Below are 49,863 nucleotides of genomic sequence, written 5' to 3' on the forward strand. Positions count from 1 at the left end.
GAGCCATACGATGGTGGCCTATGGAGCCAAATGATTCATTAGAAACTTGTATTCAATATGCAAAATTTGTTGCGTCCTGTAAAGAGAAAGTGGTTGTGTTGCCCTAAATTACAACAATGCTGAATAGAATATTGGCCAACAATTATTTTCCAATGCCTTTGTCGAAGTCTCTTGGAATTATTTCCATGGAGCTTCGACAAAGGTTTTTTTTTTACAGCAGAACTGCAAAATATTAACTTAAAACAAAAAAAGGACCCAAAAGTTATAAATAACTTTTGAGTCCTCTAAATATACCTTGACCTTAAGCTTACAAAATGCCTTGGTCTCCTTGAACTCCCTGAGGTCCTTGATCGCCTTGGACGCCTTGAACTCCTTGAGGACCTTGGTCGCCTTGGACGCCTTGAACCCCTTGAGGGCCTTGGTCGCCTTGAGGGCCTTGAGCACCTAGAGGACCTTGGTCGCCTTGGGCTCCTTGAATTCCCTGAGGGCCTTGGTCGCCTTGGACGCCTTGAACTCCTTGAGGACCTTGGTCGCCTTGGACGCCTTGAACTCCTTGAGGACCTTGGTCGCCTTGGACGCCTTGAACTCCTTGAGGTCCTTGGTCGCCTTGGACGCCTTGAACCCCTTGAGGGCCTTGGTCGCCTTGAGGGCCTTGAGCACCTAGAGGACCTTGGTCGCCTTGAGGGCCTTGAGCACCTAGAGGACCTTGGTCGCCTTGGACGCCTTGAACTCCTTGAGGGCCTTGAGCACCTAGAGGGCCTTCAGCACCTTGTGGACCTAGAGGGCCTTGAGCACCTAGAGGGCCTTGAACACCTTGTGGACCTAGAGGGCCTTGAGCACCTTGGACGCCCTGAACACCCTGAGGTCCTTGGTCGCCTTGAGCTCCCTGAACACCCTGAGGGCCTTGGTCGCCTTGGACGCCTTGAACTCCCTGAGGTCCTTGGTCACCTTGGGCTCCTTGAACACCCTGTGGTCCTTGGTCGCCTTGGGCTCCCTGAACTCCTTGAGGGCCTTGGTCGCCTTGGGCTCCTTGAACGCCTTGAGGGCCTTGATCGCCTTGGGCTCCCTGAACGCCTTGAGGTCCTTGGTCGCCTTGGACACCTTGAACGCCTTGAGGGCCTTGGTCACCTTGGGCTCCTTGAACGCCTTGAGGGCCTTGGTCACCTTGGGCTCCCTGAACACCCTGAGGTCCTTGGTCGCCTTGGGCTCCCTGAACACCCTGTGGTCCTTGGTCGCCTTGGGCTCCCTGAACTCCTTGAGGGCCTTGGTCGCCTTGGTCGCCTTGAACTCCCTGAGGGCCTTGGTCGCCTTGAACGCCTTGAGGGCCTTGATCGCCTTGGGCTCCCTGAACTCCTTGAGGTCCTTGGTCGCCTTGAACGCCTTGAGCTCCCTGAGGGCCTTGGTCGCCTTGGACGCCTTGAACTCCTTGAGGGCCTTGGTCGCCTTGGACGCCTTGAACACCCTGAGGGCCTTGGTCACCTTGAACGCCTTGAACTCCCTGAGGTCCTTGGTCGCCTTGGACGCCCTGAACTCCCTGAGGTCCTTGGTCGCCTTGGGCTCCTTGAACGCCTTGAGGTCCTTGGTCGCCTTGGACGCCTTGAACTCCCTGAGGTCCTTGATCGCCTTGGACACCTTGAACGCCTTGAGGGCCTTGGTCGCCTTGGACGCCTTGAACTCCCTGAGGTCCTTGGTCGCCTTGGACGCCTTGAACTCCCTGAGGTCCTTGGTCGCCTTGAACGCCTTGAGGGCCTTGATCGCCTTGGGCTCCCTGAACTCCTTGAGGTCCTTGGTCGCCTTGAACGCCTTGAGCTCCCTGAGGGCCTTGGTCACCTTGAACGCCTTGAGGTCCTTGGTCGCCTTGGTCGCCTTGAACGCCTTGAGGTCCTTGGTCGCCTTGAACGCCTTGAGCTCCCTGAGGGCCTTGGTCACCTTGAACGCCTTGAGGTCCTTGGTCGCCTTGAACGCCTTGAGGTCCTTGATCGCCTTGGGCTCCCTGAGGTCCTTGGTCGCCTTGGGCTCCTTGAACACCCTGAGGTCCTTGGTCGCCTTGAGCTCCTTGAGCTCCTTGGTCACCTTGAACGCCCTGAGGTCCTTGGTCACCTTGGGCTCCTTGAACGCCTTGAGGTCCTTGGTCGCCTTGGGCTCCTTGAGGTCCTTGGTCGCCTTGGGCTCCTTGAACACCCTGAGGTCCTTGGTCGCCTTGGGCTCCTTGAACTCCCTGAGGTCCTTGATCGCCTTGGGCTCCTTGAACTCCCTGAGGTCCTTGGTCGCCTTGAGCTCCTTGAGGTCCTTGGTCGCCTTGGACGCCTTGAACTCCCTGAGGTCCTTGGTCACCTTGGGCTCCTTGAACTCCCTGAGGTCCTTGGTCACCTTGGGCTCCTTGAACGCCTTGAGGTCCTTGATCGCCTTGGGCTCCCTGAGGTCCTTGGTCGCCTTGAGCTCCTTGAGGTCCTTGGTCGCCTTGAGCTCCTTGAGGTCCTTGGTCGCCTTGGACGCCTTGAACTCCCTGAGGTCCTTGGTCACCTTGGGCTCCTTGAACTCCCTGAGGTCCTTGGTCACCTTGGGCTCCTTGAACTCCCTGAGGTCCTTGGTCGCCTTGGACGCCTTGAGGTCCTTGGTCGCCTTGGGCTCCTTGAACTCCTTGAGGTCCTTGATCGCCTTGGACTCCCTGAGGTCCTTGGTCGCCTTGAACGCCTTGAACACCTTGAGGTCCTTGAGCACCCTGAGGCCCTTGAACACCCTGAGGTCCTTGGTCACCTTGAACGCCTTGAACACCCTGAGGTCCTTGGTCACCTTGGGCTCCTTGAACGCCTTGAGGTCCTTGATCGCCTTGGACGCCTTGAGGTCCTTGGTCGCCTTGGACACCTTGGGCTCCCTGAACACCCTGAGGTCCTTGGTCGCCTTGGACGCCTTGAGGTCCTTGGTCGCCTTGGGCTCCTTGAACTCCCTGAGGTCCTTGGTCGCCTTGGACGCCTTGAGGTCCTTGGTCGCCTTGGGCTCCTTGAACTCCTTGAGGTCCTTGATCGCCTTGGACTCCCTGAGGTCCTTGGTCGCCTTGAACGCCTTGAACACCTTGAGGTCCTTGAGCACCCTGAGGCCCTTGAACACCTTGAGGTCCTTGGACACCTTGGACGCCTTGAACACCTTGAGGTCCTTGAGCACCCTGAGGCCCTTGAACACCTTGAGGTCCTTGGACACCTTGAGGTCCTTGGACGCCTTGATCGGTTCCTAAAAGTTCATCAGATACTAACCGATGCGCAGGTACTAATTGCCCCAATGCATCTTTACCCCAAACAGAAATTTGAGTTTCATCCTCTGCTGGCCCGCTTGTGGTAAACACGAATTCAAATGCGTCGAAACCTGCAAAGAAATTCCTAGTTAAAACCACATTGGGCCCCACTGCCACTAGTTGTTGTACATATAATGTTCTGCTACCGTTTAAAATAAAACCCTCAATTAAAACAGTAGAAGAATTTACAGAATCACGGTTATCTATTTTTACAGTGACCAGTTGGGTGGGTCTGACTCCTAGAACAGGATCGTTTGCAATGGGTCCAGTTGATAATACTGCCATTTAGGTACTCCCTCCTCTCTAGTAAAAAGCAAATTTTTTTTTGTGAACAACGATCTTTCTCAAGACCCTGTTCCCTCTATTTTATGTCTCAACCATTTGCTGCGATTGTGGTTCTATCTCTATACATATGTTGAGTTTTAAGACCCTAGTTGCTCATCCGCAACAATACGCTGAACATCAATGATTGTACCGCTCGCGTTTTTTCCCCAAACTGAAATATCAGTACTTTCTTCTGCTAAACCGCTTGTGGTAAAAACGAATTCATATGCGTCGAAGTTCGCTAGATAATTTCTCGTAACAACTGCATTGGGGGCTAAAGCTATTTGTTCTAGTACATACAATGTTCGTAAACCATTTAAAATGTAGCCCTGAATTAAAATAGTTGAAGAATTGACCAAATCACGGTTAATTATTTTAACGGTAACCTGCTGAATAGGCCTGATCCCACTAACAGGACTATTCTCAATAGGTCCAGTTGATAATACAGCCATTAAGTTCATCTCTCCTTTTCTATTTATTAACTACAAATCCATATTATATAAAAATACTATATATATTGAACTAAAAAATATATTTAGACCTTTATCTACTATATTTTTTAAAGTTCAATCTATATAGAACAGAATAGGGATTAATGTAGCTCCATGTATCATATTAATAACTTGTTACATATGATTGTTTGTTTACCTATTAAAATTAAAATAGATATTTACTTATTCAAGCCGTTTTTAATTCTGGGTACATTAAAAGGCAGTGACCGAGCATTAAGCAAGCTGATTCACCAATTTCTTTTCCAACCATAAAAAAGGATAAAGGCACCCTGAGAAAAAAGTGCCTTTATCCTTGTAGATCAATTTCAAATAAACTATACTCTCTTGCAAGCACGTTTACACAGAAACAGCGAAGGTTATAATAGTTACTTACAAATGTCACTTGCGACAACAGCTCATGCTACAACACTCTTACAGATCTATTTTTTAAATCCTTAAATTGTTCCATTTTTTGATTTTCATCCCACAAATAGTGAAATCCCCATCGATTAGTGGTATCCCCTTCCCGTAGCCCTTGTTTCAAGGCTGAGAAACGTGAATTCAGATAGTCAAATCCCAAGTATTTATAATGTAACAATAGCACTTCATTATTAGATGGTTTTATTACATTCCCAGCAGGTTCAGCAGTATGCCTACCAGGGCTAAAATTTATTTCTTGAATCGCACTTGGATTAAATATTTGAGGCTTATCGTACGTTTGACTTCTTACACCATTCCTTACCGTTTCATATAATGGTTGCTGGCTATTAGGAAAAAAATCAGAAACCATTTCATAACCATTAGGGACAATCAATGTTATCCCTTTCGAAGTACATTCCTGCAAATATGTTCTAAGGTTAGGGTGATAAAAATGTTCATCTACGTCACAGATAATAATCCAGTCTGCCTTATTCCTGCTTTCTTTCCAACATTGGTTGAATAGATCTTGTGCTGATCTCACGACCGAATTACCTTCGATCTCAAATCTATTCATATTTACTTTGGGATGTGCCTTTAACATGGATATAGAATTATCAGTCGAGTCATTATCGAAAATGTAATATTGGTCGGCTATATTATCATAGTGCTTAAAAAAAAACGGGAGCATCTTTTCTTCGTTCCAGCATAATGCGTATACATGTATGATCACGTATTCTTCCCCTCTCAAACTCATATCTTATGGATCAACTTGCTTGATAATATATGCAATTTATATTTGTGGGGTTCAAATCGTGGATGATGAGCTTTACTGCTTAGCAAAAGCCAACCCGGACCCCAAATTGGCTTTTAATAGGTATCCTAAGTTCATAGTTGGTCAAAGTGGATACCTCTTCAAAGGTACGGTAGACTTGTTCTTGATGCTAGTGCTATTGTTATATTATTCCAATCATATGAGGTGAGATGCACTATGTTCGAAAAAGATACGCATGAAATTCTGGCTTATTATGATGGCGGTGCAGAAATAGGCAGATTAGAGCGAGGCATCGGAAAAATAGAGCTGGAAAGATCAAAAGAAATCATTTCCCGTTATCTCAGCAAGTCCACTCATGTTATTTATGATATCGGCGGCGGTATAGGGGTCTACTCTTCGTGGCTGGCAGAACTGGGATATGAAGTTCATCTATTTGATCTTTCTTCGCAAGCCATTGAATTTGCTCGTCAGCAGCAACTGAATAAACCCATTATCAGCAAGCTGGAAACCGCAGATGCCAGAAATATTGATCGTAAAGATGAAAGCGCGGACATCGTGCTATTGATGGGACCTTTATATCATTTAACAGAACAGAAGGAACGAGTAAAAGCCCTGCAAGAAGCAGCGCGTGTCTTAAAAAAGGGGGGAACGCTGATTACTTCGGCTATTTCCAGGTTTGGCTCGTTACTGTGGGGGCTATCGGTGTACGGCGAGTGCAATACCATTTTAGAGGAAGATGCATTCATGGATATGGTCAGACAGGAGTTAACAGATGGTCAGCATGTACGACCGGCGGCTTATCCCTCTTTTATCACACGCTCCTACTTTCATACACCGGATGCCTTGCGTGCAGACTGGCAGGCGGCTGGATTGCAGGAGCCTCGTGTTTTGGGTGTGGAAGGCCCCGTCTGGATTGCACCCGGATTTGAAGAAAAATGGGCGATTCCCTCCCATCGCAGACGTTTGCTGGATATAGCACAGCAGGTTGAAGAGCAGGAATCCGTGATCGGTAGAGCCCGCATATGCTTGCCGTAGGTACCAAGTCTTAAAGCTCATCAACTATAGGTTGATGGATTGTTGTACAACATAACAGTTGTCACGTTGCTTCTCAACCAAAAAGACGAGCCACATAGGCTCGCCTCTACATCATTCCAGATTACTGCTCCAAACTTTCCAATACGGTTTTAATTTCGCTGTTCAAACTAAGTGCATTATAAATCGCAGTCAAGGCTTCAGCACGTGACGCATGATACTTAGGTCCAAACTGACTCGTACTTATACCCGAAAGCACACCAGCTTGTGCTAATTGTTTAATCGTATCAGCCGCAAAAGAAGTGGACAGGTCGGTGAAGCTTTTTTCATTCGAGGTGTCCTTTTTCAATCGGTCTAAATCCAAGATCCGCGCCAAAATGGCAGCCATTTCTTGACGAACGATCGTTTGGTCTGGTCTAAATGTACCGTCCTCATAACCATTTAATACTCCTGCTGTGGTCAGTTTTGTTATGGCATCCTGCGCCCAGTGATCCCCAATATCGTTCAAAACCACAGGCTGGTTTCCACCACTAATATCGAAGATTCTAGAGATGATAGTAGAAAACTCTGCACGGGTAATTTCACCATCAGGTCTGAAACTGCCATCCTTATATCCATTTACGATACCCAGCTTTGAAAACATGTCGATCGTCTTTTCTGCCCAATGTCCTTGTAGGTCTGACGGTTTAACATTAGTAGAAGAATTTAAAGCAGATTCTGCTTTAGATTTTATATTCTGCAGTACTTTGTTGTCTGCAACCACTACGTTACTGTTGAATATGTCTTGCACAGGAACAGTTGGTTCAGTCACCAGTTCTTCAGGTACAGCTACTGGTTCTTTAGATACAGTTACCGATGAAGATGATACAGCTGATGTTGCCGTATTGCTGCTGGAATCATCGCTAGAATGGTCACTGTTTCGATGGCCAGACCCGCTACCGCTGGAACTACTGGAATCACTGCCAGCATTATTGGGTGCGGGAGCAGTAACAGCTGTTACGGTAATTGGAACATTAAAGCTATATCCGCTGTATGTGGCGGAAATTACCGTGTTCCCTTCTGAAAGTGCTCTAATCTCTCCCTGATTAACCGTAGCGACATTCGTATTGCTGGAAGTCCAAGTTGCTTTTTCACTGACATCAATCTCTGACGAATCTGATTTTACAACGTTTGCTATAACCCGTTCTGTATCCCCTACTAGCATTTTTCTATTTTTGATAGAAGCACGCAATTCTGTGTAATTGTCATCTGTTTGTACCGGATCTGGCGTTGGTACTGGATCTGGCGTTGGCACTGGATCTGGTGTTGGCACCGGGTCTGGCGTTGGCACCGGATCTGGTGTTGGCACCGGGTCTGGCGTTGGTGTTGGATCTGGCGTTGGTACTGAGTTGATAGAGAATGAAGCGGTAGCTGTCGAGTTCTTCACATCTAATGCTCCGTTGGTTGTGCCGTTATCAATCACAGTATAATCAAAACTTGCCGGGCCCTGGTAGTCTAAATTCGGAGTGAATAACACAACCGATCCGTCTAGAACTACCGTCCCACCTTGCGTATTTTCTACCGATGCGATGCTAAGATGTTGTAAGCTCTCATTCACAGGGCCTGCCGTGTCGTTCGCTAAGAGTTCATCAACAGCGATAGATTGTGCTCCTGCATTTGCCGATAACGATGGCAGTGTATCATTCACAGCTATCGGACTGTTGTTTACCTCACTTACAGTGATTCTGGCTTGGTTCGGCTCGCTGACCCCTGTTCCAGCCATATCTAGCGATGATTGTACGTCGAAGCTGAAATGATCACCTGATGGAGAGTTAGCATAAAGATTTGGCATAAATTTAAGCCCTGCTTCGCCATCCGCTACAGAAATGAATTGACCATCTCGGATTTCCATTACCCCATCGTTTTTATAGAGGGTTCCACCAATAATGTTTGAGATTCTAAAGTACGACACGTCAGTTCCATCCACTTGATTACGAGTAAGGATCAGTCCGTCAAAGCTTTGCTTGTCTTCCTCTGTCAAAGCATCTGTCACATTAGGGACATCAGCGACAGAATTGACCCCAAAGAAGGCTTGCTTGACCACCGACTGCGGGACTGAGACGCCGTCCGATGTTCCATCATCGGTGACGGTAAAAGAGAAGCTAGCGGTTCCATTGAAATCCGGCTGAGGTGTAAAAATCACATTGGTTCCATCCAAACGTACAGCCCCTCCTGCAATGCTGCTGACTGAGGATATCGTTAGATGTTGACCATTCTCATTCGGACCAGCAGACGCATGCGCAAGCAGTTCTGCAAAAGGGATGGTCCGCTCTCCTGAGTCTTCTGAAATGGAGGATAGCGTTTGGTCTTGAGCTGTCGGAGCATCGTTTACTTCCGTAACATGGACAACAGCCCTAGTAGCATCGCTTAGTCCATCCCCCGTTGCACTCTGAGCCGCCTTTACATCGAAAGAGAAGGTGTCTCCCGCTGCATTGTTGGCGTTTGCCATAGGCACAAACCTCACGCCATCGCTGGCTTCTGCTGCCGTGATAAAAGTTCCATCAGGAGTCTCCGTTACCCCATCACTATGATACAGCTTGCCCCCGATAATGTTCGTAACTTGATAATGTGTCACTACCGTTGAATCTTGCGGGTTTGGTGTAATGGTTATATTGGATGTCGGGATATCTTCCTCAGTAGTTACAGCAGCTACCTCAGGCATTTTGGATACAGCGGGCAGGGCTGCTGTTTCCAATATCAACTGGGGAATATCTACGCCGTTGTCATCGGCTGAATATGTAATTTCCGAATAGTCTCCAGGGTTCCCTTCTTCATTGGCAAGCAATGCAAAGGAGACAATATCATCCGTCTGTTGTTGTACAAAATGGGTAACATCAAAATCAACCCAGCCTACTTGAAGGTCTGAGCCTGTTTTCGTATTCAAAGGCTGATCCGTCGGGTTCAGTGGAAAAGCTTCGTTGCTCCAAACATCGGCAGTCGATCCATACACGGTCAAAAAAGGATTCAAGTTATAGCTATAGCCGATGGAAGAGATATGAATTCGCAAGGTTGCCTTCGTTACAACCTTGTCTGTCAGCTCAGGCATGTTAAACTGAATCGCTGATCGGTAATATCCTAACACTGTGTCCGAAGACCTGCCAACATAGTTTTCTGGAGCATCCATCCAAGTGTCAGACTTGCTCCATGTTCCGTCTTGGATTAATTTGGGTTGTGCGGTTGGTGCCGCACCAGCATCTGCCACCGAGATGGCCGATGAGAAGATTAGTGATACTGCTGTCAATGCATATGTGAATCGTTTAGTAGACTTGCAAAAATGCATACCTTTCCTCCTATTGAAATAAATCTATGATTGCTTCTTGGATTATACAATGTCGTCACTGAACAAATTCTGAACAATTTGCCCGCTGTTTGCTTCCTTATAAATAAAATTATGATATATGGCTGATGGATATTGATCCAAACCTTTTGAATTGCCTATACAATTCGGTCAAGTGTACATTCGGTGATGAACATACCTCTCCCATACAGTTGAATGGCTTCCATGGATAGGCTATTGTAAGGATAGGATACTTTTCCCAGATAAAAGAACTTACAGGAGGTCGTTTTTCTTGATGATCCTTGAACTGGTGGCCTTTATTTCTACTGCTGTCTTGTCTACGTTTTTTTCCTTTCGATACCGCTTGTGGAGACGACTATAGTGAGAAGTGAACAAGAGATGCTGCATACCATTCTCCAATTTGCTCAAGAGGACGAACGGGTACGTGCCGTGATTATGAATGGTTCACGCGCCAATCCACATGCTCCACGAGATATTTTTCAGGATTATGACATCGTCTTTCTCGTATCTTCCATGGACAGCTTTATTCAGGAACGTGGCTGGATTCACCACTTTGGAGAATTGATCATTATGCAGACGCCCGATGAACATGCGGAGCCTACTGTGACGTCCCGTGATCACTTTGCTTTTCTTATGTTATTTACGGATGGCAATCGCATAGATCTTACCCTCTGCCCTGTGGCTAACATCGCCAATTGGCCCCGAGACAGCTTAAGTGTACTGCTCCTGGATAAAGACGGACTGGTGAAGCCTTTTCCACCGCCAAATCTTCAAGATTATAAGACAGTCCCTCCAACCGCCCAAACCTATGCAGATTCCTGCAATGAGTTCTGGTGGGTCAGTACTTATGTGGCTAAAGGACTATGGCGGCATGAGCTTCCCTATGCCAAATTCATGTTAGATCGACCTGTAAGAGATGCACTTCACTTGATGTTGGAATGGCATATGGGTATACAATCCGACTTCACGGCAGATCCAGGGAAGCAGGGAAAATACTTGGAGAAGCACCTTGAGCCTGATCATTGGACGGCCTACATCCAAACGTTTGCGGATGCAGACTATGAACATATGTGGCAGTCTCTTTTTATCATGGGTAATTTATTCAGAGAAGTTGCCCAGAAAGTGGCGAACCATTATGGTTATAAATACCCGATTCAGGACGATCAACGTGTTACTAACTATCTCTATCACATAAAAGCTCTCCCTACAGATGCAACGGACATCTATTAATGAAAAAAACCAGTCGGGCACTTGAGATGTGCTAGGCTGGTTTTTTTATACTCTAACGTTGTTTGCCCAAAATACCGTTTTGGATGGGCTGTCCCCTAATATTAGTTTTCGGTCAGAACCCGGTCGCCTCTGCTGGCAGGCTGAGAGATAACTAAAAATTCAACATCCTCATTCGTTTCATTAAACATTTGATGAGGCACCATAGGAGGAACCTCACACCCTTCCTGAGATCCTAATTGGACTCGTTCACCATCCACTTCAAGTACCGCTGCACCTGATAAAATAAAGAAAAATTGGCGCGCATGATGATGATAATGTCTGACTTCATGTGTATTTCCCGGCATGCGCTCATGAATAATGCTCAAATCATCATTTTTCACCAAGCGCCAACCATCACATTGATCTCCCCATATATAATGTTCAGCACTATGTTTACTTATTTTCAAAATGAACTCCCCCTTTGCAGTTACATTTTTATTGTAAATCTAGAACCACAAAGCAACAATCTTAATTATAAAAAATGACAGAATCAATGTAAAAAAGTCCCGTGGCCAGATCATTTTAGATATCAGCCTCGATAATTTCCTCCAACTTAATCCAGCTAAAATCCTCTTCCCCGCGAGATAGCTTCACTTCTCGCCGACTTGTGTTAATCACTGTCACCAGTCCGCACAATTCCTCATCATCAAACGGATTGAACACTCTTAGCGTAATTGGCTTCCGTTCGTTATAGGATACGATAATGGCCTGTTCAATCTGCTGTATTTCCTGATCGTCCAGTGTTGGCTTGCCGCGTCTTCCCTGCTCCTTCATCAGTCTTAAATATGCCTCCCGATGCTCAGGCAAAATCATACGCGAACTTTCCCATATGCCGTTTCCTTCAAGCTTTTTTCCCATCGTAAGCCCCTCCTATGCTGTTCTGGTTACCGGATGCCATGCCAATACATGATCTAATCGAAAAACACGTGGCTGACCAGTTTGCAAACAGGTGGCCCGGATCAAGCCATTCTGCACACGATGCACCTCTATCTGCCGATGAGACAGTTTGCCCTTTCGGTCCATATACACGATTTCCACGATCTGTCCCACATATTTCTCCAGCATCATCCTTCACTCCTCATCAGAACGTTTGTTTGTATTATATGCGAACATGCGTTTGATTATCAATGTAAAAAAAATCCCCTGAGGGAGTGGCCTCTCTCAAGGGATTTAAAACTCATAGGTGGACAGCTTAATATCCTCTTTACTCAAATCTTTCAGCGGATACACAGGGCCATTCCAATAAGTCAGAATATCATGCGGCTCATTAATACCATGTTCTTTTAAAGTGTGAGATAATTCGAGTAATACATGTGGAAGTTGATAAGAGCTTGTTAAAAATTGATATTCTTCTGGACTTTCGCAGTCTTCTGCTCGATAAAACACAAAGTAACCCTCGGTATAATCCCCAATGAGTACAATATAACGAGCAAGAAACATAATTTCACCATTGGCAAACGGAATGGAAAATGTCGAAGCGGAGATCAAATCTGTCTCTAATGCCTCAATACGAACGGTGAGTTCATTGTTTAGAGCATCCATTTTTTTTCTTTGTTCACTGATGAGGTGTTCATAATTTACAGGAACAAGCCCCCCACTCTTGATCGTAGCGATCAGTTCATCTATAAATACTTTTTGAGACAATACTCGATTGCTCATCCTATTCATCTCCATATTCGTGAAAAAATAAGTATGGAACTCCCGCTCAACATGTTCAATATTATGTATTAAAAGCTTGATTCATTAATTATCCAGCATTTTTGTGACTGCATTCACGACCCTTTCCATCTCAAATGGCTTAACAATAAAATCTTTTGCTCCTGCCTTAAATGCTTGTATAATGGCTTCCTGCTGACCCAAAGCAGAACACATTAAGATGTTGGCTTTAGGATCAAGCTCTACAATCTTTTTAACAGCCTCAAGCCCATCCATTTTAGGCATATTAATATCCATCGTAATTAAATCGGGTCGAAAATGTGCATATTTCAAAACCGCATCATACCCATTTTCCGCTTCTGCAATAACAGAGTGACCTAAATCCAACAGAATATCCTTAAGCACAGAACGCATAAATAAAGAATCATCCACTATTATAACTGTTGCCAAGTTAACCTCTCCAATCCGTTGTCTTATGAAATGCACGCCCAAACTTCAATATCGGTGAAAAAACTAGTTATATTAATAGAAAGAATCTGTAAAAAGAAAAACGCTACCATTGAATTATAAAAGGAATTTGAAACTAGCTACTACAGCATTAATTTCAATAAAAACGTTTCGCAATGACGTAAATCATCTCTATAGTATGAAGATTACAAAGTACTAGTATCTTTTAAACCCTTAGCCCTATATAAGCCGGGTTGAAAAGCTGCGGGCTATCCTACAGCTTCTCAGCGTATAAGCTCGTAATTTTCTTGCACATCATTGAAAAGGACTGTACTTCATCTGCTGTTAATGCTTCTTCAATTAAATTCATGATTTCATTCCCGAAATCGTCAACACGGCTAAGAAACGCTTTTCCCTCACTGGTAAGTACAATGTTATAAGAGCGGCGGTCATTGGTTTGCCTTTCCTGATTTATATACTTTTTCTCCAGTAGGCGTTTTGTCAATTTAGAGATCCCCGACTGTGTAATACCTTTCATTTCAGCAAGTTCCTTTGTGGTTTTTGGACCTTGCTTATTCAAAGTATCCAGTATATAGTATTGTGCCGTTGATACACCTTCTACGCTGAACCGGTTAGAGTATGCTAAAATCATACATTGAAAAGGGACATAACGATCTTCTAAATCTTTTGTTGGCATTGCTTTTCCTCCTATGTGCGCCCGATATATTCCTTCAGGTAACTTCCTGTAAGTGAATGTCTGCATTTAACTAAATCTTCTGGTAAGCCTGTAAATATGATTTCACCACCATTTTGCCCGGCAAAAGGACCTAAGTCGATAATCCAATCAGCCTGACAAATAATGTCTAAATTATGTTCGATTACAATAAGGGTTGAATTTTGTTCCACTAGGCGATTCATTACACCAATTAACTGTTTTATATCCGCCATATGCAGGCCAGTTGAAGGTTCGTCCAGAACATAAATTTGCCCGTCATTTTCAAGCTCAGAAGCAAGCTTTATCCTCTGTAATTCCCCGCCTGATAAAGTGTTTAGTGGTTGTCCCAAAGGAATATAAGTGATTCCAACATCTGAAAGCATGTTTAATACCCTGCTAATTTCTTTTTCCTGAAAAAATTCCAAAGCTTCTGCTACGGTCATTTTAAGAACTTCACTAATATTTTTGCCTCTTAGCTTGTATTGGAGCACTTCATCGGTAAAACGATCCCCTTGGCATTCCTCGCACACGGTAACAATTGTATCCATAAAAGCTAAGTCTGTGTATGTAACACCCAAGCCTTTACAAACAGGACAAGCCCCTTGGGAATTGAAGCTGAACAGGGAGGCACTAACACCGTTCTTTTTTGCAAATAACTTTCTGATCCTATCAAAGATCCCCATAAAGGTGGCTATATTTGAACGCTTTGATGCTTGTATCCCTTTTTGATCAATGAATACAGTTTTAGGATAAAATTGAGGTAATACTTGATTGATAAGCGTACTTTTTCCTGAACCAGCGACACCAGTTACAACTGTCATTACTCCTTTGGGTATTTGAACCGAAATATTTTTCAGATTATGTAACGTTGCATTTTCGATGGAAAGCCAGCCTTTTGGGGTGCGTGTATTGAGTTTATACTCAGGCTGGTGTGATAAATATTTTCCAGTCAGTGTACCCGATTCCTTTAATCCCTGTAAATCTCCCTGATATACAATTTCACCGCCATAAATTCCTGCACTCGGTCCCATGTCGATTATATGATCTGCAATCTTTATCAGATCGGGGTCATGTTCCACAATAAGCACGGTGTTGCCTTTGTCTCGCAAAAGTTTCATGAGGTCATTTATTTTGCTTATGTCATGGGGATGTAGACCTATGCTTGGTTCGTCGAAAATATAAGTAAGGTCAGTCAGGCTACTTCCCAGTTGACAGACCATTTTAATTCTTTGCGACTCCCCACCTGAAAGAGTAGATGTTTCTCTATTTAGACTTAAATAGCCTAATCCAATCGATACCATCTGCTGCAGCCGATTGGCTAACTCAGAAACGATTGTGACGGACACCGGAGTATGAATGGTCTCAATAAACTCTAAAAGTTCACTCACCTGCATTTCAGCACATTCAGCGATATTTTTCCCATTCACTTTACAAGACAGGACCTTGTCACTCAGGCGTGTCCCGTTGCAGTGTGAACAAGTCTGTTTGGTAACAAAACGCTCAATTTGTTTACTATATCTTGTCTTTTCTCCTTCTTCTTTTTTTAGAAAACTCCGCTCAATGCGCGGAATCAGCCCCTCATACAACGAGGTTTTATGCCATTCAGGTGAGGGATTTTTCACTTTTATACCATCAGCGTAGAGAAGCATTTCCAACTCAGCTTCGGAATAATCCTTAATTTTTTTGTCATTATCAAAAAAACCTGAATGAATATAGCGTGTTAATCGCCAACCCCCAGGTTCAAAGGTGGGAAAACAGACTGCGCCCTCGTTTAAGGATTTGTTTTTATCTAACAGTCGTTCGATATCAATTGTTTCAACCTTTCCCAAACCTTGACATTGGCTGCACATACCCGCCAGATTATTGAATGAGAACACATCAGAGTACCCCACAAACGGAGTTCCGATTCGTGAAAATAACAGTCGTAATAGAGAATAAATATCTGTAACGGTCCCTACTGTTGACCTTGCGTTACCACCCAACCGTTTTTGATTGATAATAAAAGCGACTGATAAATTTTCAATGGTATCCACATCTGGTTTTCCATAATGCGGCATACGGTGACGAATAAAACTTGTATAGGTTTCATTTAATTGCCGTTGTGATTCTGCCGCTATTGTATCGAATACCAAAGATGATTTCCCTGAGCCAGATACACCCGTAAAAACCGTAATTTCTTTTTTGGAGATCACCACATCTATATTTTTTAGATTTCGTTCCCTCGCTCCTAATACCCGTATACAATTGTCACTCATTTCATTTACCTTCTTTGTAATATAGTTGATTAGGGTTAATAGTTGATATGCTCAACTATATTTTATCATTATTTTTATGAATGGCAATGTTGAACTTAGTCAGTAGACACGAGAATCACCAGTAACTAAAGTGCCGATAGTCATAAAAAAAGACGCTGCTATTTATGCAGACGTCTTTTTCGAACTATTTATTTAAAGTTTACTTATTCATTCAGAGCTTTTTTCAAAGCCTCCAGGTTGTTTTTCATTACACCCAGGTAATCTAGATTCTTCTGCTTGTCTTCATCTGTCAACCCTTCAAGCGGATTCAGCACATCCGTTTTCGAACCAATTTCCGTAGCTACGGTCTCGGCAACCTTCGGATCAACCAATGTTTCAAAGAAAATTGTCTTTACATTATTTTCTTTAGCAAACTTGATAATACCTGCCAATTTGTCCGGTGTAGGCTCTTGCTCTGGAGATAAACCAGCAATGGGTACTTGGGTCAGACCATATTGCTTCGCCAAATAGCTAAAAGCAGCATGCTGCGTAATAAAGTCTTTACGTTTTACATCTTTCAGACCCGTTTTGAACTCGTTATCCAGTTCTTTCAGCTTAGCGATATAAGCATCAGCGTTTTTCTCATAGTCTGCTTTGTTTGCAGGATCGGCTTTTACAAGCCCTGCTTCTATAGCTTCTACTTCTTTTTGAGCTAAGACCGGATCAAGCCATACATGAGGGTCCAGCACATGATCGTGATCATGGCCTTCCTCTGCGTGTGCTTCTTCTCCTTCTTCCTCTTCAGCAGATCCTTCCATCAAGTTCAACCCTTTGCTTGCTTCCACTACTACACGCTTATCATTCGATGCGCTGCTCAAAGCCTGTTCTGCCCAACCTTCGACGATCCCGTTATAAACAAATACATCAGCATCCTTAACCTGTGCCATATCCTTGGCGCTTGGCTCCCAGTCATGCGGCTCAGCACCGGCAGGAATCAACGCAGTTACGTTAGCATGATCTCCGGCAACTTGCTTGGTAAATTCATACATTGGGTAAAAAGTGGTGACCACATTCAGTTTTTTACCACTGTCCGCTGTTTGTGCCGTATTAGGTTCGGTTTGGGATGCATTCGTGGCTGCATTATCAGATTTAGCTCCGCAACCGGCCAAAATAAGTGCTAGCCCCGTGGACAATACAAATGATTTTTTGAACCATGTATTCATATTCATAACTCCTTATGTTTTAGTTTTTTATAAGCTCACTGACCTGCCGTATTCTTACGTCGGGAAGCCTGTTGCTTGCCAAGCTTACGGACCAGCTTTTGAATACTAGCTCCTACGATCAGGAATAATAATAGCACCATAGCAATCGTCCCCCCTGGGGGCGTACTTAGTTCATACGATGCGGTTAAACCCATAAATACACCGATCAATGCGGTGACCATAGATATCCAGATGGCTGCCGCGAAGCTCGGTGCAATTCGAATCGCCAGTGCAGCAGGTAGCACGATTAGTGAGGAGACAAGCAGCACACCGACAATCGGCATTGCAGCGGCTACAATCATTCCTGTTAAAATACTAAACGCAAATGAGATGGCCTTGACAGGAAGACCATTGGTCTTCGCTGTTTCTTCATCAAAGGTAATCTGATACAAAGGACGCCGGAATACGAAAAAGAAAATACCTCCGATCACAGCCACTACGATCATCAACATCAGCTCTGTCTGATTGACCGCTACCACCGAACCAAACAAATAAGCGGAGAACCCTTTGTTGATGCTCTGATTCAGATTCATTAAAATAACAGCCGTCGAGAGGCCTCCTACCATAATAATAGCCACAGAAATCTCACTATATGTTTTGTAAGACCTGCGAACGTATTCAACGATAATCGCGCCGATCACGGCAACAATAAATCCGGTTATCGTCGGGTTAATGCCTAAATAGGCACCCGCTGCCACTCCTGCCAGCGATACATGCGATAGCATGTCCGCCATGAGAGCCTGACGCCGCAGCATCAGGTATACTCCAAGCACCGAGGCCAGCAGTGCAATTACCCCACCGGCACAAAATGCCCGCTGCATGAAGTCGTAGTGCAGCATTTCCATCCGCCATCTTCCTTCCTTTCAAGCTCAATAATACGATCCAGATAATGTTGCACTTCCGATAGTCCATGGGTTACCATGACCACGGTTCTTCCATATTCCTTAACCTGCTGATTCATCAGATCGTAGAAATGATGACGGCTTTCCTGATCCATTCCGGTCGTGGGCTCATCCAAAATGAGCAAATCCGATTCCTGAGCGAGCGCTCTTGCCACACAAATACGCTGCTTCTGTCCACCGGACAATTCGCCGATTTTACGGTGACGCAAATCCCACATGCCTACCTGACGAAGCGCCTGCTCCGTCAGATCATGATCCTCAGACCGCATACGGCGCAGCCAAGAGCCATGAGTATATCTTCCTGAACGGACAAATTCCAAAATCGTACTTGGAAATCCGCCATTGAAGGCAGCAATTTGTTGGGATACAAATCCGACGACGAGCTTTTTGCCTTCACCTGTACGGTTGGACATAAACACTTTGCCCTTCCAAGGCTGAAGTAAACCGAGCAGCAACTTGAGCATCGTCGATTTGGAAGCACCATTCGGTCCAGTGATAGCCACAAATTCTCCGGAAAAAATTTCAACATTGGCATCCACCAAGTTAGGAACATCCCCGTAGCCAAATGTGACCTGTTCCAATGAGGCCAATAACATGACGCAAATCTCCTTTTCCTTTAAAAAGCCTGGAGCCATCTGAGCGATCATCATTTGCGCAGATTCTCCAGGTCGTTTATGATCATTAAACCATCTACCGTAATTATTACGATTTGGTAATAAAAAAATAAGCGTTTGATAAACGTAACCTTTACGCATTAGCAAGTTTAACAGTTTAGGCAAGGTTCGTCAATGTTTTGGCAACTCTTTTGTTTGTTTACTTCATTTTGTCCGGGTATAAGCCTGCAGCCAAGGTTTTCAGTGCAATTGGTGCACGCACGCCTTCAGCCGCCGCGGACAATGGCAGCACTATAAACCGTTTGTTTTTGATCGCTTCCACACCAGCCAGCGCAGGTTTGCTCAGGAGCAGCTTCTCTTTATCCGCCAGTGAAGTATCTCCATAGTCGAGGATGATATTTATGTCACAAGATGTTTGTCTTTAACAGCAGAGAAGACAAGCCCTTTACGGCTGCCAATGATTATCTGACGTCTTTGATTAAAAGTGTGACGGCAAAAAATATTTTTGATGATATCTACAAAAGTTTTACCAAGGTAAACTAGGACGTTGTCAGCCGTCAACTCTAAGCGCAAGGTTCCTAAAGTATCCACGGCGGCATGAATTTTAGTGGTCAGTCCCCCTCGGGATCTTCTTATAGCCTGAAAAAACTGCCCCCTTTTACCCCGGCTCCATGCTGATGGGCACGAACAATGGTCGCATCTATCATTACTCTCTCAAAGTCGGATTCAATCAAAACATGTTCCAAAACCATCTCCCAGATGCCGGCAATTTGTCAGCGGCAAAACCGGTGTACACCAAGGACCAAGAGGGATAATAGTCTGGTATATCTCCCAAGGTGCCCCGTACGGGCGTCCCATGCGTCGCGTTGAGGATCACCCGATTGTCTATTCCTGGTCGACATCCTTGTTTTTGATTCAGGTGACACTATGTCTTTGACGATTATAAATACGCGCAATGGTATGAATAATCGTTGCTACTGTTGTAGGCAACATTGTGTACGGCTGTAAAGCTACTATAAGGACATGTGTATCAGTGGAGTTTATAAAAGCTTGCGACATAGCCCATGGATCTAAAGTAGTGTGGTGAAAATATACTAAAGAACCTTTAAAACCAATTTCATCTAACATTTTAATAAAATTTAGATTGGCGGTTATCTGAGACTTATCTTTTTCCGTGAAATGTGGAAACTGTCAATAACAATTTATACTCATTGCCATTTCAGCCCTCCAAAACTTCTGTAAGGATACTAAGGTTGTTTATGGTGTAGTTTGGTTTTACAAAAAGATTTATTGAATTTTTTCTGTTCAACCATATACATTTTAAACCAGCCTTGTGAGAACCCATTACATCACTTCTTAAGGAATCTCCTATATATACTACTTCTTCAGGACGCAAATTGAATTCTTTTAACGCCTTTTTAAATAATTCCGGTCTTGGTTTGTAGGAACGAGCATCTTCACTACTCAATACTCCTGAAACATGAATATCATGGAATTTGATAGCTTCATTTATATTATCATTATCAATATTTGAAACTATGTAAACTGGTAGTTTACAATCCCTAAAAAAACTTTTCGAATCAAGAAAGATTCGAGGTTTAGAAAGATAATTATACTGTCGCTGGATTAAATCATTTGTAAGACAAGAAGATTTATACAATTGAATAGTATTGTTTAATGAAATATAGCTTAATTCTCTCTGCTTTCTAAAATACTTTCCATAATGTTTATCAGTTAAATTATAGAATTGCTCACACCATTCTTTTCTAACTTCAACAGAAGATACCTGTATTTCTGAGGCGTTTTGGATCTCATTACAAATATCATTTACTATTTGATCATCATCTTCAACTAGAGTACCGTAAAAATCAATGAGTAAAGAGCTTATTTTCATGTTATCACCTTATCTAGATTCATCATAAACTCTCCTAAAGCCACTGCTTGTTCATATTCTTCATTTATTAATTCGAGTCTATATTGGTCAGTTATTAAGTATCTCCATATTACATATTTCTTTTTCATATCTAACTTTCTTTTCAAATTATCAAATAAGAAAACTTTTTCTATTTTAAAGTCGGCAAGCTTGTCAGAAATATCTAAAAGGATAACATAGGGGTCAATTTCCTGCTCTAGATTTAATAAATTGATTTGAAGAATGCCCTTGTTCAATATATTCATAATTTTTTGGTATCTACATTCTTGATCAGGATATTCTTCAATACACATCACAAGTATATAATTGGTAAACAATGTATCTTTTTGTGTAGTGTTAGACTCCCAATCAATAACCTCATTAAAATAGTTGAGAAAATTATACTTATTCAAAAAATAACTCTTTTCAAAACGTTGTCCCATTAATAAATCGTCCTTCAAATATAGCAATTCATCATCACGATATTCATTTAACAAATTGGCTGGTATTGGATCATAACACTCTTGAATCTTTACTATATTGGCTATTCTTGAAGTAATTACGCTAGCAACTTTCCCTGCATCATGACAAAGGCATAAATCTACCAATAAATCATCTTTCAAATGATATTTGAGATTCTTTTTTCTTAGAAAGAAAGCTTTTTCCAATACATCATATAAATGAGTATGGAAGTTTATATCCTTAAATTCAGTATATCTACCAATATCGTGTAGAATATATTTTAAACTAGGATCTTTTTCATACAAAGAAATTACAAATTGTTCTTTTAAAAAACTAATTAGTTGAGTTATTCCATATTCTAAGAATGATCTTTTCACTCCAATTGTTATTCTAATCCAACAGCTTTGATTTACTCCTGAACATATGCCCGGGAAAACTGCAACCTTTTTGTTTTTAAGTAATTCTAGAAAGAAATCATAGCTGCTTAGTCTACTATTTATTTTCACAAAAATATTTATTCCAGTATCAGGTACAATGACTTCTGAGATTAGGGTTGGTGTGTATTTCATCAATTTATTTACTACATAATTTCTATGAAGTTGTATTTTATTATCAAAATAATCTACGTTAACATTATAATCGTCGTACAAAGTTTGTAACCATTCAATAGACAATTCATAATTTTCATCGAAATCTTTTAACTGTGATTGAGTAATCCTTTGGATACCTTTCAACCGGTATAGATTAAACCTAGCTTCACATTCTTGTAGGAGATAAAAAAATGATGCAGGTCCTCCATAGCAGGTAGACGCTTTTTCATAATATTCTTCAATCAGGTTTTCTTCTGCTACTATATATCCTAACTTCATACCTGGAACGGATATTTTTTTTGACATACTTTCCATTCGAATAAGCTTTTTGTGATTTTCAAGGCCAGCTATATTTAATTCGGGATACTTAGCGCCGGCTTGATCAAAAATTAAGTAAATGTTCTTCTCATCACAGTAAGAAGATAACTTGTTTAACTCTGCGATATTCATTCCCTTTCCTAACGGATTCATATCAGCTAGTATAAGAATCACACGTGTTTTTTCAGTGATAGCTTCTATAATCTTATTTGAATTGAAGTATTTATCATCAAGCATATCTACAAATTTAGTATTTGCCACTTTTTCACATGCTGTAGCAAATGGAATATACGTTGGTAAATGTGTTAATACTTCAATTTCACCATGTTTTTCTTTAAGAAAAGAAAGCAAATGATATAAGCCAGCTGTTACTCCAGTTATTAAAGCAATATTTTTATAATTAAATGCATTCATTTTTAATTTTTCATTTTCTAAATCTGATATCGCAATTCTTGCAGACTCTCGTCCTAAACTATGTGAATAACCATACCAATTTTTTGCTAAAGGAAACTCAACGAAATACTTCATAGAAGGAGGTAACTGAAATTCATCTTGATCTAATGCCCCGGTGCTAAGGATAACGTTATCTTCCGCATCATACTTCCCATATAAATCATTATGAAAAAAATAATTGAAATATGCTTTATAATATGAAGAAGTTTTAATAGGAGTTGAAAAATCATAACTAGGAAACGCATTTAATACTTCCTTTTCGACTTTAGGAATATTAACTATGTTAGCTGGTTTAATAAATTTTTCTGGGATATGAGAGGCTAAATTAGTAGTATCATCTGAAAGGACATGAATAGTTTGCTCCAACTCTTCTTCTATTTCGATGATTCTATTTTCTATTAATGACCCATACATTTTTTTGATATTATTCATGTGATTTTCATCTAGTTTCATTGGGTAATTTAAATTCATATTTTACACCTCTTCGCCTAATTTAATGGTTATTGGAACATACATTTCATCTTGCTCAAATGCACCATGTTCAAATAAATAGCTATACCCTGTTGATGGGAAAGAAGCATTTCTTGCGATAGCTATGATATCTCCCATTCTTTCTATACAATTCGCATTCTCATCTAATAAATTTAATTCTACTAGATCTTTTTTGCTTATAACGTAGCCATTGTCTTTCATAAGTTTTTCAAGCCATAGCTTAACTTGTTCTTCCTTCCCTACTTTGGGATAAGCATAGATAACTCTACCTGCCCCGGCAGTATCATATGCTAAATCTTCATTTTCATTTGAAACATCAAATATATTTATTTTAATATTTTTTTGTTGAATTTGACCATGGTCAGAAATAAATAGAAAAGCCCTATTCTTTTTGCTATGTTTCTCCCAAAAATCGAATACTCTTTTCCAATTAATTGAATTTGTCAAAACATCATAACCGTTAACATGAATAAAGTAATCTGTATCTATATAATTCCAAATTAGCAATTTTTCACATTCATTAATTTTTAATAGTTCCTCATTTTGGCAAAAAAAGTAATCTAACATTTCATTCGGTTTTTCAGTAAAGCTTAAATAATCGTTTTTTATTCGAATTCTTATTGATCCTTTGTACAAATCATTTAGTAATGGTTTAAATTCTCCTTGAAAGTTAGTTCCCAAACTATAACTGACTACTCCTTTATCACTCAGCAACTCAAAGAGAGTTGGTCTATCAGTGGCAACCAGTTTGAACTTGTCTTTACTACCTAATATCTTTCTCTCACCTTTATGACTTAGAACATTTCTATGCCATATGTAATTTTTATTATAATTTTCTAAAAGAAATGAGGTGCCATATATACCATGCTCAGAGGGTTTAGTGCCTGTTAATATAGACCCCCAGGAAGTTGATGAGGTTGAAGGAAAAACTGAAGATAACATGCTAACTTTGTAACCCGAAAAATCTAATGAATAATGATTAACTTCTTGCATATAGTATTGATAAGAAATAGCGTCAAAAGCAAAGACAATGACTTCATCATAATGATTGTATAATTCTGAAATAATATTATAAATTTTACGAATAGATATATCCCAGTCAGGTAGATATCCATTAAATTTTTCATTATAGTTTTTTTTCTTAAGTTTATTAAAGTATCTATTAAGTAACTTATTATCATTCGGGGAAAAAAATTTAGCGTCTGCGGATAAAATTGAAGATATATTGTTCATTTCTAACTCCTCCTACATATAATTATTTAAATTTATAACGTACACACTTTTCTCTCAACCACATACTCAAAGAGAGAGTTAACATCTATAAAATTATCAAACAATAAATCTTCATCATCAAATTCAATATCAAATTTCAGTTCAATACTCACAATTATCTCTATAAATAGTATGGAAGTAATTCCAAGGTCGATTAAATTTGTAGAAGGCGAAATATCCGCCACCTCAAAAATGATATTTTTTATAATTTTTTGTATACCATTAAATACTTCATTTGAATTCAAAGTAATTCCCCCTAATTTCAATTTTTTTGTATTATTCTGCTTGCTCTAGATAAAATTTTGTTTTTCAAATGTGCATTTTGTTTTTCACTTTCCATATAACTCGATAACTGCTTAATTGTAGGATATTGAAATAAATCTGCAATAGAAATTTCACAATTAAACTGTGAGTGAAGATGACTATGTAGGTCCATTAGAAGCAATGAATTTCCACCAACCTCAAAAAAATTGCTATCGATAGAAACATTTTCAATTTTTAATAGTTCACACCAAATTTTCTTGATTTTAGAACAAACTAAGTTTGTAATATTATCAAACTCAATAGTTTCTTTAAACTTTTGAATTTGATATTCTTTTAGTAATTTTTTTTCATCGATTTTTGCATTGTCTGTAAGAGGTATTGATTCAATTTGAATAAATGCACTCGGTATAATTTGGTAAGGTAATCTTTCTTGCAAATAATTCCTTATTAAATTTGGATCGATCACTTTAGTGGCTGTGAAAAAAACAATTAATCCTTTATCGTCATTTTTTTCTTTATAAGCTATCACGGTAGTTTCTTTTACACCCTCAAACTTCATTAATATATGCTCAATTTCACCCGGTTCTATTCTAAAACCTCTTATTTTAATTTGTTTATCAATTCTTCCATAAAACTCTATATTGCCATCCAATAACCATCTCCCCAAATCTCCCGTTTTATAAACACTAGCTTCAACCCTATAGTCCAAGGCAATCTTTCTAAAAACTTCATCAGTTTTTTCTTGTTGGTTTAAATATCCTTTTGCAAGTCCTTGACCCCCAACATAAATTTCTCCTATCACTCCTGGAGGAACAATTTTTCCATTTTTTAATATATATACATTAGATCCATTAATAGGTTTTCCGATAGGAATTGTTTTAGCATCTGATGATAAGTGTTGAATATGATAATAAGTTGAGAAAGTTGTGTTTTCTGTTGGTCCATAAGCATGAATAAAATTAGTATTTTTATATTTTTCAATTACTCTTTTAAAATGTTTTACGCTTACAATATCTCCACCTACAATAACATTTTTAAGACTTGAAAATATTACGGGATTATTATCTACTAATTTATTAAAAAAAGCTGTTGTAAAAAAAACATTGTTAATTTTATATTTAGTAATTTGCTGTTCTATTAGTTTAGAAGAAAGTAATGTGTTTTTATCTACGATTGCTATTGCAGATCCATTTAATAATGCTCCCCAAATTTCAAAAGTTGCAGCATCAAAAGAAAGAGGAGAAGCATGTAAGAAACAATCTTCTTTATTAATATCGATATAGTTAGGATCTATAACTAATCGAATTACCCCTTTGTGTGGTATCATAACTCCCTTGGGATTTCCTGTAGATCCTGAAGTATAATTTATATAAGCAATATCATTATGCGCAATTTTTAACGATAAATTACTATTATCTTCTATAGTTATTTCTTCCCAAAAACTATCAATACATATTATATTTTTTTCCAAACCCTTCTCATATAATTTTTTTTTGTATTTAGAGCTCGTGATAATAACTTCTGGTTTTATATCATCTAGCATGTATTCTAATCTGGAATTAGAATATTCTGGTTCCAAAGGTATATATGAACCTCCTGATTTTATAATTGCTAGAATTGATAGGATACAATTTATGGATCTTTCCATATAAACTGCAATAAACTTATTATTAAGACTTAATCTTACAATATATCGTGCCAATTTATTTGATTGATTATTCAAGTCAATGTAAGATATGCTTTTCTCTCCATCATAAATACACATTCTATTCCCATTTTTTTTTACTTGCTTTTCAAAAAGATTTGCTATATTTGTATTAATATCTCTATTAGTGTAAGAGTAATTATAATCGAATAAAACTTTATTTTTTTGTCGCTTGGAGCAAAAATCAAGGTCTTTTAATTTTGTGCTCAATAAATCGGTGAAACTAAGAGTGCAAATATTTTCAAATAAAGTGGTGAAGCTCTCAATGAAGTTATTTATGAGTCCTAAATCATAAACATTTGAATTAAAAATTAATCTAGTAGGTTCATTTTTAGATTTATTATCAATAATAAAGTTGAATTTATTAGTTAATTGATCAATTTCTTCTAAAGTAAAATTTGCTTCATTTATTAAAAGAAGACTATTATCAGTAACTTGAATTGCTTCACACAGATTAGATATACTTATAGCAGATGTATGATTATCAATTATACTTTTTCCTATCACATCTAGGTATTTATTTAAATTAACATCAAAATTGATGTTTTTACTTATCTTAATCGGAAAAAAAACTTTTTGATTACTCATATTACTTAAAAACCAGATATTATCATTCTCCGAAAAATAACTAAATGCTAAACCAAATATACTTAATAATAATGTTTCACTGAATAATTGATTGGGTTCTAACAAATTTATAGTCTGAATATTTCTTGTTCGAAAGTTATTATCGAAATTAGCTGGTAGAAACGATTTCATTTGATGGTTTTTATCCATGAATTTGATCCACAGACTGCTGTTTTTCATATTATCTATCAAAAATTTCATCTCCTTTACATTATGCTATATTCAGCTCGCACACATCTAAATAAAGGCGATCCAACTTCACTTACTAAGTGTTCCTTATCAAATATAAAATCAATATTCTTCTTAATCAGATATTTATCAACTTCATTAATCAGAATTTCTATGTGGTCAAATGTTAATTTTTCCATCACCAATAATACTGCTATTTTAATGGTAGGAGGCAAATCTGTTAATATTCTAAAATTTTGTGATAACCAATGCACAGCAGGTGGCCAATGATAGTTAATTAAAAAAAGAATTTTTATTAGGCTTAAGATCATTTGAGATATGGAAACATGAGCATTTAATAAATTACAACGTTGAATTGCTTTCTTGGCCTTATTTGCAGAAAAAATAAACTCAAAATAGTGCAGTTTTAATCTCTCATCTCTTTTCAAAATATCCATAGTTGTAATTTGAACTATTTTATTTTTCAAGTAATCAAATGGATCATATAATATTTTACATGTTTCATAAGGCCAATGATCTATATCTAAAGGGGAATATACTTTTTTGTCAAAATCACTTTCTGGAATCATTAATAATTCTACTTCTATTGAATCATTTTCAATTTTTTTCCGAAGTAATCTTTGATTACTTGGTAAGTCAATATAAAACTCATTTTTTACTACTACCTCTAAATCATAATCTGACAGTATGTCTTTATAAAACCTAGATGAAGAGCCAACATTAACGATTCCTAAAGTGTTATAATTGTCTCGAATTTCTTTTGTTAAATTTTTTAATATTTCAAGCATTTTTCCACTCCAATTCTTGAATTTGTATTAGTTCAGCATAATTCTTATTTTGCTCAAGCATGTTAATAACTAAATCTATAGAAGAACAATTACAAATATTTTGTAAAACAAAAATGAATACTTGAGATATTAATTCTAATGTTGACTTTGTATATCGATTTTTGCTACATTCTATATTTATTAAACAGTCAGAATTCACATTTTTAATAGTAACTGAAAAATCGTTCTCTTTTTCTAGCTCAGATTCAATAGGAGAACTAACAAATTTCACATGAGTTGATATATCTTCTAAATCTTTTAAATTTACATAAGAAAAAACAATTGAGCATATTTTCCCTACGGGATAATTATCATATTGCTTTAATTCTATAGACTTATTCTTAACCATTAATATAGCATCAAAAAAATCGGTAGCTTTAGAAAAATCTATAGACAAAGGTACTATATTAATAAAACAACCAATTACTTTTTCTGCATCAATTATTGCGGGTCTGCAATTAGTCAATAATCCTATTGTAACTTTATTTCTATGGAAGAAATTATGAAGTACAAACATAAATCCAGTTAAAAATATATCTTTCATACTAACCTTAATCAACTTAGATATTTTTTCCATGCGACTTATTAAAGATAAATCAATCCATTCAGAGTAGTTATCGCAGTAATCATCCCCATCTAAACTTACAAGTATAGGAGAACTTACTTTTTTAATCTTATTTGCCCAAAAAAGAGATGCATTTCGGTCTTTCAAAGTTTTTTGTTGTCTTTTTATAAAGTCCTTATATGAACATTCAAGCTTTTTTAAAGATGTATTGCAATCTTTATGAAGTAATGAATAAGTTGAGAACAGTTCATCTCTGAAAAGAGACATACTCCAACCGTCCATAATACTCATATGATTAAAGATAAGTAGCTGATAAAGATTATTTTCCAGTTTAAATAAACTAATGTTAAACAATTTTATTTTTTTTTTGTTAAGTCCTTCTTCTTGCAATATATGCTTATTTATTATTTTTTTTTGTTCAGCTTTACTAAATGAAGCAATATTTTTGTAATAAATATTAAGATAAGCATTTCTTAATATTGCCTGACAAATGTAACGCTTAATATATGTTACTCTTAACATTTCATGTTTTTGTTGCATTAATAATAAGGCTCTCTTAAAAAGATTAAGATCAAATTGATTATCAATGAAAGCGTAAGGAGTAACTCTTCTAAAATTGTTTTTTTGTTTACTGGATAATGTGCTTGCGATCATTCCTAACTGCATTGAGCTCAAAGGGTAAGCATCCTCTATTTCAAAAGGTAAGTTGGATATGATAGGCTCAGGTACTTGTTTTAACATTGGAAAATCTTCTTTTTTCCAAATGGGATACTTACTTTCATATAAATTGAAAAAGTCTTTAGTAAATTGTTGTCGATCTATCGTAGTTGAAATCAAGGAATGAATAAATAGAGTGACTATTGTTACATTTTCCTTGAATTCAATAGCGATTTTAAATAAAGGAGGTTTAGTTATTAATATTTCCTTGTATAAATCATCATTACTAAGTTGATTATTACTATATAAGATACTAATTTCTGCAGCATCTATTTTTCTAGCAACGAATTGCTTCCATTTACTTTCTTTTTTTTTGAAATAATATCGTAAAGAAGGATAACGTATTGATAAGGCGAGAAATGTATAAATTAAATGTTTATCGCTGTATTCTTCGTGAATTATAAAGTTCCATTTATTCAGCATAGTACCCCCATAGTTAATCAGTCATGTATTTGAGTAATTCTTCTTGCGCAGAAGTCATTGAAACTTCATCTCTGAAAGGAGATACGGATTTTTTTATACATTTAGAAAGTGACTGTACTGTCTGATTTTTAAATAAGTCCTTAACCTCAACTTCATAACCATCTTCAATTAGTTTTGCAATTAATTGTATAGCTTTCATTGAATCTCCCCCTAAAGAAAAAAAGTTATCATAAACCCCGATCATTTTTATAGCTAGTATCTCTTCAAATGCAGAAGCAACAGATTGTTCATCGAGATTTCTAGGTGGAACATATTGAAGTTGTTGATCAGTTTCTATTTCATTGATTCTTGGAAATTTATTAACGTCTATCTTTCCATTGGGTGTTTCAGGAAAATATTCCAAAACTATGAATTTATAAGGAATCATATAGTAAGGCAAAAAATCATTAAGGTAATTAGATAATTCTGAAACAGCAAAATTATCTAACATTACAGTTCTGATATATGATAGATTCACAATAATAAATGCTATAAGTATATCTTCTCCGTCTTCATTCTTTTCAACAATAACTTTACATTGTTTTACCGCGTTGTGTTGGGATAACACATTTTCAATTTCGCCTAGTTCTATCCTATAACTACGTATTTTAACTTGGTTATCTAGTCGATTTATATATTGGATATTTCCATTCCATAGATAACGCCCCACATCACCCGTTCGATATATTCTTTCAGTGGTAATTGCATTATTTAGGATGAATTTCTCTTCTGTTAATTTAGGATCATTATAATAGCCTCGAGCAGTTCCTTTACCGCTTATACAAATCTCTCCTGGTATACCAATAGGCTGAATAATCCCATCATTATTTGTAATAATTATTTGAGTATTAGCGATCGGCCTCCCAATCGTTACTTCATTTGTATGAGTTAAGTCTGCGACACATGACCAAACTGTTGTTTCTGTGGGACCATACATATTAAATATCATTCCATTAAACGAACTTTTTATTAAGCTCAATAGATCAGATGATAAAACTTCGCCTCCAACTAACATAATTTTTAATTTTTCTAAATACGCTGTAATATTTTCAACTGATAATAGGTGGCGCATTCTTGACGGTGTTAACTGTATAACTTCTATTGAATTGTCGAGAATTAATTTTGCTAGTAAGTTCATATCGAATTGTTCAGTTTCATTAGCTACTACAATTGACATTCCATTTACCAAAGGAAATAAAATCTCCAATACATGAATATCAAATGAGATCGTTGTTACTGATAAAGTTTTTTTGCAATCTTTAAAATCAATAGCATCATATATTCCACAAAAAAAGTTTAGAATTGAACTGTGTTCTACCATTACTCCTTTCGGATTCCCTGTAGAGCCAGATGTGTAAATAAGGTAGGCTAAATCCTTTGGCTCGTTGATTCTTCTAATATTAGAATTATCTTCTTTTTGTAAGTTTTGCTTCTCAATTACTAAAATCTCTTTATAAGCTTTCAAATCATTTTCCATATTACCTTCTGTAAGTATTAATTTCGTATTACTATTGTTAAGAATATACTCAATTCTCTTTTTTGGATATTGAGGATCAATAGGGAGATAGGCACCTCCAGATTTAAGAATTGCGAGTATTGACACTATCATATCAATTGATCTACTCACCATTATTCCAACAACATCGTTTGGTTGTATGCCTTTATTTCTGATAATCCTAGCAAGCTGGTTAGATTTTTGATTAAGTTCTTTATAGGTAAGACTTGATCCGCATTGCTCAATAGCAATCAAATCCGGGTTTTTTTCTACTGATTTTTCAAACAGTTCTATAATTGTTAGAGCCTGTGGAGCTTCGACAGTATTGTTGAAAAGTGTCAGAATTTTTTTTTCTTCTTCGCTGGACAATAAGTTAATGTCACTGATACTCTGAGTGGTATCTTCTAACAAAGCTTGTAAGATGAGACGATAGTGGCTTATCATATTTTTTATGCTGTCTTCGTTGTATAATTCATTTCTATATTGAAAACGAATATCAATGGTATCTGAATTATCCACTACCTCCAACAGTAAATCGTATGGAGAAGCTTGATCTGAAAAATTAAAAGATTCTAATGACAACTCTGGAATATCCAATTTGGAAAACGGATTCTTTTGGTAACTTAATACAACTTGAAATATTGGATGATGGTTTGTTCTTTGTGGTTTTAAGAGCTCTACTAACCTAGAGAAAGGATAATTACTTCTCTGGAAGGTGGAGGAAACAAAATGTTTTACTCTCAAAAGCAATTCTTTTATACTTGGATCTCCCCATAAACTTGGCTTAAGCGCTAACATATTTATAAAGCAACCAATTACATCTTTGAATTCTTTACTTCTTGTAGATATCGGAGTACCGACTATAATTTCTTCTTGACTAGTATACCGATATAGTAAAATATTTAGAGCAGTCAATAATGTGATAAATGGAGAGACACCTAATTGGGTACTCATCTGCCGTAATAATTTTGTGAATTCATTATCTAAGTGCAAAATTTCTGAACTACAATCAAATCCTATATCTTTATTTTTTTTCACGTTATGTAAATCAAGGGATAGAGAGACACCTGCATAATTTTCCAACCAAAAATTATCCAATTCGTCAAGATCATTATTTTTAAATTCATTACGTTCCTTCTTTACATAGTCTGCATATCCCGCAGTAGATATTGGAATAATCTTATTGTTTAAACAAAGATCCATATAATATTGAGAAAATTGTTTCACAAAAATCCCTACAGATGCACCATCAAATATAATATGATGAGCTGTAAAAAGACCTAAATAATATGAATCACTAAATTTTAATAAGCTAACTCTAAGTAATAAGTCTGTGCGAAGGTTAAATGGTTTATCACATTGTTGTCTTAAGTAGTTATTTATTGAATTATCATAGTTATTTGATAATTGTTTTGAAAGATCAATTTCTTTTATGTGAATCTCTAATTTGGAATTTAATAGCTGCTTAACATAACCATCTTCATCTAAGTAAAATGAACTCTTAAGAGTTGGTTGCCCTTCTATTACTTTCTGAATAGCTTCTTTAAAATATTCAACTATTAGATTCCCTTTAAAATGGATACCAAAAGAAATTAGGTTTACATTAGGTTGATTGCCGATCTGTGAAGCTAACCATAGAGATTTTTGTGATTCAGAAATCTCAGAAAAATTATCTTTAGCTGCATTCATATCATAATCGTTCATGTTATTTAATATAGTATAGCGTTCAATAATTTCTTCACTAGATGGTGGACTATCAAATTCCATTACTATGCCCTTATATGATACTTTGATATTCATTCTATTTTGCTCCTTTCGCCAAGCGGATATTGAGAGCTCCATTTGGTAATCCAGATTTAATATATTCTTTCGTTTGAATAGTGATTGTAGCTAGCTCTTCACTTATTTCAATATCGTATTCAATTGTTTCAAATTGCTCTATTTTGTCAAGATATAATTTATAGCACATTTTAGCGAAAAGCTTTGCTGATTGTGCATTGAAAGCCTGATCTACAGTAATATCAATTCCTAATGCAGTTTCACAACTAAAAATGACATCAATGAAGCTTAACGAATCTATACCAAGACTATAAAAATCTAAATTTTCATTAAAGTCTTCTATAGTAGAGAACTTTTTAAATTCAGACTCCACTATACTCTCTATTTCTTTATAACTGATTATTTTAGTATTATCTTTGTTTAGTAACTCGCTTTCGGAAGAAGTACTAACGAGTTTTTCATTCAATGATTCTGAAAAATGTTCATTGTCATTCAAACAATAATATTTTCTATTAAAAGGATATGTTGGTAATGATGCTCTATAGATTTTATTCCCCTTATCTATAGGTCCCCATTTTACGTATCCACTTTGAACCCATAAATCAGACATTGCTTTCAATTTATCGATACTTGAGGAGTATGTAGTAAGGTCAAACGTCTCATTATCAAAATAAGGTTGGTAGGTGTCATTTTCATTTCCTAATATACCAATCAATTGTTCAATAGAATTCACCACAATGGCCCATCTATTACTAAAAACTCTGCGTCCTATACTTAAAGTATACGCAATTTGATCTAATCGAAGATTAGGGTTTTCCTTAATAAATTCCCTTAAGTTTTGTTTTAAAACTTGTAAATCATACTTACTTCTGGCTGAAAGAATAATTAATTGTTGAGTAACCGGATACTCAGTACTTTTAAGCACTGGTGGTTCTTCAACTATAACACTTACATTTGTTCCTCCAAATCCGAAAGAACTAACGATTGCTCTTCTGATTGAATAAATTTCAGGCCATTTTTTTTGCGTATCAGGAATATAAAAAGGAGTATTATTTAAATTGATATCTTGATTTAAATTTTCAAAATGAGCAATAGGTGGAATAACCCCCTCTTTAACTACAAACATTGTCTTAATTAGTCCAATGATTCCAGAAGCTCTAATTGTATGCCCAATATTTCCTTTTACTGCTCCAAGTGCACAGAATTCTTTTCTATCCGTGAACATTTTAAATGATTTCTTTAAAGCGTCAATTTCTACTGCATCACCTAATTTTGTCCCTGTACCATGTGTCTCAATATAGCCAATTGATTCAGCAGGTATTTGTGAAACTGCAAGAGCTGTTGAGATTACCTCTACTTGTCCTTCTATACTAGGAGCAGTGAAACCAAGCTTCGTGTTTCCATCATTATTTATAGCTGTACTTTTAATTACGCAATAAATATGATCTCCATCATTAATTGCATCTTCTAATCTTTTTAAAAGCACTACACCTAATGCATTACTTTCAACAGTACCATTCGACGTTTGATCAAAAGGTCTGCAGTAACCATCCGAGGAATATATCATTCCTTCTTGATAAACATAAGGGCTATCTTGTGGAAGTAAAAGGTTTACTCCCCCCGCCAGAGCCATATCAGAGTACCCATTCTCTAAGCTTTTGCAGGCAAGGTGTACAGCAGTCAAAGATGAAGAGCAGGCTGTTTGAACAACCATGCTTTCTCCTCTTAAATTAAGAAGATAGGATACTCGAGTTGATAAAAAATCTGGTGCATTAGATAGCATTATTTTCATTTTTTCAACTTCAGACATATTCTTTCCTTCAACTTGATAAGTGCTTGGTGCACAAGAAGCAAATAATGAAATTACACCTTGATAAGTATCCAAATTGTATCCAGCATCCTCTATTGCTTCCCATACACATTCAAGGAATAAACGGTGTTGGGGGTCTAATATTTTTGTTTCGGAATCAGATAGACCAAAAAAATTTGCATCAAAGTGATAGGCATCTTTTATTATTCCACGTGCATAAATTGTTTCATTATTATTGCCATTTCTACTAATAGTATCTTTTCCCGCCTTGATATTAGACCAAAATTCCTGTACATTATCTGCACCAGGGAATCTACCAGAAACTCCTACAACTGCAACATCTGTACTCATAGCTTCGCCTCCTATTTTATCAACCTTTAATGCTTATCATGTTGGATGAAGAGTATCTTTTTAAGCCTAAGTAAAATGAAATTAGTGCTATACTAGTTATGAATACTGTATAGCCTAAAAGAATTAGCAAAGCTTTTATATTTCCATCGGCTATAATTTGTACAGGCACCACTCCTATGAAAGTTGAAGGTATAATAGTTACCGTTAATATTTTTACAAATCCTTTAAAAATATTGTTCGGATATAATGAGAATGTTACTAAAATCTCATTAATTATGCTTGAGAACCCATTAGAATTGCCTAGCCAAAAAGACAAGGTCCCCAAAAATACATTGAACATAATAAAAATGATTGCTACCAACAAAGAGCAACATATCCACAATAATATGCTAGAGAAATTGCCATTCCCAACAGCAAAAAATACGATACTACCACATAGTAAATCTCCTAGCGCAACAATTGAAAAATTGGCTGCAATAATGTGTAAAAGTGCATTTTTAGGTAAAGTTAAGTAATGATCAAGAGAACCTTGATTAATTACTTGTGAAAGTGAGAATGTATTTCCAAATAGCGAGAATGCTATTCCAAAAGCTGAAGTTACTACAGAAAATTGGATTAACATGTCACTAAAATCATAGTCGCTAATTGAATGAAATTTATTAAAGAAAATGAACCAATATACTAAGTAAATGAAGTCATTTAGAAGCATTCCAACAATTTGTGCTATAAAACTTGATTTATACTGAAGAGCAGATGCCAGACTATACTTCCACATTTGTATAAGAAACTTGGTTTCAAGAAATAAAGTCTTCAATTATTATCATCCTCCATTTACTACAGTCTTCTTTAAAACACTTTTCTCTAAACAATACAAAATAATTACAAAGACTACTAGCCATCCTAGTTGTTGAGTTATATAAGAAAAAAATATATCAAAGCTATAATTAACAAATAAATTTGCCGGCATATACAAAATAGCTCTAAAAGGCAACATATCAGCAATATTTTTTAACCAATCTGGAAAAAACTCTAATGGTATAAGTAAACCACCAAAAACTAGTAATAATTTTTGATAAACCAATACATAACCAGAAACGTCTTCCGTATAAAATGAAAGCATACCTAATATACACCCAATGGCGAAATCTATGAGAAATGCTAGTAAAGTGGATAAAGCCACAGGTATAAGTACGTATAGACCCTTAGGCGGAGTCCCAACTAATAAGTAAACGATTACAAACCCAACAAAAAAATTTATTATTACTAATAGAATATTATTTCCCAAACCATTAAATAAATGATATAACAAGTAATTATATGGTTTTGTGAGTGAGTAAGCCCATGTGCCCTCTTTTACCTCTAGAGAAAGAGTTTTAGCAATAGAAATTTTGCTTAGCATAATTGTTTCTGAAATAAGAAGATACCAAATCACCTGTTTTAATGTCATTCCGTTTATAGAGTTACTGTCCCCATAAACTGTTCCCCATAACTCGATAAATATGTATAACATTACAACAATGAATAAGCTTCTTATTAAAACTTCCTTAGCATATACAAGATTACTTTGTAGACTAGTAGACAATATTGAAAAATATTTTTTTGTTCTCATTGGCTCACCAATTTCCTTTGATGATTCATTTGTTTAAAAATGGTTCTAATCAATTCATCCATAGGCAATTCATTTATCACTATATCAACGACATTATTTTGTTCTAAAAATTTCTGGATTACATCGGCTACTACAACTTTATTGGTATCAATACTTATTTCAACACTAAAAGGATCAAGTACCTTATAATGAATTCCGTTAGGAATAAAGCAGTTTGTGATTTCTTCTTGGAACTGTATCTTAAGTACTCTTTCAGACATGTATTTATTTTTTAACACATTAAGCTTATCATCAAAAATAATTTTTCCATGGTCTAACACAATCACTCTTTCACATAAAGATTCAATATCACCCGAATCATGAGAAGTTATAAAAATAGTTGTTTTTGATTCAATATTCACTTTTTTTAGAGCATTACGGATTTGTTGTTTAGAGACAACATCAAGTCCAATAGTAGGCTCATCAAGAAAAATTAATTTTGGATTATGTATTAACGCAGCTGCAATTTCACACTTCATTCTTTGTCCTAAACTTAACTTTCTAACCGGAGTTTTTAAAAAATGCTGTAATTCAAAAAGTTCAATTACCATATCTCTTTGAAGTGTAAATGTATTTTTATCCATGTCATAAATTGTAGCTAGCAATTCAAAAGTGTCATTTGGTGGAAGATGGAACCACAGTTGTGATTTTTGTCCAAATACTGTACCAATATCGTAGCTTAACTTTCGTCTTTCTTTCCATGGCTGACGGTCTAAGATTCTAATATCACCGTCAGTTGGATATAAGATTCCAGTCATCATTTTTATCACAGTAGATTTGCCTGCACCATTAGGACCTATAAATCCCACCATTTCTCCTTTATCCACAGAAAAGGAAACATCTGTAACAGCCTTAAGAGTTTTCGTGATAGGTTTAAAAAATGACTTAATACTTCCCTTTAAACCAGTTTCTTTTTCAACTACCTGATATGTCTTACTTAATTGATTTACTTGTATAACCATGGATATTGTTCCTCCTTGTTTATAAAACGTTTTCAATTTATCAACTAAAAAAGCTTAGAAGAGAGATAGAATTACGAGATAAAATGGTTTAATTAATTGAAAAAATTGTAAAACTTACTTTCTGTATTATATTACTAAATACAATAACGAAATGTCAACATATTACTTAACAAATAAGTGAAGATATTTATAAATATATTTACTTCGGGCTGTCGAGAAAGTCTTGACAGCTTCTTTTATGTTAATTTTATTTAAAACGACACCACGTTAATGTTGTATAATATAGGTAACTATTGTATAGAGCGGACAGTGTTGGTATGCTGCGATCTCATCGAGACAAACAACAATCCTTTGAATTGGTTTCCCTGGAAGAACTAGTGCCTCAAGATCATTTGCTTCGCAAAGTGGATACATATATTCAGGAGAAGGTAAGCCCGCTGTATTGTGCGGACAATATGCGTCCTGCCATTGATCCTACCGTATTGTTTAAAATGATCTTTCTCGGTTATTTCTATGGTATTCGCTCAGAACGGCAACTCAAGCAAGAAATTCAGACGAACCTAGCTTATCGTTGGTTTCTGGGGCTGGGCTTAACCGATAAAGTTCCGGACCAATCGACGATTAGCTGGAATCGCCGTACACGCTTTAAAGACACCACCATCTTTCAAGATATTTTTGATGAAATTGTGCTGCAGGCGATCTCTCACCGAATGGTGGGCGGGCGTGTTCTCATGACCGATTCCACCCACCTGAAGGCCAATGCCAACAAACATCAGTACACCAAAGAGCAAGTATTGCAGAATACCAAAGACTATATGGACGAGCTCAACGAAGCGGTGAAGGATGACCGGAGAAACCACGGAAAAAAGCGTTGTGCATGTGACACCGGGAAATGTACCTGATTCCGTCCTCTATTTGTCCCGTTTGGATCGCCAAAGAGAACGTTTTGGTTTTCAAGTAGAAGCCGTAGCGCTAGACTCAGGCTATTTAACTACGCCGATTTGTCGAGGTTTACAAAACCGAAAGATTTTTGCCGTGATTGCTCACCGAAGATTCTATCCCAGACAAGGACTGTTTCCGAAATGGAAGTTTAAATACAATGCCAAACGCAATGTGTGTAGATACCCGCCCAAACAAGAACTGCCCTACCGAACGACGGAACGTAAGGGATACCGGTAGTATGCCTCTGACCCAGCTCAGTGCCAGCATTGCCCACTGCTGAGCCAGTGTACCAGTCTCGAAACCACCGCAAAGTGGTGATTCGGCATGTCTGGGAAGACAGCAAAGAGTGGGTACGGAGCAACCGGCTGAGCCCATCCGATAAAAAGCTGTACCTCAAACGAAAAGAGACGATTGAGCGAAGCTTCGTAGATGCCAAAGATCTCCATGGGTTTCGCTATTGCCGTTTGCACGGTCTTCCAAACGTCAGGGAACAAGCCCTTATGACGGTAGCCGTACAGAACATGAAGAAGATGGCGATCCACCTGGTCGCCTGGAGAAGCAGGGGTGGCCCCCCTGTTTTTCCAGAGACCAGAGCATTATGATGTAAAAAAAGAAAACCATGTCTCAAAATGAGGCCACTGAAAAACTACTTGTTTTTTAGAAATTCAACATTTTTAGGGGGTCAAATATGATTCCCGGAACGCGAAACGAGCCTTAGAAGCGATTCTAGAGGCTTGTTTTTTGCTCGGATTTTATTGCGGAGACTTTTTCAGTGGCCTCTCTCAAAATGACGGGGTTTCTCGACAGCTTTTTCGTATTATCAGGTACTTTTAAATATTTACAAATTTAAGAGAAAAAAGAATAGTTGAGTCATAAAAGCATTTATATAATACGGTTTATGCAAACTTGTTAGCAAACAATTTTCAAGTAACTATGATTACAAATAAATATGAAGAATGACAAAATTCAAAGATTTTGATCTCATATGTTTAACAGACAAGAAAGACACCTCTGAAAAATTGTTATAATAATAATTATATAATGTCTCTAAATTACTATTTAAACATGTAATACCGAGCTTTTTATTTGCTGATTATTACTTTGAATTGACATGCGGATTTTAGATTTAAGTTTGAATATTAGAGATTCTGTGCTATAAATAAACAAGTATTTAATTTTTTAGAAAATGAAATCGCTTTATTATACTCTAGTAAAGTGCTTTTTATACTTGTTTCTTATACCATAAATCATTTAAGCATTAAGAATTACATCGAGGTAATAAAATGCATTTGATTATTTCATTACAAAGCTCGGAATTATTCTTTTGCTAAGCAATTTGTTATAATCTCCTTTTTACTTGAATTTTGATTTTTTTTGAATTAAAATTACAATAATACCCATTTACAAAAGTGAAATTTTGTATGTTAAGCATTTCATTTTACAATTAACCGCGAAGAATTGTAAAATGAAATGCAACACGCTCTAACTGAAAAAATGGCTCGCGGCCTGATTCGTGTGGATTAGAGTCACCACAACACATTCGCATAGGAGAATCCAACCATGGGTGATACACATCTTAGCATCGTCGAACGCAGTATGCCGGAAAGTATAGCATAGTAGCGGTAGGGCTTCTAAACGGCACAGTGGATCGTGAGAAGGAATTTGCGTGCCAAGAAGCGCTCGAAAAGATTCACTGGGGGCGCCTTAATTATTTCGCTGATCTCTATTCGTCATGGCGACGGGGCTCACACGAGAACGCCAATAGTCTGCTCCGAGGATTTTTCCTTAAAACCCGGGACATCGCCGAAGTAACCGATTCCAAATTGGAGAATGCCTTTCGCCGGATCAACAACCAACATCGCTAGCATTGAATTAAAGAAGGCAGGTAACGAACCCACTTCAAATTCTATAAATCTACAAAACATTTCATTAGTAGTAAAAGGAGTAGAAGCAGCAAGTTGTAAACGTTGTAGAATAGTAAGTAAACATGTTAAAAAAACAGTAACCACCCTACTTTATGCCAAAGGTGTACGCACATTATTCCAAAAATAAAGCATTAAATCAATTATGGTTAGTGCATCCCTTAAAAAAATATATCTCTAGAAATATATTTTTTTAAGAACGCTTTGCCTATATTTAATTTTTCCCTATAAATTGTAAGTGAATAAGTGATTTAATTATAAAGTTTCTAGACTTTGGTTTTAAAGTATATAGAAATTATGATTTAGTCAGCTGCACTTATATTATAAAGGAAAGTTAACATTTTAATGTAGAGTTCCCCTTCTTACAACTTCGCTATTCCATTTACTATTTTTAACTTTTTTGATATAGGATATTAATTGATTAATAATTATATATTACAATGGAGAATAATTATGATAAAAATAGACCTGATATTAAAACGAATCATTTCAAAAAATAAAAATCGTTATCCAACTTGTATAGATGATATAGTATTTACTATTTCAGCATGGAATAAAAATAATTATGAACTCATGTATATAAATAGTTGGGGTTTTTGTTATGAAGAACGGAGTCAACATTCTACTCCTTCTGAATTGTTCACTAATATTACTTTTCAAAACGATTTAATTAAAAATCTTTCAGAATATCACGGAGTGGACATTAACTTTGTGCATATCAATAAGCCTTCTGAACTTTATGAACATGTCCAAAAACAATTAAAACTAGGTATGCCTATTCTTGTGAAAATAGACAGTTATTACAATGTATTTGACCCATTATATATGAAAGAACACAATAATCATTTTTGCATTGCTACCGGTATAGATTTTGATCGGAAAAATCTAATAATCGCTGATCCATACTTTCAATTAAAAGATGTATCTATTCCTTTCGATGTAACCGAGCAAGCAAGCGATATTATTGGTATTTTATCATTTCGCAATTCAAAAAAAGAAAAACATTTTTTTGAATTACATCCTTTTTTAAGTAAAGAATCATACATTCTTAAACAAAAACAATTTAATGATATTAAAATATTTGCAAATGATCTTTTGCATTTAATTAAAAGCGATAAACCAGACACTAAACTTCTCAGTCTGCCAGTTATTTATGATACGATAAATGAATTAATATTAGGTAGATTAAGATTTAGTATTTTATTAGCTTTTTATAAAAAGTCTGAAAAAATAAACGAGTTAGATAATATATGTTATCGAATGAATGAGGCAGCATTACATTGGGAAATGGTGCTAAATTCCATTGCTAAGTCTATATATACAAATCAAATAAATAAGCAAATATACAAAATATGCGAAAGGATTCATGCGATTTCTGAATTTGAAAATTCGATTCTAAATAATCTTTATTCAGTATTAAACGAACAAAGTCAGAATAATAATGTTGAAGAAAAGCTAATTTCATATAATATTCATAACGAAAAAATTAAATATTTTCCTCTTGAGATTTCAAGCTACTATAACAATAAAGGGTTTGTTTTGAAAAATTCTAACCGCATAAATGCAGATTTAACTGGCTTGAATGAATTTTTTCTATTTGATGATCCTCCTTCTTCTATTATTACTATAAAAGATTACAATTTTAAATTGCCAAATTTCAATGGTTTTTATGACAATATTTCTTGTGATAGTCAAAAAATAAAAGTTGATATAGATAAAGGACATAAATTAGCTTTTCTTGGCTGCTCTGAGTGGGGAAATACCCAAGCTGAGATTTTAATAAACTATTCGGATGAATCTCAAGACATCCTAAAATTAAATATAACTGACTTATCATGTGAGCCTATGTACGACGAAATAATAGCTTTAAGGGGAAAAACCTATAACAATAATAACGACATCATTACATTAGTGCAGGATAAAGCTTTTATCAATATTGTATCTTCTAATATAAACTTAGAAAAGAAAGTTAAAAGTATAATCCTTCCTTATAATAGAAATTATCATATATTATCGATATCATTTGGGAGTATTTAACTATTAGAATAAATTAATATATATTTTAGTATATCCTGATATACATCTTCTAACATGGGACCGGGCTTATTGGAGGACTCCTGTACATAGGTCAGCACCCCTTGTTTGGCTAGCTCCTCACGGGAACCCAGATTTTTATCATTAAAGGCACTCTTCCAGCCTGCATAGGCAAAATCCGGTGCAGCGGCCATAAACACCTCTTTGGACGGATATTGTTTGGCTAGCACGGGTATTTTGTCATATTGAGCCTTATATTTCGGTAAAATCTGATCATCCAAATACGCAGTTCCTACCATAGAGGATTCCAGCCCAAGAGCCAGCATAACCTCTGTCGCGTGCTGGTTCAGTGTAACCGCGCGTTTGGGCGCCTCGGGAAATACCATTTTAACACCCATATTCTCAAGCTCTACCGACGTCTCCTTGGTCGCCGATTGCGATACGGCAGGTTGCTGCCCGTTTGCGGATGGATCGCTTGTTTGAGCCGTGTTTCCTGCTGCGCAGGCTGACAACAACAGCACCATCACCAAAGCAAGCATAACCAACGGTAACGCGGGTTTGCTATATTTTTTCATATGTACCGTCTCCTCTTTCATTCGCAGTTTATCTTACCTCATTGTATCGCCTTTTTTTTCTGTTAACGTCATAGATGGTCTCCTCTCCTGAGAGAATCCGGTAAAAAGGTAATATTCGGCTTCCTGGTTTTTGGATGAATACAGATTTCTGTCTCCACCCCGAATACACTGCGCAGCAGGTCTGGCTGAAACACATCCTCCGTTATGCCGGAAGCTACCACTTTGCCTTCTTTTAATACATATATTCGATCACAATAAAATGCCGCCAAATTCAAATCATGAAGCGCAGCTAGTGTAGTTATCTGAAGTGTTTTGACCAAATCGAGAATTTGCAGCTGATACCGGATATCCAGATGATTCGTCGGCTCATCCAAAATGAGAAATTTCGCCTGTCCGGCCAAGGCTCTAGCAATCAATACCCGTTGCTTTTCACCGCCGGACAAGGTAGCAAAGCCCTGATCCGCCTGAGCTTTCATCCCTACCCGCTCCAGCGCCTGCTCAACCAGCTCATGATCGACGACGGTGTCTGATTCCAGCAGTTTCTTATGCGGATGGCGGCCCATCAAGACGATGTCCCGTACTGAAAAATCAAACGTTTGAGGCGCATCCTGACTCACCACTGCCATTTGTCGTGCCGTCTCTTTGTACTTCATCCGCAGTATATCCCGGCCATCCAGCGTAACCAAACCACTGTCAGGCTTTAGCACACGATACATGTTTTTAAGCAACGTCGATTTGCCGCTGCCATTCGGACCGATCAGTCCAACCAGCTCCCCTGCTTTTACCTGGAGACAGATGCCGTCGATCAGCCGTTTATCGTGAATACTGAAGGTCACATATTCGACTTCTATATTCATTTTTCGCCTCCAAACGAGTAGGAACTGCGCCGCAGCAGCCATACAAAGAAGGGTCCTCCGCACACAGCCGTCACAATACCAATCGGCAACTCCTGTGGAGCTAGCACGAGCCGGGCACATACGTCTGCCCACACGACAAAAATAGCTCCCAGAAGCAGGCTGACAGGCAGGACACGTCGATGATCCGATCCTACCATCAGCCTAACAATGTGCGGAATCATAAGCCCGACAAAGCCAATCGAGCCACTGACCGATACAACTGCCCCGGTTAGAAGGGAAGCCACGACAACCAGTAATACGCGGAACGCCTGTACGTTCACACCGAGCGTTACGGCGGCCTCTTCACCCGTTAGCACAGCATTCAGCGACCGGTATCGGGTCAGGAGAACAGCCGTTCCAGCTACTACAATGAGGCTTGGAATGAAAAGCGTGTCCCATTGAGCGCCTGCCAGACTTCCCATCATCCAATACATCGCGTCACGGATGCCTTTTTCATTCGGGGCCATCGTAACGATAAAGCTAGTCACAGCCGACAGCATCATGGACACTGCCACCCCTGCCAGCAGTAAACGGGTCGTCGATATGCGCCCGGCCACACGGGCCAACGCGAACACCATGAGCATCGCAGCTAACGAGCCTATAAAAGCAGATAAAGGCAGCGCAAGTCGTCCCAAAAATCCGAAAGCTCCAAACACAATCACCAACGTAGCTGTCACCGAAGCCCCGGACGAGACTCCTAAAATATAGGGATCCGCTAACGAATTACGAATTAATGCCTGTATAGCGGCCCCAGTAACAGCAAGTCCTGCTCCTACGACAACACCAAGCAACACGCGCGGAAAACGGATTTCCCAGACGATATATTGCTCCGGCTTGGTCCATGTCACGGGTATCCATTGATCCAGCCAGAGAAGATGGGACAGTGCAATTCGCCATACCGTCCCCGGTGCGACAGCCACAGGACCCAGCATGACCGCGAGTGTAACCGACAGCACCAGCCCGGCAGTCAGCAGCAGCAGAATTGTTGTAAATCCCCAAGCAGGCTTCCCAGCTAGGTGAGCATGAGAATTATGTTTTGATGGATTAGGTCTTGATGGATAAACGCTGCCCGTTCCCGAAGTCATAAACTAGTCAATGGCTTTTCGGCCGCTTCCAGCTTTCTCAATCGTTCCTCAATCTCGGAAGCAGAGAAATTCTCACCCATGATAACCGCAACATCGTTCACTGGCTTTTGCGGGCGGATCGGAATGATTTCCAGCTCCCGATAGGCAAACTGGAACATCATCTGACCCTCTGATTCCAGAAACCGCACAATTCCTTTGGCCCGGTAAATTTCAGCAGGCAAACTGCGGAACAACTGTTCAAACTCGGAGCGTGGTACAGGTTGTCCAAAGAAATGCGTGTGAACAACTACATGGTCGTAGGAATGATAATGCTCCCCATGTTCGTGGTCATGGTCATGGTCATGGTCGTGATCATGGTACTCGGGATCAGGGTGGTCATGATGGTGATGGTCTGTATGTTCATCATGATCATAAGTGTGTAGATGTTTTTCCTCGTCCATGCGGTCCTCTCCTTGAAGGGAGAAAAAAGTACCCGCGTTCACGTCACTCCGTTGCGTGCTCACAGTCAGAGCATATGGATTTAATTCTTTTACAAGGGCCTGTACTTTCTGCAACTCTCCCGCAGCCAATAAATCGGTCTTGTTAATAATCAGTTTGGAAGCGCACCGAAGCTGATCCTGCATCAAACGAAGCGACTTGCTTCTCTCGCTACCTGAAGAAAAATCCAGAAATTGACGCGCGTCCATGACCGTGATAACAGATTGTAAAATCATAGAAGAATATATGGAAGCATCTGTCACTGCATCTACAATCTCCATCGGATTAGCCACTCCGGTACATTCTACAATAATCACGTCCGGCTTATATTCCTCGGCAAGATTCATTAGCTCGACGCCCAAATCCCCGCGAATGGTACAGCATATACAGCCACTGAGCATTTCTTTCATGGGTGCTTGGCCGTTCACCAAACTGCCATCCAGATTAACATCGCCCAACTCATTCATCAAAATAGCTGGCTTGAGGTCCTGCTCCTTGTAGTAAGCCAGCGCATGCTGAAGAAGAGTTGTTTTACCGCTGCCCAAAAATCCGGATAAAACAACAATCGGTATCATATAATCCTCCTTGTCTTTACAACATTTAATATGGATCGTACCGTAAAATTTTCCTTCTTGCAATCATTTGTCAATTTTTAATCGTAATAATTACTATTAATAAACATAAATATATATGACCACGCTTTGAATTGTCAATATAGGAGGTGATTCAAGCATAATCCTGCGGCATGATTGTCCCAACACAGGCATAGGATGTAGATAAGAATCCTTATTCCCAAGGAGATGTGGAATGAAAAACAGTACGCTGTTAAAGATGCTGCCTTTTATGATTCCGTTTACCTTTCTCATCCCTGTGCTTATTACGCTATCTCCTCAGTGGCTTCGTTTGTTAGGTATGGGGCAGCTGCAGTCATTAAAGACGGTATTTATGGGTATTTTTCTGGAGGCTGTTCCGTTTCTCCTGATCGGTGTACTTATCTCATCCCTTTTGCAGTGGCTTGTACCGGAGACATGGATTCGTAAAATAGCGCCTGCGCATCCTGTGCCGGGTGTCCTGCTCGCCTCCTTGCTAGGTATGCTGTTTCCCATCTGTGAGTGCGGCATGATCCCTGTCGTTCGCCAATTAATGCTCAAGGGAATGCCTGCCTATATGGGTATCACTTTTATCTTAAGCGGACCTATTATCAATCCCGTAGTACTGGCTGCCACGATAATGGCTTTCCCTTCCCACCCTGAGGTCACTGTCGTTCGAATGAGTTTGGCCTTTGTCGTTTCCGCGACCATCGGATTGATCGTATATGCCTTTGTTCGAGTGCATCCGCTCAAACGTTCGTTGCTCTCTTTTAACCAGCAAAAACAGAACAATCAGACTCATCGGCATAATCGCACATGGCGGGGCTTTTTTGTACATGCTGGCGACGAGTTTTTGGACATGAGTAAATATCTCATTATCGGGGCATTATTGACAGCCTGCATCCAAACCTTCATTCCACGTGATGAAATGCTTTCGTTAAGCGACGGCACGGCCGGCTCGTACACCTTTATGATGGGTTTTGCCTACGTGCTGTCGCTGTGTTCCACCTCCGATGCCTTTGTAGCTACTGCTTTTTCGCATACCTTCACACTAGGTCCGCTGGCATCCTTTCTTGTACTCGGCCCGATGTTGGATTTTAAAGGCACGCTCATGCTGCTAAGCACCTTCCGCACCAAATTTGTCGCCATCTTGGGCTTGCTCATTGTTTCGCTCGTTCTGGTGGGCTCTATATCTGCTGAATGGTTATTTGGGAGGTGAATACAAACGTGAATTCAACCTTTAGCATCCGCTGGCAATATGGCATGCGCTCCTTGCTCTTGATCGGATTAGCTGTGTACATCATCACATTAAGCCGTACGAATGCACTTCATTACTACTTGGCCCCACAAATGCAAAAGCTGCTTCTGCTCTGCCCTGTGCCCCTCTTGTTCATCGCTTTGGCGATGGCATGGCACGGAATCGTCGGGGAGCGGGACGGTGAGGATATGTGTGATTGCGAGCATCCGTTGCCGCAAAGCTGGTTCAAAAAAACACTCGTATATGGAATGCTGCTCATTCCGCTACTGTTCGGTTCTCTGCTACCCAATCAGGCACTTGGTAGTGATATGGCAGCCAAGAAAGGCATGTCCTTCACATATCCCAACCCGGATATCCGACGAAAAACAGATATACAGACCACGAAAACACCGGCCTCCTCCATATTATCAACCGCATCTTCTGCCCCAACTTCGCCCCCTCCAGGGGGAAAATGGAGTCAGGAAGCGCTGGATAAGCTATTCGTTCCGCCTGATAAGTACAATGTAGAATTCGCCGAGCTGGCGAAACGCCTGTATCAGCAACCCGTTATACAGATCCATCCGGAGATTTTCTCCGAAACTATAGGAGCGATCGAACTGTATAAGCACGCTTTTCAAGGAAAAAAAGTACAGGTGACTGGCTTTGTCTATAAGGACGACAACCTACCGGGTAAAGGTCTATTTGCAGTAGGAAGATTCCTCGTTATGTGCTGTACTGCTGATGCTATGCCATTCGGGATTATCGTCCAATCCCAGAACCCTCCATCCTTTGACAAGGATACCTGGGTGACTATTGAAGGAACACTGCATGCAACGCAAAAGGGCAATACACCCGTACTTGAAATTCAATCCAATAAAATAACGACTGTCAAGCAGCCAGAATCTCCGTATGTCTATACCCAGGCAGACTCGGTAGCAACCTATGATCGCTTGAATGCAGCGAACTAAACCCACCAAGGAGGAAAAATGATGAACAAGGTTCCTATTATATTAATCAGTGGTTTTCTTGGAAGCGGCAAAACAACGCTACTTTTGCGGCTGTTAGCCCATACTCGCCAGATTCCCCTTCGTGCTGCTGTTTTAATGAACGAAATGGGCGAATATGATGTAGACAGCGCTATTATTTCAGAGGAAATGCCTGACGTAACAGTGGAAGGACTCCTAGAGGGCTGCATTTGTTGCAGCAAAAGAAATGAGCTGGCTGGCGCACTGCATACCCTACTCATCCAAAAGCCGGATGTGATCTTCATGGAGACCACCGGAGTAGCTAACCCCGAGCAAGTGTTGGAGGAACTTCGCTCTCCACTGCTGGCAGATCGGCTGTATCTGGTTCACAGCATTAGTGTGGTGGATGCTGTGCTGTTCCATGAATACAACAGCCGCTTTACTGCAGACAAGGAGCTGGTTCGGACTCTGCATGGACAGCTTCGCTCCGCCGACTTCATTGTGGTGAACAAAACGGATGTCGCAAGTAGCCGTGAAGTGGCTAAGGTCGTCAAGAACATCCGCAAGCTCAACAATACAGCTAAGCTACAAACTACTGAATACAGCCGCGTTGACCTTGGACCACTGCTGGAACCTGTCCTGACCTCCGTAATGCTTGACCCGAAACCTGTACAAGTATTTCAGCATACATCTGCACAGGTACAGCCCAATGATGCAGAAGCATCGCCTATCCCAATTCCCACCAAAGATAATGAAAGACCTAGCAGTACCTTCAAAAATACCGCATTCAAAGTGATCTCTGCACATCCTCATAACCACAGTCACGATCGCAACCGTCCCCCTTCCTTTTCCCGTCTGGAGAGTTTAACACTGCATCAATATTCTCCTCGGCCATTAGAAAAGCAACGATTAGAAGACTTCCTGACCGGGCTAGGTTCCTCGCTTCTTCGAGCGAAAGGTTATTGTGTGCTCCCGTATGAGGGCACAATGCTTCTGCAATTCTCAGGAAGTCACTTGGAATGGCAACCCACCGCACTTCCGGTGAGCCAGGGATATGTCACACTCATTGGAGAACAGCTTGACAAAGCATCCATTACCGACCAATGGGAACAGTGCTTTGTTTCGCTGTAATCGACAGATCGGCTCAAGATGAAATTCCCCTCCGAAATGTCTACTAAATTAAGTTATAAAAGGCTGTTCCTTGACCTTTAAAAGTCATGGAAAAGCCTTTTTTCGTAACTATCACAAATTTGCATATACGCATTATATACTTATAGGACGTTATGTTGAATGATGGGAAAATAAAAAAAGCCGTCGAAGCTTTCTCGACGACCTGAGTACGACTATGCAGAGTCATACTATTATTTGCTTGGCAACGTCCTACTCTCCCAGGACCCTGCGGTCCAAGTACCATCGGCGCTGGAGGGCTTAACGGTCGTGTTCGGGATGGGTACGTGTGGAACCCCTCCGCTATCG

The 49,863-nt window shown here is 38.7% G+C and carries 37 protein-coding genes, 1 rRNA gene and 5 pseudogenes (1 of these 43 cut by a window edge); 9 read left to right on the forward strand and 34 right to left on the reverse strand.

Translation table 11 applies throughout. The features are described 5' to 3' along the window. On the forward strand, positions 1–107 hold the final stretch of the coding sequence (locus tag ACU1JV_RS25995; RefSeq protein WP_413986071.1) for a glycosyltransferase. Its footprint begins 1,423 nt before the window's first position; only the last 107 of its 1,530 coding nucleotides appear in the window; its start codon lies beyond the left edge, outside the window; its stop codon occupies positions 105–107. A gap of 337 nt (positions 108–444) precedes the next feature. On the opposite strand, the gene ACU1JV_RS26000 is transcribed toward ACU1JV_RS25995, so the two are convergent. From ACU1JV_RS26000 to ACU1JV_RS26015, 4 genes are all read right to left on the reverse strand, one after another. Further along, the gene (locus ACU1JV_RS26000; RefSeq protein WP_413986070.1) at positions 445–660 is read right to left on the reverse strand and encodes a hypothetical protein; all 216 of its coding nucleotides are present in this window, start codon (positions 658–660) and stop codon (positions 445–447) included. Between the two features lie 162 nt (positions 661–822). Next, on the reverse strand, positions 823–3,198 hold the full coding sequence (locus ACU1JV_RS26005) for a hypothetical protein (protein ID WP_446724703.1): 2,376 nt from the start codon (positions 3,196–3,198) through the stop codon (positions 823–825). 513 nt (positions 3,199–3,711) lie between these two features. Continuing rightward, the gene (locus tag ACU1JV_RS26010; protein WP_025675342.1) at positions 3,712–4,065 is read right to left on the reverse strand and encodes a hypothetical protein; all 354 of its coding nucleotides are present in this window, start codon (positions 4,063–4,065) and stop codon (positions 3,712–3,714) included. A gap of 460 nt (positions 4,066–4,525) precedes the next feature. Further along, on the reverse strand, positions 4,526–5,254 hold the full coding sequence (locus ACU1JV_RS26015) for a glycosyltransferase family 2 protein (RefSeq protein WP_013370968.1): 729 nt from the start codon (positions 5,252–5,254) through the stop codon (positions 4,526–4,528). Between the two features lie 258 nt (positions 5,255–5,512). Here ACU1JV_RS26015 and ACU1JV_RS26020 point away from each other — a divergent pair, with 258 nt between their 5' ends. Further along, on the forward strand, positions 5,513–6,331 hold the full coding sequence (locus ACU1JV_RS26020; protein WP_413986068.1) for a class I SAM-dependent methyltransferase: 819 nt from the start codon (positions 5,513–5,515) through the stop codon (positions 6,329–6,331). Positions 6,332–6,452: 121 nt separating this feature from the next. On the opposite strand, the gene ACU1JV_RS26025 is transcribed toward ACU1JV_RS26020, so the two are convergent. Next, positions 6,453–9,647, reverse strand: coding sequence for an S-layer homology domain-containing protein (locus ACU1JV_RS26025; RefSeq protein ID WP_413986067.1), 3,195 nt, complete (start codon positions 9,645–9,647; stop codon positions 6,453–6,455). Between the two features lie 378 nt (positions 9,648–10,025). Between ACU1JV_RS26025 and ACU1JV_RS26030 the strand changes: the two genes are divergently transcribed. Next, positions 10,026–10,895 (forward strand): aminoglycoside 6-adenylyltransferase, encoded by an 870-nt coding sequence (locus ACU1JV_RS26030; RefSeq protein ID WP_413986066.1) that lies wholly within the window; start codon positions 10,026–10,028, stop codon positions 10,893–10,895. Between the two features lie 101 nt (positions 10,896–10,996). Here the strand turns inward: ACU1JV_RS26030 and ACU1JV_RS26035 are convergent, their stop codons facing one another. From ACU1JV_RS26035 to ACU1JV_RS26085, 11 genes and pseudogenes are all read right to left on the reverse strand, one after another. After that, the gene (locus ACU1JV_RS26035) at positions 10,997–11,341 is read right to left on the reverse strand and encodes a cupin domain-containing protein (protein WP_025679674.1); all 345 of its coding nucleotides are present in this window, start codon (positions 11,339–11,341) and stop codon (positions 10,997–10,999) included. A gap of 115 nt (positions 11,342–11,456) precedes the next feature. Then, entirely contained in the window at positions 11,457–11,792 is a 336-nt protein-coding gene (locus ACU1JV_RS26040; RefSeq protein WP_013370963.1) for a YolD-like family protein, read from the reverse strand. A 12-nt stretch (positions 11,793–11,804) separates the two neighbouring features. Continuing rightward, entirely contained in the window at positions 11,805–11,999 is a 195-nt protein-coding gene (locus tag ACU1JV_RS26045) for a hypothetical protein (RefSeq protein ID WP_017428465.1), read from the reverse strand. 105 nt (positions 12,000–12,104) lie between these two features. Further along, positions 12,105–12,593: a hypothetical protein gene (locus ACU1JV_RS26050; RefSeq protein ID WP_058712548.1), complete on the reverse strand. Its 489-nt coding sequence runs from the start codon at positions 12,591–12,593 to the stop codon at positions 12,105–12,107. Between the two features lie 84 nt (positions 12,594–12,677). Further along, positions 12,678–13,040, reverse strand: a complete 363-nt coding sequence (locus ACU1JV_RS26055) for a response regulator (RefSeq protein WP_014599711.1) — start codon at positions 13,038–13,040, stop codon at positions 12,678–12,680. 271 nt (positions 13,041–13,311) lie between these two features. Continuing rightward, on the reverse strand, positions 13,312–13,734 hold the full coding sequence (locus ACU1JV_RS26060) for a MarR family winged helix-turn-helix transcriptional regulator (protein ID WP_013370959.1): 423 nt from the start codon (positions 13,732–13,734) through the stop codon (positions 13,312–13,314). Between the two features lie 11 nt (positions 13,735–13,745). Beyond that, positions 13,746–16,007, reverse strand: coding sequence for an ATP-binding cassette domain-containing protein (locus ACU1JV_RS26065; protein WP_129549188.1), 2,262 nt, complete (start codon positions 16,005–16,007; stop codon positions 13,746–13,748). Between the two features lie 203 nt (positions 16,008–16,210). Beyond that, on the reverse strand, positions 16,211–17,209 hold the full coding sequence (locus ACU1JV_RS26070; RefSeq protein WP_014599710.1) for a metal ABC transporter substrate-binding protein: 999 nt from the start codon (positions 17,207–17,209) through the stop codon (positions 16,211–16,213). Positions 17,210–17,244: 35 nt separating this feature from the next. Continuing rightward, a complete protein-coding gene (locus tag ACU1JV_RS26075; protein WP_413986065.1) occupies positions 17,245–18,093 on the reverse strand; it encodes a metal ABC transporter permease in 849 nt (282 codons plus the stop codon). Next, the gene (locus tag ACU1JV_RS26080) at positions 18,039–18,746 is read right to left on the reverse strand and encodes a metal ABC transporter ATP-binding protein (protein WP_025724201.1); all 708 of its coding nucleotides are present in this window, start codon (positions 18,744–18,746) and stop codon (positions 18,039–18,041) included. Before ACU1JV_RS26080 ends, ACU1JV_RS26075 begins: the two co-directional genes overlap by 55 nt. Before the next feature lie 217 nt (positions 18,747–18,963). Next, positions 18,964–19,170, reverse strand: a pseudogene (locus ACU1JV_RS26085) (ABC transporter substrate-binding protein); the annotation flags it as partial. Between the two features lie 2 nt (positions 19,171–19,172). Here ACU1JV_RS26085 and ACU1JV_RS26090 point away from each other — a divergent pair. Beyond that, positions 19,173–19,304 (forward strand): annotated as a pseudogene (locus tag ACU1JV_RS26090) (ABC transporter substrate-binding protein); the annotation flags it as partial. Positions 19,305–19,334: 30 nt separating this feature from the next. Here the strand turns inward: ACU1JV_RS26090 and ACU1JV_RS26095 are convergent. The 13 genes and pseudogenes from ACU1JV_RS26095 to ACU1JV_RS26155 all read right to left on the reverse strand — a co-directional run. After that, a pseudogene (locus ACU1JV_RS26095) lies at positions 19,335–19,489 on the reverse strand (IS5/IS1182 family transposase); the annotation flags it as partial. A gap of 494 nt (positions 19,490–19,983) precedes the next feature. Further along, the gene (locus ACU1JV_RS26100) at positions 19,984–20,658 is read right to left on the reverse strand and encodes an HAD family hydrolase (protein ID WP_413986064.1); all 675 of its coding nucleotides are present in this window, start codon (positions 20,656–20,658) and stop codon (positions 19,984–19,986) included. After that, positions 20,655–22,970 (reverse strand): pyridoxal phosphate-dependent aminotransferase, encoded by a 2,316-nt coding sequence (locus ACU1JV_RS26105; protein ID WP_413986063.1) that lies wholly within the window; start codon positions 22,968–22,970, stop codon positions 20,655–20,657. The genes ACU1JV_RS26100 and ACU1JV_RS26105 overlap by 4 nt, the downstream gene beginning before the upstream one ends. A 3-nt stretch (positions 22,971–22,973) precedes the next feature. Beyond that, entirely contained in the window at positions 22,974–24,224 is a 1,251-nt protein-coding gene (locus tag ACU1JV_RS26110) for an alkaline phosphatase family protein (RefSeq protein WP_413986062.1), read from the reverse strand. A gap of 32 nt (positions 24,225–24,256) precedes the next feature. Then, positions 24,257–24,508 (reverse strand): acyl carrier protein, encoded by a 252-nt coding sequence (locus ACU1JV_RS26115; RefSeq protein ID WP_446724704.1) that lies wholly within the window; start codon positions 24,506–24,508, stop codon positions 24,257–24,259. A gap of 17 nt (positions 24,509–24,525) precedes the next feature. After that, complete coding sequence (locus tag ACU1JV_RS26120) at positions 24,526–27,051, reverse strand: non-ribosomal peptide synthetase (RefSeq protein ID WP_413986060.1); 2,526 nt, start codon at positions 27,049–27,051, stop codon at positions 24,526–24,528. A gap of 14 nt (positions 27,052–27,065) precedes the next feature. Beyond that, a complete protein-coding gene (locus ACU1JV_RS26125) occupies positions 27,066–27,836 on the reverse strand; it encodes a hypothetical protein (protein ID WP_413986059.1) in 771 nt (256 codons plus the stop codon). Further along, positions 27,829–29,580, reverse strand: coding sequence for a condensation domain-containing protein (locus ACU1JV_RS26130; RefSeq protein ID WP_413986058.1), 1,752 nt, complete (start codon positions 29,578–29,580; stop codon positions 27,829–27,831). The genes ACU1JV_RS26125 and ACU1JV_RS26130 overlap by 8 nt, the downstream gene beginning before the upstream one ends. Positions 29,581–29,593: 13 nt before the next feature. Then, complete coding sequence (locus tag ACU1JV_RS26135; protein ID WP_413986057.1) at positions 29,594–32,914, reverse strand: non-ribosomal peptide synthetase; 3,321 nt, start codon at positions 32,912–32,914, stop codon at positions 29,594–29,596. Between the two features lies 1 nt (position 32,915). Next, positions 32,916–35,054 carry a beta-ketoacyl synthase N-terminal-like domain-containing protein gene (locus ACU1JV_RS26140; protein ID WP_413986056.1) on the reverse strand — a complete coding sequence of 713 codons (2,139 nt, stop codon included), beginning with the start codon at positions 35,052–35,054 and terminating at the stop codon, positions 32,916–32,918. A gap of 19 nt (positions 35,055–35,073) precedes the next feature. Beyond that, positions 35,074–35,868 (reverse strand): ABC-2 family transporter protein, encoded by a 795-nt coding sequence (locus ACU1JV_RS26145; RefSeq protein ID WP_413986055.1) that lies wholly within the window; start codon positions 35,866–35,868, stop codon positions 35,074–35,076. Positions 35,869–35,874: 6 nt separating this feature from the next. Further along, positions 35,875–36,663: an ABC transporter permease gene (locus tag ACU1JV_RS26150; RefSeq protein ID WP_413986054.1), complete on the reverse strand. Its 789-nt coding sequence runs from the start codon at positions 36,661–36,663 to the stop codon at positions 35,875–35,877. Then, positions 36,660–37,664, reverse strand: a complete 1,005-nt coding sequence (locus ACU1JV_RS26155) for an ABC transporter ATP-binding protein (RefSeq protein ID WP_413986053.1) — start codon at positions 37,662–37,664, stop codon at positions 36,660–36,662. The genes ACU1JV_RS26150 and ACU1JV_RS26155 overlap by 4 nt, the downstream gene beginning before the upstream one ends. A gap of 317 nt (positions 37,665–37,981) precedes the next feature. Here ACU1JV_RS26155 and ACU1JV_RS26160 point away from each other — a divergent pair. After that, positions 37,982–39,208 (forward strand): annotated as a pseudogene (locus ACU1JV_RS26160) (transposase). A 1,773-nt stretch (positions 39,209–40,981) separates the two neighbouring features. After that, a complete protein-coding gene (locus ACU1JV_RS26165; protein ID WP_413986052.1) occupies positions 40,982–42,565 on the forward strand; it encodes a BtrH N-terminal domain-containing protein in 1,584 nt (527 codons plus the stop codon). Positions 42,566–42,591: 26 nt separating this feature from the next. On the opposite strand, the pseudogene ACU1JV_RS26170 reads toward ACU1JV_RS26165, so the two are convergent. The 4 genes and pseudogenes from ACU1JV_RS26170 to ACU1JV_RS26185 all read right to left on the reverse strand — a co-directional run. Continuing rightward, positions 42,592–43,137, reverse strand: a pseudogene (locus ACU1JV_RS26170) (ABC transporter substrate-binding protein); the annotation flags it as partial. 68 nt (positions 43,138–43,205) lie between these two features. Further along, complete coding sequence (locus ACU1JV_RS26175; protein WP_413986051.1) at positions 43,206–43,994, reverse strand: ABC transporter ATP-binding protein; 789 nt, start codon at positions 43,992–43,994, stop codon at positions 43,206–43,208. Continuing rightward, the gene (locus ACU1JV_RS26180) at positions 43,991–45,118 is read right to left on the reverse strand and encodes a FecCD family ABC transporter permease (protein ID WP_413986050.1); all 1,128 of its coding nucleotides are present in this window, start codon (positions 45,116–45,118) and stop codon (positions 43,991–43,993) included. Before ACU1JV_RS26180 ends, ACU1JV_RS26175 begins: the two co-directional genes overlap by 4 nt. Continuing rightward, on the reverse strand, positions 45,115–46,170 hold the full coding sequence (locus ACU1JV_RS26185) for a CobW family GTP-binding protein (RefSeq protein WP_413986049.1): 1,056 nt from the start codon (positions 46,168–46,170) through the stop codon (positions 45,115–45,117). The genes ACU1JV_RS26180 and ACU1JV_RS26185 overlap by 4 nt, the downstream gene beginning before the upstream one ends. A 232-nt stretch (positions 46,171–46,402) precedes the next feature. Between ACU1JV_RS26185 and ACU1JV_RS26190 the strand changes: the two genes are divergently transcribed. The 3 genes from ACU1JV_RS26190 to ACU1JV_RS26200 are packed head-to-tail and all read left to right on the forward strand — an operon-like array spanning position 46,403 to position 49,518. Next, positions 46,403–47,404 carry a permease gene (locus ACU1JV_RS26190; protein WP_413986048.1) on the forward strand — a complete coding sequence of 334 codons (1,002 nt, stop codon included), beginning with the start codon at positions 46,403–46,405 and terminating at the stop codon, positions 47,402–47,404. Positions 47,405–47,412: 8 nt separating this feature from the next. Continuing rightward, positions 47,413–48,390: a TIGR03943 family putative permease subunit gene (locus tag ACU1JV_RS26195; protein WP_413986047.1), complete on the forward strand. Its 978-nt coding sequence runs from the start codon at positions 47,413–47,415 to the stop codon at positions 48,388–48,390. 18 nt (positions 48,391–48,408) lie between these two features. Next, positions 48,409–49,518 (forward strand): CobW family GTP-binding protein, encoded by a 1,110-nt coding sequence (locus tag ACU1JV_RS26200; RefSeq protein ID WP_413986046.1) that lies wholly within the window; start codon positions 48,409–48,411, stop codon positions 49,516–49,518. A gap of 236 nt (positions 49,519–49,754) precedes the next feature. Here ACU1JV_RS26200 and rrf read toward each other — a convergent pair. Beyond that, positions 49,755–49,863: ribosomal RNA gene (rrf, locus tag ACU1JV_RS26205) — 5S ribosomal RNA — on the reverse strand; the annotation flags it as partial.

This window comes from Paenibacillus sp. T2-29 (assembly GCF_052921365.1).

Bases quoted from the DNA above. Each gene is read 5' to 3' on its own strand.
- ACU1JV_RS26080 (WP_025724201.1), bottom strand. From the start codon at position 18,746: ATGTTATTGGCCTCATTGGAACAGGTCACATTTGGCTACGGGGATGTT.
- ACU1JV_RS26175 (WP_413986051.1), bottom strand. From the start codon at position 43,994: ATGAATATAGAAGTCGAATATGTGACCTTCAGTATTCACGATAAACGG.
- ACU1JV_RS26155 (WP_413986053.1), bottom strand. From the start codon at position 37,664: ATGGTTATACAAGTAAATCAATTAAGTAAGACATATCAGGTAGTTGAA.
- ACU1JV_RS26200 (WP_413986046.1), top strand. From the start codon at position 48,409: ATGATGAACAAGGTTCCTATTATATTAATCAGTGGTTTTCTTGGAAGC.
- ACU1JV_RS26010 (WP_025675342.1), bottom strand. From the start codon at position 4,065: ATGGCTGTATTATCAACTGGACCTATTGAGAATAGTCCTGTTAGTGGG.
- ACU1JV_RS26075 (WP_413986065.1), bottom strand. From the start codon at position 18,093: ATGGAAATGCTGCACTACGACTTCATGCAGCGGGCATTTTGTGCCGGT.
- ACU1JV_RS26025 (WP_413986067.1), bottom strand. From the start codon at position 9,647: ATGCATTTTTGCAAGTCTACTAAACGATTCACATATGCATTGACAGCA.
- ACU1JV_RS26165 (WP_413986052.1), top strand. From the start codon at position 40,982: ATGATAAAAATAGACCTGATATTAAAACGAATCATTTCAAAAAATAAA.
- ACU1JV_RS26070 (WP_014599710.1), bottom strand. From the start codon at position 17,209: ATGAATACATGGTTCAAAAAATCATTTGTATTGTCCACGGGGCTAGCA.
- ACU1JV_RS26105 (WP_413986063.1), bottom strand. From the start codon at position 22,970: ATGAATTTAAATTACCCAATGAAACTAGATGAAAATCACATGAATAAT.
- ACU1JV_RS26180 (WP_413986050.1), bottom strand. From the start codon at position 45,118: ATGACTTCGGGAACGGGCAGCGTTTATCCATCAAGACCTAATCCATCA.
- ACU1JV_RS26185 (WP_413986049.1), bottom strand. From the start codon at position 46,170: ATGATACCGATTGTTGTTTTATCCGGATTTTTGGGCAGCGGTAAAACA.
- ACU1JV_RS26020 (WP_413986068.1), top strand. From the start codon at position 5,513: ATGTTCGAAAAAGATACGCATGAAATTCTGGCTTATTATGATGGCGGT.
- ACU1JV_RS26150 (WP_413986054.1), bottom strand. From the start codon at position 36,663: ATGAGAACAAAAAAATATTTTTCAATATTGTCTACTAGTCTACAAAGT.
- ACU1JV_RS26125 (WP_413986059.1), bottom strand. From the start codon at position 27,836: ATGCTTGAAATATTAAAAAATTTAACAAAAGAAATTCGAGACAATTAT.
- ACU1JV_RS26060 (WP_013370959.1), bottom strand. From the start codon at position 13,734: ATGCCAACAAAAGATTTAGAAGATCGTTATGTCCCTTTTCAATGTATG.
- ACU1JV_RS26100 (WP_413986064.1), bottom strand. From the start codon at position 20,658: ATGAAAATAAGCTCTTTACTCATTGATTTTTACGGTACTCTAGTTGAA.
- ACU1JV_RS26040 (WP_013370963.1), bottom strand. From the start codon at position 11,792: ATGGGAAAAAAGCTTGAAGGAAACGGCATATGGGAAAGTTCGCGTATG.
- ACU1JV_RS26140 (WP_413986056.1), bottom strand. From the start codon at position 35,054: ATGAGTACAGATGTTGCAGTTGTAGGAGTTTCTGGTAGATTCCCTGGT.
- ACU1JV_RS26135 (WP_413986057.1), bottom strand. From the start codon at position 32,914: ATGAATATCAAAGTATCATATAAGGGCATAGTAATGGAATTTGATAGT.
- ACU1JV_RS26190 (WP_413986048.1), top strand. From the start codon at position 46,403: ATGAAAAACAGTACGCTGTTAAAGATGCTGCCTTTTATGATTCCGTTT.
- ACU1JV_RS26045 (WP_017428465.1), bottom strand. From the start codon at position 11,999: ATGCTGGAGAAATATGTGGGACAGATCGTGGAAATCGTGTATATGGAC.
- ACU1JV_RS26065 (WP_129549188.1), bottom strand. From the start codon at position 16,007: ATGAGTGACAATTGTATACGGGTATTAGGAGCGAGGGAACGAAATCTA.
- ACU1JV_RS26050 (WP_058712548.1), bottom strand. From the start codon at position 12,593: ATGAGCAATCGAGTATTGTCTCAAAAAGTATTTATAGATGAACTGATC.
- ACU1JV_RS26110 (WP_413986062.1), bottom strand. From the start codon at position 24,224: ATGAACAATATATCTTCAATTTTATCCGCAGACGCTAAATTTTTTTCC.
- ACU1JV_RS26130 (WP_413986058.1), bottom strand. From the start codon at position 29,580: ATGCTGAATAAATGGAACTTTATAATTCACGAAGAATACAGCGATAAA.